The organism is Rhodoblastus acidophilus (assembly GCF_900187365.1).
Classification (GTDB): domain Bacteria; phylum Pseudomonadota; class Alphaproteobacteria; order Rhizobiales; family Beijerinckiaceae; genus Rhodoblastus; species Rhodoblastus acidophilus.
The window spans coordinates 1-55,339 of sequence record NZ_FYDG01000012.1; the positions used below are offsets into that span (position 1 = coordinate 1).

59 protein-coding genes and 1 pseudogene are annotated in these 55,339 nt (G+C 63.3%); 21 read left to right on the plus strand and 39 right to left on the minus strand.

Going from position 1 to position 55,339, the window contains the following annotated elements:
• The 3 genes from CFB24_RS17135 to CFB24_RS17145 all read left to right on the plus strand — a co-directional run.
• Window positions 1–213 (plus strand): DNA translocase FtsK (locus CFB24_RS17135; RefSeq protein WP_141098480.1); only part of this gene is annotated, 213 nt, incomplete at its 5' end.
• A 138-nt stretch (window positions 214–351) separates the two neighbouring features.
• Window positions 352–990: an outer-membrane lipoprotein carrier protein LolA gene (locus tag CFB24_RS17140; RefSeq protein ID WP_244593232.1), complete on the plus strand. Its 639-nt coding sequence runs from the start codon at window positions 352–354 to the stop codon at window positions 988–990.
• Between the two features lie 70 nt (window positions 991–1,060).
• On the plus strand, window positions 1,061–1,867 hold the full coding sequence (locus CFB24_RS17145; RefSeq protein ID WP_088521871.1) for an exodeoxyribonuclease III: 807 nt from the start codon (window positions 1,061–1,063) through the stop codon (window positions 1,865–1,867).
• On the opposite strand, the gene CFB24_RS17150 is transcribed toward CFB24_RS17145, so the two are convergent.
• On the minus strand, window positions 1,845–3,056 hold the full coding sequence (locus CFB24_RS17150) for a BaiN/RdsA family NAD(P)/FAD-dependent oxidoreductase (RefSeq protein ID WP_088521872.1): 1,212 nt from the start codon (window positions 3,054–3,056) through the stop codon (window positions 1,845–1,847). The two genes, CFB24_RS17145 and CFB24_RS17150, sit on opposite strands and share 23 nt — an antisense overlap.
• A gap of 43 nt (window positions 3,057–3,099) precedes the next feature.
• Here CFB24_RS17150 and CFB24_RS17155 point away from each other — a divergent pair, with 43 nt between their 5' ends.
• Window positions 3,100–4,122, plus strand: coding sequence for an RluA family pseudouridine synthase (locus tag CFB24_RS17155; RefSeq protein WP_088521873.1), 1,023 nt, complete (start codon window positions 3,100–3,102; stop codon window positions 4,120–4,122).
• Here CFB24_RS17155 and glmM read toward each other — a convergent pair.
• From glmM to CFB24_RS17225, 14 genes are all read right to left on the minus strand, one after another.
• Window positions 4,119–5,459: a phosphoglucosamine mutase gene (glmM, locus tag CFB24_RS17160; RefSeq protein WP_088521874.1), complete on the minus strand. Its 1,341-nt coding sequence runs from the start codon at window positions 5,457–5,459 to the stop codon at window positions 4,119–4,121. The two genes, CFB24_RS17155 and glmM, sit on opposite strands and share 4 nt — an antisense overlap.
• Before the next feature lie 146 nt (window positions 5,460–5,605).
• A complete protein-coding gene (gene ftsH, locus CFB24_RS17165) occupies window positions 5,606–7,531 on the minus strand; it encodes an ATP-dependent zinc metalloprotease FtsH (protein ID WP_088521875.1) in 1,926 nt (641 codons plus the stop codon).
• A 109-nt stretch (window positions 7,532–7,640) separates the two neighbouring features.
• Window positions 7,641–8,642: a tRNA lysidine(34) synthetase TilS gene (tilS, locus tag CFB24_RS17170; RefSeq protein ID WP_158255244.1), complete on the minus strand. Its 1,002-nt coding sequence runs from the start codon at window positions 8,640–8,642 to the stop codon at window positions 7,641–7,643.
• Window positions 8,639–9,670 carry a tol-pal system protein YbgF gene (gene ybgF, locus CFB24_RS17175; RefSeq protein WP_088521877.1) on the minus strand — a complete coding sequence of 344 codons (1,032 nt, stop codon included), beginning with the start codon at window positions 9,668–9,670 and terminating at the stop codon, window positions 8,639–8,641. Before ybgF ends, tilS begins: the two co-directional genes overlap by 4 nt.
• A 153-nt stretch (window positions 9,671–9,823) precedes the next feature.
• A complete protein-coding gene (pal, locus tag CFB24_RS17180; RefSeq protein ID WP_088521878.1) occupies window positions 9,824–10,357 on the minus strand; it encodes a peptidoglycan-associated lipoprotein Pal in 534 nt (177 codons plus the stop codon).
• A gap of 167 nt (window positions 10,358–10,524) precedes the next feature.
• A complete protein-coding gene (gene tolB, locus CFB24_RS17185; RefSeq protein ID WP_088521879.1) occupies window positions 10,525–11,814 on the minus strand; it encodes a Tol-Pal system beta propeller repeat protein TolB in 1,290 nt (429 codons plus the stop codon).
• Window positions 11,815–11,885: 71 nt separating this feature from the next.
• Window positions 11,886–13,025: a cell envelope biogenesis protein TolA gene (locus CFB24_RS23955; RefSeq protein WP_264580513.1), complete on the minus strand. Its 1,140-nt coding sequence runs from the start codon at window positions 13,023–13,025 to the stop codon at window positions 11,886–11,888.
• A gap of 130 nt (window positions 13,026–13,155) precedes the next feature.
• Window positions 13,156–13,599 (minus strand): protein TolR, encoded by a 444-nt coding sequence (gene tolR / locus CFB24_RS17195; protein WP_088521881.1) that lies wholly within the window; start codon window positions 13,597–13,599, stop codon window positions 13,156–13,158.
• A gap of 10 nt (window positions 13,600–13,609) precedes the next feature.
• Complete coding sequence (gene tolQ / locus CFB24_RS17200) at window positions 13,610–14,314, minus strand: protein TolQ (protein WP_425332087.1); 705 nt, start codon at window positions 14,312–14,314, stop codon at window positions 13,610–13,612.
• 150 nt (window positions 14,315–14,464) lie between these two features.
• Entirely contained in the window at window positions 14,465–14,881 is a 417-nt protein-coding gene (gene ybgC, locus CFB24_RS17205; protein ID WP_088521883.1) for a tol-pal system-associated acyl-CoA thioesterase, read from the minus strand.
• Window positions 14,878–15,906: a Holliday junction branch migration DNA helicase RuvB gene (gene ruvB / locus CFB24_RS17210; RefSeq protein ID WP_088521952.1), complete on the minus strand. Its 1,029-nt coding sequence runs from the start codon at window positions 15,904–15,906 to the stop codon at window positions 14,878–14,880. Before ruvB ends, ybgC begins: the two co-directional genes overlap by 4 nt.
• A gap of 14 nt (window positions 15,907–15,920) precedes the next feature.
• Entirely contained in the window at window positions 15,921–16,535 is a 615-nt protein-coding gene (gene ruvA, locus CFB24_RS17215) for a Holliday junction branch migration protein RuvA (protein ID WP_088521884.1), read from the minus strand.
• A gap of 61 nt (window positions 16,536–16,596) precedes the next feature.
• Window positions 16,597–17,109 (minus strand): crossover junction endodeoxyribonuclease RuvC, encoded by a 513-nt coding sequence (gene ruvC, locus CFB24_RS17220; RefSeq protein ID WP_088521885.1) that lies wholly within the window; start codon window positions 17,107–17,109, stop codon window positions 16,597–16,599.
• 3 nt (window positions 17,110–17,112) lie between these two features.
• Complete coding sequence (locus tag CFB24_RS17225) at window positions 17,113–17,838, minus strand: DUF1013 domain-containing protein (protein ID WP_088521886.1); 726 nt, start codon at window positions 17,836–17,838, stop codon at window positions 17,113–17,115.
• Window positions 17,839–18,001: 163 nt separating this feature from the next.
• Between CFB24_RS17225 and CFB24_RS17230 the strand changes: the two genes are divergently transcribed.
• The 7 genes from CFB24_RS17230 (at window position 18,002) to CFB24_RS17260 (ending at window position 22,699) form a co-directional block, all read left to right on the plus strand.
• Window positions 18,002–18,214: a DUF1192 domain-containing protein gene (locus CFB24_RS17230; protein WP_088521887.1), complete on the plus strand. Its 213-nt coding sequence runs from the start codon at window positions 18,002–18,004 to the stop codon at window positions 18,212–18,214.
• 288 nt (window positions 18,215–18,502) lie between these two features.
• On the plus strand, window positions 18,503–19,024 hold the full coding sequence (gene rcdA / locus CFB24_RS17235) for a protease adaptor protein RcdA (protein WP_088521888.1): 522 nt from the start codon (window positions 18,503–18,505) through the stop codon (window positions 19,022–19,024).
• 278 nt (window positions 19,025–19,302) lie between these two features.
• Window positions 19,303–19,578, plus strand: coding sequence for an acyl carrier protein (locus CFB24_RS17240; protein ID WP_338064183.1), 276 nt, complete (start codon window positions 19,303–19,305; stop codon window positions 19,576–19,578).
• The gene (locus CFB24_RS17245) at window positions 19,575–20,789 is read left to right on the plus strand and encodes a beta-ketoacyl-[acyl-carrier-protein] synthase family protein (RefSeq protein WP_088521890.1); all 1,215 of its coding nucleotides are present in this window, start codon (window positions 19,575–19,577) and stop codon (window positions 20,787–20,789) included. Before CFB24_RS17240 ends, CFB24_RS17245 begins: the two co-directional genes overlap by 4 nt.
• Window positions 20,790–21,200 (plus strand): hypothetical protein, encoded by a 411-nt coding sequence (locus CFB24_RS17250; protein WP_088521891.1) that lies wholly within the window; start codon window positions 20,790–20,792, stop codon window positions 21,198–21,200.
• The gene (locus CFB24_RS17255) at window positions 21,197–21,613 is read left to right on the plus strand and encodes a MaoC family dehydratase (protein WP_088521892.1); all 417 of its coding nucleotides are present in this window, start codon (window positions 21,197–21,199) and stop codon (window positions 21,611–21,613) included. The genes CFB24_RS17250 and CFB24_RS17255 overlap by 4 nt, the downstream gene beginning before the upstream one ends.
• Window positions 21,614–21,691: 78 nt before the next feature.
• A complete protein-coding gene (locus CFB24_RS17260) occupies window positions 21,692–22,699 on the plus strand; it encodes a complex I NDUFA9 subunit family protein (RefSeq protein ID WP_176440457.1) in 1,008 nt (335 codons plus the stop codon).
• 5 nt (window positions 22,700–22,704) lie between these two features.
• On the opposite strand, the gene CFB24_RS17265 is transcribed toward CFB24_RS17260, so the two are convergent.
• The 8 genes and pseudogenes from CFB24_RS17265 to CFB24_RS17300 form a co-directional block, all read right to left on the minus strand.
• Window positions 22,705–23,379, minus strand: coding sequence for a sulfate transporter family protein (locus CFB24_RS17265; protein WP_088521894.1), 675 nt, complete (start codon window positions 23,377–23,379; stop codon window positions 22,705–22,707).
• Window positions 23,380–23,446: 67 nt separating this feature from the next.
• Complete coding sequence (gene ptsN / locus CFB24_RS17270; protein WP_088521895.1) at window positions 23,447–23,914, minus strand: PTS IIA-like nitrogen regulatory protein PtsN; 468 nt, start codon at window positions 23,912–23,914, stop codon at window positions 23,447–23,449.
• A gap of 213 nt (window positions 23,915–24,127) precedes the next feature.
• On the minus strand, window positions 24,128–24,724 hold the full coding sequence (gene hpf / locus CFB24_RS17275) for a ribosome hibernation-promoting factor, HPF/YfiA family (RefSeq protein ID WP_088521896.1): 597 nt from the start codon (window positions 24,722–24,724) through the stop codon (window positions 24,128–24,130).
• Window positions 24,725–24,852: 128 nt separating this feature from the next.
• Window positions 24,853–26,424, minus strand: a complete 1,572-nt coding sequence (gene rpoN / locus CFB24_RS17280; RefSeq protein WP_088521897.1) for an RNA polymerase factor sigma-54 — start codon at window positions 26,422–26,424, stop codon at window positions 24,853–24,855.
• Between the two features lie 164 nt (window positions 26,425–26,588).
• Window positions 26,589–27,305 (minus strand): annotated as a pseudogene (gene lptB / locus CFB24_RS17285) (LPS export ABC transporter ATP-binding protein); the annotation flags it as partial.
• 12 nt (window positions 27,306–27,317) lie between these two features.
• Window positions 27,318–27,899: an LptA/OstA family protein gene (locus CFB24_RS17290; protein ID WP_088521898.1), complete on the minus strand. Its 582-nt coding sequence runs from the start codon at window positions 27,897–27,899 to the stop codon at window positions 27,318–27,320.
• A gap of 12 nt (window positions 27,900–27,911) precedes the next feature.
• Window positions 27,912–28,619, minus strand: coding sequence for an LPS export ABC transporter periplasmic protein LptC (gene lptC / locus CFB24_RS17295; RefSeq protein ID WP_244593236.1), 708 nt, complete (start codon window positions 28,617–28,619; stop codon window positions 27,912–27,914).
• 102 nt (window positions 28,620–28,721) lie between these two features.
• Window positions 28,722–29,333 carry a ribonuclease D gene (locus CFB24_RS17300; protein WP_088521900.1) on the minus strand — a complete coding sequence of 204 codons (612 nt, stop codon included), beginning with the start codon at window positions 29,331–29,333 and terminating at the stop codon, window positions 28,722–28,724.
• Window positions 29,334–29,546: 213 nt separating this feature from the next.
• Here CFB24_RS17300 and CFB24_RS17305 point away from each other — a divergent pair, with 213 nt between their 5' ends.
• The gene (locus CFB24_RS17305; protein ID WP_088521901.1) at window positions 29,547–30,758 is read left to right on the plus strand and encodes a hypothetical protein; all 1,212 of its coding nucleotides are present in this window, start codon (window positions 29,547–29,549) and stop codon (window positions 30,756–30,758) included.
• Window positions 30,759–30,764: 6 nt separating this feature from the next.
• On the opposite strand, the gene arsC is transcribed toward CFB24_RS17305, so the two are convergent.
• Window positions 30,765–31,124, minus strand: a complete 360-nt coding sequence (arsC, locus tag CFB24_RS17310) for an arsenate reductase (glutaredoxin) (protein WP_088521902.1) — start codon at window positions 31,122–31,124, stop codon at window positions 30,765–30,767.
• A 3-nt stretch (window positions 31,125–31,127) separates the two neighbouring features.
• Window positions 31,128–32,930 (minus strand): ATP-binding cassette domain-containing protein, encoded by a 1,803-nt coding sequence (locus CFB24_RS17315; RefSeq protein WP_088521903.1) that lies wholly within the window; start codon window positions 32,928–32,930, stop codon window positions 31,128–31,130.
• A 116-nt stretch (window positions 32,931–33,046) separates the two neighbouring features.
• Here CFB24_RS17315 and pgi point away from each other — a divergent pair, with 116 nt between their 5' ends.
• Window positions 33,047–34,690, plus strand: a complete 1,644-nt coding sequence (gene pgi, locus CFB24_RS17320) for a glucose-6-phosphate isomerase (RefSeq protein WP_088521904.1) — start codon at window positions 33,047–33,049, stop codon at window positions 34,688–34,690.
• Here pgi and CFB24_RS17325 read toward each other — a convergent pair whose 3' ends face one another.
• From CFB24_RS17325 to CFB24_RS17345, 5 genes are all read right to left on the minus strand, one after another.
• On the minus strand, window positions 34,691–35,011 hold the full coding sequence (locus CFB24_RS17325) for an HPr family phosphocarrier protein (RefSeq protein WP_088521905.1): 321 nt from the start codon (window positions 35,009–35,011) through the stop codon (window positions 34,691–34,693).
• A gap of 4 nt (window positions 35,012–35,015) precedes the next feature.
• Window positions 35,016–35,417 (minus strand): PTS sugar transporter subunit IIA, encoded by a 402-nt coding sequence (locus CFB24_RS17330; protein WP_088521906.1) that lies wholly within the window; start codon window positions 35,415–35,417, stop codon window positions 35,016–35,018.
• A gap of 151 nt (window positions 35,418–35,568) precedes the next feature.
• Window positions 35,569–36,048: an HPr kinase/phosphorylase gene (locus CFB24_RS17335; protein WP_244593233.1), complete on the minus strand. Its 480-nt coding sequence runs from the start codon at window positions 36,046–36,048 to the stop codon at window positions 35,569–35,571.
• A 3-nt stretch (window positions 36,049–36,051) separates the two neighbouring features.
• On the minus strand, window positions 36,052–37,824 hold the full coding sequence (locus tag CFB24_RS17340; RefSeq protein ID WP_088521954.1) for a stimulus-sensing domain-containing protein: 1,773 nt from the start codon (window positions 37,822–37,824) through the stop codon (window positions 36,052–36,054).
• A 55-nt stretch (window positions 37,825–37,879) separates the two neighbouring features.
• A complete protein-coding gene (locus tag CFB24_RS17345) occupies window positions 37,880–38,578 on the minus strand; it encodes a response regulator transcription factor (protein ID WP_088521955.1) in 699 nt (232 codons plus the stop codon).
• Window positions 38,579–39,088: 510 nt separating this feature from the next.
• Here CFB24_RS17345 and CFB24_RS17350 point away from each other — a divergent pair.
• Both CFB24_RS17350 and CFB24_RS17355 read left to right on the plus strand, forming a co-directional pair.
• Complete coding sequence (locus tag CFB24_RS17350; protein ID WP_088521907.1) at window positions 39,089–40,936, plus strand: phosphoenolpyruvate carboxykinase (GTP); 1,848 nt, start codon at window positions 39,089–39,091, stop codon at window positions 40,934–40,936.
• Between the two features lie 268 nt (window positions 40,937–41,204).
• Window positions 41,205–41,489: a hypothetical protein gene (locus CFB24_RS17355; protein WP_088521908.1), complete on the plus strand. Its 285-nt coding sequence runs from the start codon at window positions 41,205–41,207 to the stop codon at window positions 41,487–41,489.
• 96 nt (window positions 41,490–41,585) lie between these two features.
• On the opposite strand, the gene scpC is transcribed toward CFB24_RS17355, so the two are convergent.
• Complete coding sequence (scpC, locus tag CFB24_RS17360) at window positions 41,586–43,145, minus strand: succinyl-CoA:acetate CoA-transferase ScpC (RefSeq protein ID WP_088521909.1); 1,560 nt, start codon at window positions 43,143–43,145, stop codon at window positions 41,586–41,588.
• Between the two features lie 307 nt (window positions 43,146–43,452).
• Here scpC and CFB24_RS17365 point away from each other — a divergent pair, with 307 nt between their 5' ends.
• The 6 genes from CFB24_RS17365 to CFB24_RS17390 all read left to right on the plus strand — a co-directional run bounded on the left by CFB24_RS17365 (window position 43,453) and on the right by CFB24_RS17390 (window position 48,004).
• A complete protein-coding gene (locus tag CFB24_RS17365) occupies window positions 43,453–43,776 on the plus strand; it encodes a polyhydroxyalkanoic acid system family protein (protein ID WP_088521910.1) in 324 nt (107 codons plus the stop codon).
• 24 nt (window positions 43,777–43,800) lie between these two features.
• A complete protein-coding gene (locus tag CFB24_RS17370; protein ID WP_275936879.1) occupies window positions 43,801–44,190 on the plus strand; it encodes a very short patch repair endonuclease in 390 nt (129 codons plus the stop codon).
• Window position 44,191: 1 nt separating this feature from the next.
• Window positions 44,192–45,304 carry a calcium:cation antiporter gene (locus CFB24_RS17375; RefSeq protein WP_244593234.1) on the plus strand — a complete coding sequence of 371 codons (1,113 nt, stop codon included), beginning with the start codon at window positions 44,192–44,194 and terminating at the stop codon, window positions 45,302–45,304.
• 76 nt (window positions 45,305–45,380) lie between these two features.
• On the plus strand, window positions 45,381–46,991 hold the full coding sequence (locus tag CFB24_RS17380) for a fumarate hydratase (RefSeq protein ID WP_088521911.1): 1,611 nt from the start codon (window positions 45,381–45,383) through the stop codon (window positions 46,989–46,991).
• Between the two features lie 16 nt (window positions 46,992–47,007).
• The gene (locus tag CFB24_RS17385) at window positions 47,008–47,448 is read left to right on the plus strand and encodes a nuclear transport factor 2 family protein (RefSeq protein WP_088521912.1); all 441 of its coding nucleotides are present in this window, start codon (window positions 47,008–47,010) and stop codon (window positions 47,446–47,448) included.
• A 43-nt stretch (window positions 47,449–47,491) separates the two neighbouring features.
• Window positions 47,492–48,004 (plus strand): nuclear transport factor 2 family protein, encoded by a 513-nt coding sequence (locus tag CFB24_RS17390; protein WP_141098481.1) that lies wholly within the window; start codon window positions 47,492–47,494, stop codon window positions 48,002–48,004.
• 84 nt (window positions 48,005–48,088) lie between these two features.
• On the opposite strand, the gene CFB24_RS17395 is transcribed toward CFB24_RS17390, so the two are convergent.
• The 8 genes from CFB24_RS17395 to infC form a co-directional block, all read right to left on the minus strand.
• Window positions 48,089–48,853, minus strand: coding sequence for a VOC family protein (locus CFB24_RS17395; protein WP_088521914.1), 765 nt, complete (start codon window positions 48,851–48,853; stop codon window positions 48,089–48,091).
• 19 nt (window positions 48,854–48,872) lie between these two features.
• The gene (gene pheT, locus CFB24_RS17400; RefSeq protein WP_088521915.1) at window positions 48,873–51,302 is read right to left on the minus strand and encodes a phenylalanine--tRNA ligase subunit beta; all 2,430 of its coding nucleotides are present in this window, start codon (window positions 51,300–51,302) and stop codon (window positions 48,873–48,875) included.
• Between the two features lie 24 nt (window positions 51,303–51,326).
• Entirely contained in the window at window positions 51,327–52,409 is a 1,083-nt protein-coding gene (gene pheS / locus CFB24_RS17405; RefSeq protein WP_088521916.1) for a phenylalanine--tRNA ligase subunit alpha, read from the minus strand.
• 105 nt (window positions 52,410–52,514) lie between these two features.
• On the minus strand, window positions 52,515–52,880 hold the full coding sequence (gene rplT, locus CFB24_RS17410) for a 50S ribosomal protein L20 (RefSeq protein WP_088521917.1): 366 nt from the start codon (window positions 52,878–52,880) through the stop codon (window positions 52,515–52,517).
• 40 nt (window positions 52,881–52,920) lie between these two features.
• On the minus strand, window positions 52,921–53,121 hold the full coding sequence (gene rpmI, locus CFB24_RS17415; protein ID WP_088521918.1) for a 50S ribosomal protein L35: 201 nt from the start codon (window positions 53,119–53,121) through the stop codon (window positions 52,921–52,923).
• A 101-nt stretch (window positions 53,122–53,222) separates the two neighbouring features.
• Entirely contained in the window at window positions 53,223–53,408 is a 186-nt protein-coding gene (locus CFB24_RS17420; protein ID WP_088521919.1) for a DUF2256 domain-containing protein, read from the minus strand.
• A 2-nt stretch (window positions 53,409–53,410) separates the two neighbouring features.
• Entirely contained in the window at window positions 53,411–54,742 is a 1,332-nt protein-coding gene (locus CFB24_RS17425; protein WP_088521920.1) for an MFS transporter, read from the minus strand.
• Between the two features lie 62 nt (window positions 54,743–54,804).
• The gene (gene infC, locus CFB24_RS17430; RefSeq protein WP_088521921.1) at window positions 54,805–55,332 is read right to left on the minus strand and encodes a translation initiation factor IF-3; all 528 of its coding nucleotides are present in this window, start codon (window positions 55,330–55,332) and stop codon (window positions 54,805–54,807) included.
• Between the last annotated feature and the right edge of the window lie 7 nt (window positions 55,333–55,339).

A 55,339-nucleotide genomic window follows, 5' to 3' on the forward strand; every position in this document is an offset into this window, starting at 1 on the left:
GACCTCTACGACCGCGCGGTCGCGGTGGTGTTGCGCGACAAGAAGTGCTCGACCTCCTATGTGCAGCGCCGGCTGCAAGTCGGCTACAACAAGGCGGCGTCGCTGGTCGAGCGCATGGAGAAGGAAGGCGTCGTCGGCCCCGCCAACCACGCCGGAAAACGCCAGATCCTCGTCGGCGGCGGCGTCGATCGCGGCGCGTTCGACGGAGAATAGCGTCCTATTGCGGCCACAAACAAAAATCTATAGTCCGGTCATACGCGCTTGACACCGCTTCATCCACGCCATCCGGGGCTCTGCGCCTCTATGAAACCGGCCTCCACGAGGCCGAAGGTTCGTTTCATGAAACTCAGCATGATTCTTCTTTGTTGCGGCCTGGCGGCGGCGCCGGCCTTCGCGCAATCTGGCAAGGCGCCCGACAAGAAGGTCGCAAAGCCGGAGGTTTCGGCGGTCAGCGATCCCGACATCGCCATTCAAATGGCGGACGACTATTTCAATTCCTCGCGGGTGATGACGGCGGATTTTGTCCAAACCGGTCAGGACGGCCGCCGCGCCGAGGGCAAGCTTTACGTGCTCAAGCCCGGGCGGATGCGGTTTGAATACGCCCAGCCGGCGACCATGGAAATCATCGCCGACGGCGTCTCGGTCGCGATCCGCGACCGCAAGCTCAAGACGCAGGAAACCTATTTCGTTGAACAGACGCCGTTGAAATTCCTGCTCAAGAACGAACTGAATCTGAAGAAAGACGTAAAGATTACCAATGTGACGCCGTCGAAGGACAAGACGGTCATCACCTTGGAGGATTCCTCGACTTTCGGCGGCTCGTCGACGATTCGGCTTTACTTCGACGCGAAAAACTTCAACCTGACGCAATGGGCGGTCAAGGACCCCCAGGGATATGAAACGCTCGTCGTCCTGCACAATATCGACCGCACGACGACGCCCAATTTGAGCCTGTTCCATATTCCGAACGAAGGTCTTTTTTCCGAATAGGACTTCACCACCCGACGATGAGGCGCCGATTTCGCTTGTCGACATCCAGCGCTGAGGCTGGAGCGACGCTTTGAACATCAAGATCACCACCTGGAACATCAATTCCATTCGGCTCAGAATCGGTTTGGTCGTGGATTTTCTCTCCCGACATGCGCCGGACATTATTTGCTTTCAGGAAACCAAGTGCCGCGATAGCGAATTCCCGTTCTCCGCCCTCAGGCAGGCGGGCTACGAGCATATCATCGTCAATGGCCAGAAGGGCTATCACGGCGTCGCCATCGCCTCGCGGCTGCCGCTCGGCGAAGCCAATCGCCGCGACTTTTGCGACCAGGGCGACGCCCGGCATATCGGCGCCGCCTTCACGGTCGCGGATCGATCGATTCAGCTTCACAATTTCTACATTCCGGCGGGCGGCGACGAGCCGGACCCCGCCGTGAACGCCAAATTTGCGCACAAACTGGCGTTCCTCGACGAATTCCACCTTTGGACCCAGTCCGATGCGCTGGCCAAGGCCGACGCCATCCTGGTCGGCGATTTCAATGTGGCCCCCTACGAACATGACGTCTGGAGCCATAAGGCGCTGCTCAACGTGGTCAGCCACACGCCGGCCGAGACGGACAAGCTCAAGGCGATCCTGAGCGACGGCGCCTGGGTCGACGCGTTGCGGCGTTTCACGCCAATGAGCGAAAAACTTTATACGTGGTGGAGTTATCGCTCGCCGGACTGGGCCAAGGCGAACAAGGGCCGACGCCTCGACCACATCTGGGTGTCGCACAGCCTGGGCGATCATCTCGACGCGATGGACATTTTTAGGGACGCGCGCGGTTGGGAGCGCCCGTCTGACCATGCGCCGGTCAGCGTGACTCTGAATTTCTGAGCCATTGCGCGGCGGCGAGGCCCGCCGCCCGGCCCGTGGCGAAGCAGGCGGTCAGCAAATAGCCGCCGGTCGGGGCGTCCCAGTCGAGCATTTCGCCCGCAACGAACAGGCCCGGAAACGCCTTCGCCATCAGCGTATCGTCCAGGCCCTCCCACATCACCCCGCCCGCCGTGGAGATGGCGCGGTCGAGGCCGCCGACGCCGCGGACGTCCAGCGGCGCCGCCTTGATGCGTTGCGCCAGTTCGTGAGGATCGGCGGGGAGCGCGCCGGTTTCGCGCAGGAGGGCGATCGCCGCCGGCGGCAAGCCCGCCGCCTTGCGAAGAAAATTGGAAAGGCTGGCTTTGCCGCGCGGGCGCGACAGCTTGGCCGCAAGCTTTTCGACGGGAACGTCCGGCTTGAGATCAAGCCGGACATCCGGCGTCTGGCCCGCTTCCACAATTCCCGCCAGTTGGCGCGACACGGCATAGACGGCGCCGCCCTCCAACCCGTTTCGGGTGACGACGCATTCGCCACGCACGGAAAGCTCTCCCAGCAACAGGCGGATGTTTTTCAAGGGCTGGCCGGCGAATTTGCCGGAAACCTGCTCGGACCAGGGGATCACGAAGCCCGAATTGGCAGGGCGCAACGGCGTTGAGTTCAGGCCCATCGCGCGTAGCGGTTCGACCCAGCCGCCATCGGCGCCCAGCCGAGGCCAGGAGGCGCCGCCCAGCGCCAGCACAAAGGCGTCGGCCTGCGCAACCGTAAAACCTTCCAGGTTTTCAAAACAGGCTTGTTGGCCGTCGAACCGTTCGAAGCGGTGACGCAGATGAAATTCGACGTCCAGTTCGGCCAATCGACGCAACCACGCGCGCAGCAGCGGAGAGGATTTAAAACTTTTCGGGAAAACCTTGCCGCTTGAGCCGACAAATGTCTCCTGCCCCAGGCCGGCGCACCATGCGCGCAGGCGCTCGGGCCCGAATTCGCGCAGGAACGGGGCGATTCGTTCCGCGGCCTCGCCATAGCGCGAGATAAATTTGCCGATGTCCTCGGAATGGGTGACGTTCAGACCGCCGCGCCCGGCCATCAGGAATTTGCGGGCGGGACTCGACGTGCGCTCATAGACATGGACTTTGACGCCGGCTTCGGCGAGACATTCGGCGGCGCTCAGGCCCGCGGGGCCGGCGCCGATGACTACGGCGGTTTTTCTCATATCCGGGCTTTACAATTTTTCGGCGCGCCTTTCTATCGGCGGCATGGCGACAAAGATAGAAATCGAAATCGGCGCGACCGATCTTTCACAGCGGCTGGACCAGTTCCTGAGCGCAAATGACGCGGTTCAGGCGGAAAGCCTCTCGCGCACCCGGATTCAGGCGCTCATCGAGGGCGGCGCCGTGACCATCGACGGCGCCGTCGTTCGACAGGCGAAACTCAAGATACGCGGCGGCCAGCTTGTCGTCATCGACCTTCCCGAGGCGGCGCCGGCCTTGCCTCAAGGCGAAGCCATTCCGCTCAACATCGTCTATGAGGATGAGAGCATCGTGGTGCTCGACAAGGCCGCCGGCCTGGTCGTCCACCCCGGCGCCGGCAATGAATCGGGCACGCTGGTCAACGCCCTGATCGCGCATTGCGGCGAAACGCTGTCCGGCATTGGCGGCGTCAAGAGGCCGGGCATCGTGCATCGGCTCGACAAGGACACGTCCGGCCTGCTCGTCGTCGCCAAGACCGATGCGGCGCATCACCGGCTGTCCCGCCTGTTCGCCGACCATGGCCGGAGTCTGTCGCTGACGCGCGAATATCTGGCTCTGGTTTGGGGCGCTCCCGACCGGCAGAGCGGTTCGGTTGACGCGCCGCTCGGCCGCCATGCGATCCAGCGCGAGAAGATGGCCGTCGTCCCGATCGCGCGCGGGCGCGAGGCCATCACTCATTGGCGCGTGCTTGAGACGTTCGGCTCGGACCGGACGGGCAAGCCGATCGCCAGCTTGATCGCCTGCGCCTTGGAGACGGGCCGCACGCATCAAATCCGTGTTCATATGGCCCACATTGGTCATCCGCTGCTGGGCGACAAGACCTATGGCGCCGGCTTCAAGACTAAGGCCGGGCAATTGCCCGAATCAGCCCGCGACGTCTTGACCGCGCTGAACCGTCAGGCGCTTCACGCCCATACGCTGGGCTTCGATCACCCGGTCACGGGCGAGCCGCTGCTGTTCGAGAGCGACCCGCCGGAGGATTTCGCGCAACTGGCGGCGGCGCTGCGGCGCGCCGGCGCGCCCGGTTAGGCCGCCGCCGCGACGGCCTCGCAGACATCGTCGACAATGCTTTCGACAAGGGCGCGGTCGTCGCCCTCGGCCATGACGCGAATGACCGGCTCGGTGCCGGACGGCCGAATCACCAGCCGGCCCTCGTCGCCCAGCTTCTGCTTGGCCGCCGCGATCGCCTTCGCCACCGATTCCATCTCCAGCGGCTTGCCGCCCCGGAAGCGCACGTTCTTCAACACCTGCGGCAAGGGGTCGAAGGCGTGGCAGACTTCGGACACCGGCTTGCCGCGGCGTTTGACCACCGCCATCACCTGCATCGCCGCCACCAGACCGTCGCCGGTGGTGCAATAATCCGACAGGATCATGTGGCCGGACTGCTCGCCGCCGACATTGTAGCCGTGCTCGCGCATATGTTCGAGCACGTAGCGGTCGCCCACCGGCGTGCGCGCCAGCGACAAGCCGAGAGAGGCGAGATACCGCTCCAGCCCGAGATTGGACATGACCGTCGCGACAATGCCCGGGCGCGACAGCTTGCCGTCCTCGCGCCAGTCCTGCGCGACGACGGCCATCAACTGGTCGCCGTCGACCAGATGGCCGTGTTCATCGACGATCAGAACGCGGTCGGCGTCACCGTCGAGGGCGATGCCGATATCGGCGCGCAGTTCGCGCACTTTCTGCGCGAGGGCCTGGGGCGCGGTCGAGCCGACGTTGCGGTTGATATTGTAGCCATCGGGCTCGACGCCGACCGAGAAGACCTCGGCGCCGAGTTCCCACAACGCCTCGGGCGCCACCTTGTAGGCGGCTCCGTTGGCGCAGTCGATCACGACGCGCATGCCTTCGAACGACATGTTGCGCGGCAAGGTGTGCTTGGCGAATTCGACATAGCGCGCGCGCACGTCATCGACGCGGCGGGCGCGGCCAAGCCCGGACGCGGCCGCCAGCTTGGACCCGAGGTCGGATTCCATCAGGGTCTCGATCTGCCGCTCGACTTCGTCGGACAGCTTGAAGCCCTGCGGACCAAACAATTTGATGCCATTATCTTCGAAAAGGTTATGCGAGGCGGAGATCATCACGCCGAGATCCGCGCGCATCGAACGGGTCAACATGGCCACGGCCGGCGTGGGCATCGGCCCCAGCAACAGCACATCCATTCCGACGGATGTGAAACCGGCGACCATGGCGTATTCGATCATGTAGCCGGAAAGCCTTGTGTCCTTGCCGATGACGACGCGATGGCGGTAGTCGCCGGTCTGAAAGACAATGCCCGCGGCCTGTCCGACCTTCAGGGCCAGTTCCGGCGTGATCACTCTGTTGGCGAGCCCGCGAATGCCGTCCGTGCCGAAAAACTTGCGGCTCATATTTCGAGTCTCCAGAAATTTTCGGCGAATATATCCGAATTGGGGATGCGCCCCATTCACTTTTCGTAAACAGGTTTAACACCGGGCGCGGCAAAGAAAAACGGGCGGCAAGCCGCCCGTTGATCATGTTGCTGTTGGTCGAAGCCTCAGGACTGCGGCGCCGGCGCGAGGCCGGGGTCCGAATCCGGGGCGCCCCAGCTGGATTTTCCAGCGGCCGGAACAGCCGAGCGGCGCGGCGCCGCCGGCGTATCGTCATTCTCGCGCACCGGCGGAATGCCATCCAGCAGGTTGCGGATCTCATCGCCCGAGAGCGTCTCGTATTCCAGCAGACCCTTGGCCAGAGCTTCGAGGTTGTCGCGCTTTTCGGTGATGATCCGGCGCGCCTCGGCCTGCCCGGCCTCGACCAACCGGCGGACTTCGCTGTCGATCTTTTGCGACGTCGCCTCGGAAATGTTCTGCTGGCGGCCCATGGAATAGCCAAGGAACACTTCTTCCTGGTTCTCGCCGTACATCACCGTTCCCAGCTCGTCGGAAAAGCCCCAGCGCGTCACCATAGCGCGGGCGAGCTTGGTCGCCTGCTCAATGTCGCTTTGCGCGCCGGAAGTGACCTTGTCCTTGCCGAAGATCACCTCCTCGGAGACGCGGCCGCCCATCAGCACCGCCAGACGCGAGGTCATCTGCTCGAAGCTCATCGACAACTTGTCGCGCTCGGGCAGCTGCATGACCATGCCCAGCGCGCGGCCGCGCGGAATGATCGTGGCCTTGTGGACCGGATCGGTCGCCGGCACATTCAAGGCGACGATGGCGTGGCCGCCCTCGTGATATGCCGTGAGCAGCTTTTCCTGCTCGGTCATGACCATGGTGCGACGCTCCGCGCCCATCATGATCTTGTCCTTGGAATCCTCGAACTCCTCCTTGGTGACGACGCGCTTGCCGCGCCGGGCCGCAAGAAGCGCCGCCTCGTTGACGAGGTTCATCAGATCCGCGCCGGAGAAGCCGGGCGTGCCGCGCGCCACCACCTTGAGATCGACATCGGGCGACAGCGGAACTTTTCGCGCATGCACGCGAAGAATTTTCTCGCGGCCGATGACGTCGGGATTCGGCACCACGATCTGGCGATCGAACCGGCCCGGACGCAACAGCGCGGGATCGAGAACGTCGGGCCGGTTGGTGGCGGCGATGAGGATAATGCCCTCGTTCGCCTCGAAACCGTCCATTTCGACCAGCAGCTGGTTCAGCGTCTGCTCGCGTTCGTCGTTGCCGCCGCCGAGGCCGGCGCCGCGATGGCGGCCGACCGCGTCGATTTCGTCGATGAAGATGATGCAGGGCGCGTTCTTCTTGGCCTGCTCGAACATGTCGCGGACGCGGCTCGCGCCGACGCCGACGAACATTTCCACGAAGTCCGAACCGGAGATGGTGAAGAACGGCACATTCGCCTCACCCGCGATGGCGCGCGCCAACAGGGTCTTGCCGGTGCCGGGGGGGCCGACCAGCAGGACGCCGCGCGGAATCCGGCCGCCAAGGCGCTGGAATTTCTGCGGATCGCGCAAAAACTCCACGATTTCTTCGAGATCTTCCTTGGCTTCGTCCACGCCCGCGACATCCTCGAAGGTCACGCGGCCGTGCGCCTCGGTCAGAAGCTTGGCCTTCGACTTGCCAAAACCCATGGCCTTGCCGCCGGCGCCCTGCATTTGCCGGGACAGGAAGATCCACATGCCGATGAAGGCGATCAGCGGCAGTCCGTTGACAAGAAGCGTGACCAGCCAATTGTTGCCGTCAGAAGGCGGACGGGCCGAAATCTGAACGCCCTTCTTGTTCAGCGTTTGAATCAGGCTGGGATCATTGGGCGCATAGATCGAGAACGTCTTGCCGTCGCTGTAATGCCCTGTGATTTCCGAGCCGGAAATCGTCACATCCTTGATCCGCCCCTGGTCGGCGTCGGCCAGGAGCTGGCTATAGTTGATTTCCTGCGCGGGCGCGCGCTCGCTGGGCTTCTGGAACAGGACCACCAGAGCCACAACAAGCAGAACGATGATCACCCAAAGGGCGAAATTGCGGAAATTTGGATTCATCTCTGTCTTGCGTAACCTTCCCGGTCGATGGAAGCGCGCCGGTCGCGTCGAAACATCAATGTAGTTGCCCACATTCCACTTGCCAAGGGACGCTCGAGGGCTTCGAACTCTAACCTCCCCGCTTGCGCTGGGGTTCCAGAGCGAGTTTCAGCCGCCTCCGGCGGTTGAGCGTCACCGTGCAGCCCCCCAAAGTCGCGCGCAACTCTACGCCCGCTTGCAGCGCCTCAAGCAACCGGCCAGCAAGGCTTTCCAACCGCTCAAGACGGGCCGGCGGCGCCCCGGCGGCTTTGAATACAGCATCGCGCAAGAAATATTCGACGATCGCTTGCGGCGCATCGGTTGCGCTTGAAAGATCGTAAACATTGCTTTCCGTCGAAATTTGGACGTCAGCCCCGAAACGCCGCGCGGACCATGCCAGCGCGCGATCACATTTTTCGGCGCGCGAAGCCAGCAGAGCGGCGCGGGCGCGCGTCAGGCCGAGGCGATGAAGCGACGGGGCGAGCTGTCTCCAGCCGGTTCGCGCAAATCTTGGATCTTCGTTGGAGGGATCGTCGAAATACGCCAGGCCGTGACGCCGGCAATAATCGACCAGCGTCGCCTTGGGCGCATGCAACAACGGACGAACCAGCCGGCCGCCCGGAAAAGCCTGGTCGCGGGACATGCCCGAAAGTCCCGCAATCCCGCTGCCGCGCGCCAGCCGCATCATCACGGTCTCCCACTGGTCGTCGGCATGGTGCGCGGTGACCAGGGCGGCGGCGCCAATGTCCACCATGTGCGTGAACAGCAGATGATAACGCGCGCGGCGCGCCCGGGCCTGAATCCCGGTCGTCGGCTTATCGCCCGTCCAGACCAGAATTTTGTGGGCGACGCCAAGCGATTGGCACCATGCGCCGACGGCTTCCGCCTCTTGGGCGCTTCCCGGCCTCAGGCCATGATCCACTGTCGCCGCCGCCAGAACGGGGGGCGTCTGCGCCTCCTTCCGCCAGGCGGCCGCGAGATGCAACAAAGCGATCGAATCGGGACCGCCGGAAATGGCCAGCAGAAGCCCTGCGCAAGGGTCGAGCGTAGAAAAAAGCGCAGCCGGTTCCAAAACGGCGGCGGCGTCGCTCAACAGGCGGCCTTTTTCGCCTCACGCGCGGCGGCGTCCTTTTCAGCCGCCGTCGCCTTGGGGTATTTGCGCGGAATTTCGGCGAAGAAGGCGCAAGCCTGCTCTTTCGCGCCGAGCGCATTGAGCGAGACGCCCAGTTTGAGCATGGCGCCGGGCGCCACATTGCTCTTGGAATAATCGGTGGCGATCTTCAGGAACTGCTCGGCCGCCTCGCGGTGCCGATTCTGAAAGTAATAACTTTCGCCATAATGGTAGATCGCGGGCGCATTGTACCGCGTGCCCGGATGTTTCTGCAGAAAGCTCGCGAACGCCTGCTGCGCGGCGTCATAGCGTTGCGCCTTGAGCAGGTCCTCGGCGACGTCGAAATCCGTCTTGATCGGATCGCCGCCGGGCGCCGCGCCCGGAGACGGCAAGGCCGCCGGCGTCGTCAGCGAAGCGGCCGGGCGTCCGCCCGCGGGATTGATATCCAGCGGAGCGGTCGGATCGCGACCGGCGGCGCGCAACGGCTTGCTGGCGGAATCCGGCGAACCCAGCTCCCTCGGCGCGCCTGGCGACCCGCCTTGCGCGCCGGGGTCATAGGCGTCGCGGCGACGTCCATCGGCGCCAACCGCAGGAGGCGCGCTCACCGGCGCGGGAAGCTGCGCATCCTGCGACGGCGGCGGCTGGTCCAACCCGTCGGAGCGGCGTTGCGGCGGCGTCGCCGGAGACGGCGACGGACGTCCGCCACGGTCCTGAAACCGCGAATCGACGTCCATCTGGAACTTGCGCAGCATGTCTTCCAGGCGTTTGACCTGAAACTGCAGCTGCTCCACCTGACCGTTCAGATTGCGCACCTGCGTTTCCAGGCGGTCGACGCGCAAGCTTGCGCCCGCGTCGCCCCCGCCGCCGCCATACCCGCGTTCCTCAACGTCCGCCGAAGGCCGGTCGAAGGTCTGCGCGCAGGCCTGCGCGGTCATGAAAGCAAGGAAGATCGAAGCGGCGGCTGGCCGCCAGCCGGCGCGGAGATGCGCCAGGGGTTCAAATCGTCCCATTCCAACCTCGGCTTAAGTTTAGACTCGGTATCAATACCATAGGTCCTGTCGCGTAAGCACGAAAAATGGCTTTTCCGCGCCGGTGGCGCTTACGAAAAATCCGACGCGACGGCGTCGGATTTTCAAGAGCGGCGGAACCCTGAAGCCGGCCGGTCAGCTGCCCGGCTTCAGAACCGTCACGGCGCGACGGTTCTGCGACCAGCAGGAAATGTCGTCGCACACCGCCACCGGGCGCTCCTTGCCATAGGAGATCGTCTTGATGCGCGAGGCCGAAACGCCGCGAGAAATCAGGTAGTTCTTGGTCGCCTCGGCGCGGCGGGCGCCCAGCGCGAAATTATACTCGCGGGTGCCGCGTTCGTCGGCATGGCCTTCGATGGTGAAAGCATAGCTGCCGTATTGGTTAAGCCAATTCGCCTGCTTGTCGAGCGTGGTTTGGCCTGCGCCGTTGACTTCGGAGGAATCGCTGTCGAAGAAAATGCGGTCGCCGACATTCACCACGAAATCCTGCGTCGAGCCCGGCCGCGCCGAGCCCGCCCCCCCGGCGCCGCCCAGGCCGCCGGCGCCGCCCGCGCCCGAACCGTTGAGTCCGTCGAGATCGGTTGGGTTCTTGGAACAGGCCCCCAAGGCCAGAGCCGCGGCGAGCGCCGCGGCGAATTTCAGTCCATGCATCGAGGCAAAATTATTCATCCGACGCGCTCCCTTGGCTGGCGGAATTTGCGTGCGGCCAGTCGTAGCTTGCGAACATTAAGCGAAGGTTTTCGTAACCTTGATGGAGGGTTACGAAATCCGGCGGAATTGTGGCGATTGGCGCCATGGTTAACGAAAGGTTTCGCATGAAATCACAAAACCTTCCCTCAACCGAGCAACGGACTCCAGGAGGGGTCGGACGCAAAGCCGGGCGTCGGCACCGGGAATTCGCCGCGCCCGAAAATATCGGTCATGTGGAGCTTGGGGCCGCCGCCGCCATTGCGGAAGAACATCACGAACAAGCCATTGGGCGCCCAGCTCGGGCCTTCGTTGTGGAAGCCTTCCGTCAGGATGCGCTCGCCCGAACCGTCGGGCTTCATGACGCCGATGGCGAAACCGCCGCTCCCCTGCCGGGTGAAAGCGATATAATCGCCCTTCGGCGACCAGACCGGCGTCGAATAGCGGCCGGAGCCGAAGGAAATGCGGTTGGCGCCGCCCCCGCCCGCGCCCATGACATAAATTTGCTGGGTGCCGCCGCGATCCGATTCGAACACGATTTTCGACCCATCCGGCGAATAGGACGGCGAAGTGTCAATCGCGCCGGAATCGGTCAGGCGCGTGGTCGCGCGGGTGCGGAGATCCATCGAATAGAGATTGGCGGAGCCGGATTGCTCCAGCGACATGACGACGCGCTGGCCATCGGGCGAGAAGCGCGGCGAGAAGGTCATGCCGGGAAAATTGCCGACCACTTCGCGCTGTCCGGTGTCGATGTTGAGCAGGAACACGCGGGGGTCCTCGGCGCCGAACGCCATATAGGTGAGTTCCTGCGAATTGGGCGAGAAGCGCGGCGTCACCACCAGGTCGTCGCCGCGCGTCAGATGGCGGACGTTCGCCCCGTCCTGGTCCATGATCGACAGGCGCTTGCGGCGGTTCTCACGTGGGCCGGTCTCGTCGACAAAGGCGACGCGGGTGTCGAAAAAGCCCTTTTCGCCAGTGATCTTCGAAAAAATGGCGTCGGACACGATATGGGCGACGCGGCGCGAATTGTTGGGGTCGGTGACATATTGCTGCCCGGCCGCCTGGGCGCCCGAGCCGACATCCCACAACCGGAATTCCGTTTTCATGCGGCCTTCGCCGCGTCCGGAACGGCCGGTGACGACATATTGCGCGTTCGCCGCGCGCGCCGCGTCCATATTGGGCGCGGAATCGGCGCCCATGTCGCCGCCCTCGACCGGATTGATGAAGACCGAGCGCTTGAAATTATTGACGACGATCGAGGTCATCGCCGCGCCGCTGTCGCCGCCGAACGGCGCCACGACGACATTGACCGGCTTGAAGTCGCCGCCCCCGCGCACGTCGATGTAGCGTTCGGCCTGACCGGAGCCGCGCAACAACGGAACGGCGGACAGGCCGCCCAACAACGCGGTTACGTTACGACGGGTAAGAGCAAGAGTCATTTCTAGGGTCCTGGGTCTGTGCAGTGGTGTGATACGCGCCGCGCGCGCAGGGAATTTGACGGCGTCAAGCTTCACTCCTGCGGATTGAACGCGACGGTGGAATCCTTCCATTGATCGTAGTACGGCGCGAATTGCGCCGGTATTTTCATGGGATCGCAGGACCGCACCGCCCGCAGGGCGCTGTCGGCCAGCGAGCGCGCCGTCGGATCGGACGGCGGATTGAGCAGGACCGGCGCCGCCGCCAGCGATCCATCCTGCCGGAACGAAACCTTGATTTTCGGCACATAGCGCGGCGTGTCGGAGAAGGACAGAAAGTTCCAGCACTGCTTGTAGCGGTCGCGCAAATAACCATCGAGCGCGTCAGCCATCGAGGGCGACATTTTCGCGGCATGGCCGGAGGCGGCGCCAGCGGCCGGCGCGCGGCTGATCTCGCGGCCCGCCGATCCCTGCGACTGCGCGGGCTCATGGCTGAGCAGTTTCGACACTTCCGAAAGATTCGGCGACGGCCGCGCGTTGCTCTCCTCGCCGGATTTCGGCTTGGGCGGCTTGTCGCTGGGCTTGTCGCTCGATTTCCCCGAATTGCTCTGCGACAGAAGCTTGGCGACCTCGTCCAGCTTCGGCGGCTTCGGCGTCGGCTTTTCGGCCGGCTTCGGAGGGGTCGGCGGCGTCGGAGGCTTGGGCTCCGGCTTGGGCGGCTCCGGCTTGGGTTCGACCTTCTTTTCCGGCGGTTTCGGACGCGGCGGCGGCTTGACCGGCTCGGCGTCGTCCTTCTCGGGCTCGTCGTCCGGCTCGGATTTTTCCGGCGGCTTCGGCGCCGGCGTGGGCTTGGGTTTGGGCGGCTCCGGCTTCGGCTCGACCGGCCGCACCGGCGGCGGCGGCGGTTGCTCGCTCGAATCGGACGGATCGGGCAGACGCTTGAGCGGCGGCGGCGGCGCGGCGACGTCCTTGTGCGCCTGCGGCGTCGGCGGCGTCGGCTTCTGCTCCTCGTTCTGCGCGACGCGATCGACGCGGGGCTTGGGCGCGATGTCCTTGGTCTTCTCGCCCTTCATGATCTGGCTGAATTGCGCGTCGGTGATGGTCTCGACCGGCACGGCCTCCTGGGCGTCCTCGAATTTGCGCTCCTGGGAAAAATGGACGAGCAAAAGCGCCAGCACGCCCAAATGGACCGCCGCCGACACAACCAAGCCGGGCTCGGAGCGCGAAACTTTCACCGCCGCATCATTCCTCTAGAGCATTTTCGAGCGAAGTGGACGCCGGTTCGCGTGAAGAAAATGCGCCAAAACCAAATTCTCGAGCCGCTTCGGCGAACCGGCGTTCACCCAGGAGGCCCGAGGACGAATCCTATTTTTTCTCCTGCTGGGTCACGAGCGCGACTTTCTTGAATCCCGCCGCGGTCAGGTCGGACATGACTTCCGCCACCTTGCCATAGGGCACGCCCTTGTCGGCGCGGACATAGACGCGTTCGTCGACGCCGTCCTTGGCCTGCGCCCGCACCTGGTCGACCACCTGGCTGGGATCGACCTTCTGGTCCATCAGATAGATTTCGCCATTTTCCTTGATGGCGATGGCGATCGGCTTCTTGTCGATATTGAGCTCGCCCGCCTTGGTCGCCGGCAGGTCGATCGGGACGCCGGACGACAGCAGCGGCGCCGCGACCATGAAGATGATCAGCAGCACCAGCATGACGTCGATGAAGGGTGTCATGTTGATGTCGGCCATGGCGCCATAGCGCGGCACGCCCCGCCGCCGGCGCCCGCCCTTCCCTGCCGAAACGGACATGCCCATGGCTTGCTCCTCAAACGCCGCGCGAGGCGTGCTGATCGATCTGGCGCGACAGGATGGCGGAGAATTCGTCGGCGAACGCCTCCATCTTCGCCTGGGTCTTGGCGACGTCGCCGGACAGCTTGTTATAGGCGATCAGCGCGGGAATGGCGGCGAACAGGCCAATGGCCGTGGCGAACAGGGCTTCGGCGATGCCCGGCGCCACCACCGCCAGCGAGGTGTTTTTCGACGCGGCGATGGAGCGGAACGACGTCATGATGCCCCAGACCGTGCCGAACAGGCCCACGAAGGGTCCGGCGGAGGCGACCGTCGCCAGCACCAGCAGATTGGCTTCGAGCTTTTCGACCTCGCGCACGATGGAGACGTCCAGCACTTTCTCGATGCGCGACTGCAGCCCGACAAAGGAGGCGGCGGCGTTCTGGAACGAGCGTTTCCATTCGCGCATGGCGGCGACGAACAGCGACGCGGTGGCCATGGTCGGGCGCGCCGCCAGCGACTGATAAAGATCCTCCAGCGAATTGCCGGACCAGAACACCGTCTCGAATTCTTCCATCGCGGCGCGGGCGCGCCGGATCAGCAGGGTCTTGTTGATGATGATCGCCCAGCACCAGACCGAGGCGGACAAGAGCCCGAGCATCACCAGCTTCACCACGATGGAGGCGTTCAGGAACATGGTGAAGACGGATGTTTCGCTCGCGGCTGTGGCGACTTCGTTCATCTGAGCGGTCCTCATCCTTGCTGCGGCGCTTCTGTTGCGCTGCACATGACCGGAAATTCCGTCAATTCTGCGGCTGGACGCGCAAAAACGCGCGGCCCGCGCCCCAGTAAAGAGACCCGGAGGGTTAACGTCTGGTTACTACGCGCACATTCACGGCGGCGGCGCCAGTTTTTCGCGGATATCCCGAGGGATACGGCAGGCGCGTCCGCCCGACACCGCCGCGATCAGCACCCGGGCGGTGAACAGGGTTTCCTCGCCTCTCTTGACGCGCTGGTCAAGATCGAGCGTCGCGGCGGCGATCCGCTCGACCCGCGTCTCCACCGTCAACAGGTCGTCCATATGCGCGGGCCGGAGAAATTCGATGTTCATCCGCGCCACGACGAAAAAGATTTGCGCCCCCGCGTGAATCTCGCGCTGGCGCAGGTCGAACTCCCGCAGCAATTCGGTTCGCGCGCGTTCGATGAAGCGCAGGTAATTCGCGTGATAGACGATGCCGGAAAAATCGGTGTCTTCGTAATAGACGCGGATCGGAAACACGTGAGGCGGGACGTCGCCGCTTTCGCTCATTCCTGGTCGCCCTCCTCTTGAAACAATTCGGGCTGAAGCGGCTGCGCCGGCGAGGGGACCGCAAGACCCAGATGCCGGAAGGCTTGGGGCGTCAGCACCCGCCCGCGCGGCGTGCGATTCAAAAACCCCTGCTGCAGCAGGTAGGGTTCGATAATGTCCTCGATGGCGTCGCGCGGCTCGGACAGCGCCGCCGAGATCGTTTCGATTCCCACCGGGCCGCCGCCGAAATTGATCGCGACCATATTGAGATAGCGGCGGTCCATTTCATCGAGGCCGATGGCGTCGACGTCGAGCAGTTTCAAGGCGTGGTCGGCGACTTCGCGGGTCACCGTCAGGTCGCCGTCGACCAGCGCGAAATCGCGCACCCGACGCAGCAGCCGCCCGGCGATGCGCGGCGTGCCGCGCGCGCGGCGCGCGATCTCGTTGGCGCCGTCCGGGCTCATCGGGCAGTTCATCACCCGCGCGCCGCGCGCGACAATGCTCTGCAACTCCTCGACATTGTAGAAATTCATGCGGATCGGAATGCCGAAACGGTCGCGCAATGGCGTCGTCAACAAACCGGCGCGCGTCGTGGCGCCGACCAGGGTGAAGCGCGCGAGGTCGATCTTGACGGAACGCGCCGCCGGTCCCTCGCCGATGATGAGATCGAGCTGGAAATCCTCCATGGCGGGATAAAGGATTTCCTCGACCGCCGGATTGAGGCGATGAATTTCGTCGATGAAGAGCACGTCGCGCTCTTCGAGATTGGTCAGTTGCGCCGCCAGATCGCCCGCCTTGGCGATCACCGGCCCGGAGGTCGAGCGGAAATTCACGCCGAGTTCGCGCGCGACGATCTGCGCCAAAGTGGTCTTGCCGAGACCCGGCGGCCCGACGAACAGCACATGATCCAGCGCGTCCTTGCGCGCCTTGGCCGCCTCGATGAACACCTTCAGATTTTTCCGCGCGGCTTCCTGCCCGGTGAAATCGGCCAGAGTCAGGGGACGAATCGAGGATTCGAGATCATCGTCCCGCTTGTCCGGCGACATCATGCGCGGCGAAGTCACTGCGCCAACTCCTTGAGGCCGCGCCGGATCAGCGCGCTGGTCTCGGCGTCGTCGCCCAGGGCCTTGAGACTTGCGGCGATCGCCACGGCGGCCTGGGGCCGGCCGTAGCCGAGATTGACCAGAGCGGAAATGGCTTCAGCCGCAGCGGTGGAGGGGCCGGCCGTCTCCTCGCCGGCGAGTTGAACCGCCACAGCGCCGATCTCGCCGAACGCGCCCGCCTTGTCCTTCAATTCCGCGACGATGCGCGCGGCGAGCTTGGGGCCGACGCCGGGCGCCCGGGCGACGGACGCCTTGTCCTGCAAGGCGATGGCGGAGGTGAGGTCCGAAGGCGGCAAAATCGAAAGAATCGCCAGGGCGACCTTGGAGCCAACGCCCTGAACGTTCTGCAACATCCGAAACCAGTCGCGCTCGGCGTCGGACAGAAAGCCGAACAGCCGAATTGAATCTTCGCGCACCTGCGTTTCTATGGAGAGCACCGCCGCCTCGCCGGCGCGCGGCAATTTCTGCAAGGTCCGGCTCGAACAGGCGACGACATAGCCGACGCCATGCACATCGAGGATCAGATGATCCTCGTAGAGTGAATCCACCACGCCCTTCAACTTGCCGATCATTCGTCCCGCCCGATTCGCCGCCGCAGTGTACCCGATTTGGCGACATTCGCGGCGACGCTGGTCATTTCCTCAGGAGCATGGCTTCGCGAGCGCGGGCGCCGCGATGCTGCGCGTGACAGATGGCGACGGCCAGCGCGTCGGCGGCGTCGGCGCTGCGCGCCGCGCTGCGCGGCAGCAGCACCTTGACCATCATGGCGATCTGAGCCTTTTCCGCGTGGCCCGCGCCAACCACGGTCTTTTTCACCAGATTGGCGGAATATTCTGCGACGTCCACGCCGGCCAGGGCGGGCACCACCAGCGCGACGCCCCGGGCGTGGCCGAGTTTCAGCGCGGACTGCGGGTCGCGATTGACGAATGTCTCCTCGACCGCCGCCTCGTCGGGCTCATGCGCGGCCATGACCGCGGCGAGCGCCTCGTGCAGCACCCGAAGCCGCAGGGCGAGATCGCCCTCGGTCGGCGGGTGAATGGCGCCGGACGCGACATAGGCGAGGTTCGCGCCCTCGACTTCGATCACGCCCCAGCCCGTGTGACGCAGGCCGGGGTCGATGCCGAGGATGCGGACGGCCGCGCGCATCCCTTACTCCTTGGTCTTCAGATCCTTGAGATCCTTGAGCTTGCCGAACACGGATTCGACGTCGAAGTCGTCTTCCTGCTCGACAGGCTTCGCAGCGCTGGAGCCGAACACCTCTTCCTGCGAAACCGGCTCGTAATAGTAAGGCTGGGTCGTCTCCTCGGCGGGAGCGAGCACGGGACCATGATCCTGCACGAGTTGCGGACGTTCCTTGGCGGCGCGCTGGACTTCGAAATCCAGGTCGATCTGGGAGCACAGGCCCAGGGTGACCGGATCCATCGGCGTCAAGGACGCGGAATTCCAGTGGGTGCGCTCGCGGATCGCGGCGATGGTGTTCTTGGTGGTGCCGGCCAGACGCATGATCTGCGCGTCCTTGAGCTCGGGATGGTTGCGCACCAGCCAAAGGATCGCATTGGGGCGGTCCTGGCGGCGGGACAGCGGCGTGTAGCGCGGACCGCGATGACGCTTGGTTTCCGGCAGGCGAACCTTGGACACAGCCAGCTTCAAAGGGTGAGACGGCTTCTTTTCCGCCCGTTCGATTTCCTCGCGAGTCAGCTGGCCCGATGTGATCGGATCGAGCCCCCGGATGCCGGCGCCCACCTCGCCATCGGCGATGCCTTTGACTTCGAGCGGATGCAGCTTGCAAAATTCCGCGATCTGATCGAACGTCAGAGACGTGTTTTCCACCAGCCAGATGGCCGTCGCCTTGGGCATGAGCGGGGCATTGCTCATCGTTGTCTCCTAGAATCTCGCTTTCGGCGTCCGTGCGCCATCGCGCTCGGACCGGCCCGGATGAGGCGCAGCCTCAAGTTTCCATTCATGACGGGAATTTGGGACATATAAGCTGATCGGCTTGAAAAGGCAACTTACGGGCCGCCAACCAAGAGAGAAAATCATGGCGCGAGATGATGATGAATCTTTTGCCCCGCGCAAATCGGCCAGCGTTCAACACGCCGTTGGAGAACCCTTGGACGCCTTTTCGATCGAAGAACTCATCGAGCGCGTGACATTGCTTCACGCGGAGATCGCCAGGATTGAGACCATACTCGCCCAGAAGCGCGCCTCGCGCGAGGCCGCGGCGCTGTTTTTCAAGGGTGACGCAACGTAATGTTTTGACGGCCGTTTCATTGAAAAACATAGAGCGTTGACGCGCTGGCGAGGCGCCCGGCGCGGATTGGACCGGCGTAAAGACGCCCTGTGACGCCACACTGTTGAGTCAAGCCGCGCTCTTTTCGACTCGTTTCCACGCAAGGTCAAAACGTTTCACTATCGCCCCATTAACGTTAAATAAGATTAAACGAGCGCCCCCGGCAAAATGACGCTATCTTGTTGAAGTTCCCGGTGGCTGACCATTGGTCGCCGATTTTCTGCGTTCGCGCGCGTTCCGAGGTGGCGCATGTCTCAGTTCATCCAGCACGATGGCGACGAACCCGTCTCGTTCGTCGCTCACCTGGCTTCTTCCGAAGCCTTCAAGTCCATGTTCCGCGAGGGCATGTCCCTGGTCGAGGAAGCCGCCGCCTATCTGGACGGACCGGGCCGCGAACAGGCCCGCGAACTCGAACGCAACGAATCGCTGGCCTATGCCGCGGAAAGCATGAGGCTGACCACGCGCCTGATGCAACTTGCGTCTTGGCTGCTGCTGCAGCGCGCCGTCAACGAAGGCGAGTTGACGTTCGAGCAGGCGCTGTCCGAAAAGCGCAAGGTCAAACTGTCCCAGCAGGATGTGGCGACCGCGCCCGAGGTCTTCGAAAAACTGCCGCACGATCTTCAGGCCCTGGTCGGCGAATCTCTTCGCCTGCAAGCGCGCGTCATTCACCTCGACCAGTTGCTCTATCTCGACCCCAAGGCCACCCTGGTCGGCCCGGTGGCCAGCCCCGTCGAGGAGCAACTCGCCCGTTTGCGCGCCGCTTTCGGGTGATCCGCCATCCGTGCGCGGCCGCTGCGTCGCCGGCGGGGCGGGCTTGTTGAGCGTTGAAAACGTCTCGGAAAGGCGCGCGCGGCGGGCTGTGTCCGGCGCGGCTTTGGGGCGGCTTGGCCAACCGCATCCGGTTCTCGACTGAAAATTGTTGGTGCGGGCCGAACGCATTTGCTAATGAAAGCTGTCGCGCCTGAAATCGCGACGACGGCCCTGCCAGGTTTCGCGCTGCGAGCGCAGGCAAGCAAAGGCGTTAGGCGACTGCAATCAGAGGTGAGCTAGTGACTTCGGCCCCGAACGACCAGCAATCGATGGTCAACGACATTCTCGACGTGATCGCGACCGAGGGGATGATTTCTCGCGAAAAACTTCAGGACGACGCGACGATTGAAAGCCTGGGGCTGAAATCCATCGACATTGTCATGATCCTGACCGCGATCGAGGAAAAATTCGACGTCTATATCCCCATGGACGGCTCGTTCCAGGAGGCCAAGGATCTCAAGGGCCTGGTCGAGGCGATCAGCGCACATATCCTCAAGGAAAAAACAGAGAAATGACGGGTCGCCGCGTCGTCGTCACCGGCATGGGCTCTGTGTCCGCCGCCGGGATCGGAGCCGAACCGTTGTGGCGCGCAGCGCGCGACGGCAAGTCGTGCGTCGGGCCGCTGGCGGTGCGTGAGCCATACGGCGGCCGCATCAAGATTTCCGCCCAGGTGCGTGATTTCGACGTCGCCGAGCGCCTCGGCCCCACCGTCGCGCCCTTCGCCGACCTGTTCGCCGCCTATGCTCTGGTCGCCGCCGACGAAGCCGTCGCTCAGGCCGGGTTGGATCGCGACGCGCGCCAAGGCGCGCGTTGCGCGACCTTGTTGGGCACTGGCATCGGCGGAATGCACACCATCGACGACGGCATCTATGCCGTCTATTTCGCCAACAAGAGGCCCGAGGCTCTGACCGTGCCCAAGCTGATCCCGAGCGCGGGGCCGGCGTTGCTGTCGATGCGGTTTGGCGCGACCGGCCCTTGTTTCGCCGTGGCGAGCGCCTGTTCGTCCGGCGCGCAGGCCATTGGGCTGGGCATGCAGATGATCCGCGCCGGCATGGTCGATCGCGCCATCGTCGGCGGCTCCGAGGCCTGCGCGACCAACGGCGCCATGCGCGCATGGGAAACCCTGCGCGTCCTCACCCCGGATTTGTGCCGGCCGTTCGCTAAAAACCGCAACGGCATGGTGCTGGGCGAAGGCGCCGCCATGTTCGTGCTCGAAGCCGAGGAATCCGCGCGCGCGCGCGGCGCGCAGCCGCTGTGCTATCTCTCCGGCTATGGCACCAACAGCGACGCCCTCGACCCCGTTCGTCCCGATGCGGCCAGCGCGTCCGCCTGCATGAACATGGCTTTGGAAGACGCCGGCCTCAGGCCCGAGGACATTGACTATGTCAACGCCCACGGCACCGCCACCGTCGCCAATGACGGCAATGAGGCCGAGGCGCTCAACCGCAGCTTCGGCTCGCATTGCGACGACATGCTGGTCTCGTCGACCAAACCGGTGCACGGCCACACGCTTGGCGCGGCCGGCGCCATCGAGCTGGCGATCGCCATCAGGGCGTTGCGCGAGCAGGTCGCGCCCCCAAGCCTCAATGTCGAGCTTCAGGATCCGGGATGCCGGATCAAGCTTGTCGGGCCCGAGGCGGTCGCTCGCCCCATGCGCGCCGTATTGTCCAATTCCTTCGCCTTCGGCGGCATCAACGCGTCGCTCATCATCACGCCGGCGGTCTGAATGGCCGCCGCGCCGAAAGTTGAGCGCGCCGGCCCCCTGCGCGTCACAACAGCGAGCGAGGCGGTGCGGACGTTCCGGCTTGAAACGGGGTGGCCCGGAGCCGAGGGCGTCGTGCCCCTGAGTTTTCCGGTCGTGTGGATGAAAAGCCCGGAAATCGCCGAGCCGATCCGCGCCGCAGCGGAGGAGGTCGGCCTCCCCCTGCATGAAGCGCAATCGTTCGACTATATCGAACGTCTGGAACTCGACCGATCCTACGACCTCATGCTCGAAATGCGCCGCGAGACCAATCCGCCCCGACTGGTGGCGAAAGCGGACATTCATGCGACCGACGGATCGCTCGTCGGCCATGTCGTTTCGACCCTTCGCCTGATTGATCCAACATCTGTTCCTGCGCCAGAGGATCTGGTTTGATTGCGCCGACGCTCAAAAGCGGGGACCGGCTGCCGTCCCGGGTGATCGGCCCGTTTCTTCAAGAGAATCTGGCCGCTTACGCCGCCGCTTCCGGCGACTTCAATCCCCTGCACCTCGAATTGGACTTCGCCCGCCGGTTCGGATTCGCCGCCCGCCCGGTGCATGGCATGCGTCTGCTCGCGGCTTTCGAGCCCTTGTTGCAGGAATGGCGGGAGGATCTGACTCCCCTGAGCCTGAAGGGCCAGTTTCTCACGCCTGTGCTTGAGGGCGAGCGCGCCACGCTGTCCGGACGCGTCGCCAAGATCGAGCAAACCGCCTCGGGCTTTGTCGGGATCATCCGGTTGATGGCGCAGACGGAGCGCGGCGCGCCGGCGCTGATGGGCGAAGCGCGGATGGCCGCTCGGACCGTCTGACCTCCTCAAAGAGACGCATGGACGAATGTTTCACGATTGACTATGCAAAATGCGAACGAACAAGCAAAGGCGGGTATGATGAGAGAGTTCTCTAACTCCAGCGGCCGCATCGTCACTGTTTTTGGGGGATCGGGCTTCATCGGACGTCATCTGGTCCGCGCCTTGGCGCGAGAGGGCTGGCGCGTGCGCGTCGCCACCCGGCGGCCGGATTTGGCGTATCACCTGCAGCCGCTCGGCGCTGTTGGACAGATTCACGCGGTTCAAGCGAATATCCGGTATCCCCAGTCTCTCGCCGCCGCGCTGAACGGCGCCGACGCCGCCGTGAACCTGGTCGGCATTCTCGCGGAATCCGGCAAGCAGAACTTCGACAGCGTGCAGGCGCAGGGCGCCGCGGCGGTGGCCGACGCGGCGCGCAACGCCGAGGTGCGAAAGTTCGTCCATGTCTCCGCCATCGGCGCGGATGCGAATTCCGCTTCGGCCTACGCCCGTTCAAAGGCGCAGGGGGAGGCCGCCGTTCTCTCAGCCGTGCCGGGCGCGACGATCTTGCGCCCATCCGTCGTTTTCGGACCGGAAGATCAGTTTTTCAATCGCTTCGCCTCGATGGCGCGATTGCTGCCCGCCCTGCCCCTGATCGGCGGCGGCGCCACCAGGTTGCAGCCCGTTTACGTCGGAGATGTCGCCGCGGCCGCCTGCCGGCTGCTGGCCGGCGCCGGTAAGCCGGGCGCGGCTTACGAGCTTGGCGGACCTTCGGTTCGCACCATGCGCGAGATCATGGAATTCGTGCTTGCGGTGACGCAGCGGAACCGGATTCTCGCGCCGATGTCGTTCGGTCTCGCCTCGACGATGGGCGGCTTCGCGGAGCTTGCCAACAAGCTGCTGCTGGGGTTGCTGCCGGCTGAATTTGTGTTCACGCGCGATCAGGTCGAACTGCTCAAGGTGGACAATATCGTCTCCAAGGCGGCCGAGGCCGAAGGCCGCACCTTGCATGGCCTTGGGCTGGCGCCGGAATCGATGGAGGCGATCGTTCCGAGCTATCTCTATCGGTTTCGCAAGAGCGGCCAATTCGCGGACGAGCGGACCGCCTGATCCGCTCAGCGCGTTGGCCGCGCCGCCAGGCGCTTGTGCAGGCGAACCATGAACGCGACGCCGAACAGCGGCGTGACAAGGTTGACGACCGGCGTCGCGACAAACACGGCTAGAATCAATCCGGCCGCATAAATCTTCAGGCTATTGCGCTCGCGCAGGTTTCGCACCTCCGCGACGGGGTGAAACCGCAGCGCGGCGAGTTCGAAATATTCGCGGGAAAACAAATACGCGTTCGCCATGAAGAAAATGACGGCGTTCACGCCCGGCAGCAGCCAAAGCCCGAAGGCGAGCAAATTGACCAGCAGAGAGACCGCCGAGAACTTGACGGCGAGCCAGATCGATTGCATCGCCGGAGCGACGGTCCCCTTCTGCCCGGCGGGATAGATGTTCGTCTCGACATGCTCCGCCAGTTCATCGAGAAAAAACCCGGCCACGAGCATCGACACTGGCGCGATCAGAAAGAGCAAGCCGACGAACAACCCCAGAGCCGTCATCACCTTGACGATGAGCACCAGCCACGGCGCCGAAATCGAACCGGCGGAAATCGACAGGGCGAGGCGATCGAGGATCAGCCAGAGCGCAGCCAGGAATGCGAAGGTCAAGCCCAGCGATTTGAGCAGGACGCTTCGAAACGCCGGCGTGAAGATTTCCTTAAGACTTGTGATGGCGTCATCAAGCATAAAGGCTCCCGACCGGCGCTTTCGGCCCAAGCGGTCAAAGACGATAGTGATTGGACATTGAAAGCGGTCAGGCGGCGTCCGACGCCCGGCCTGAATGCGTCAGCAGCGCATAGAGCGCGGAGGCTTCCCGCGTCGCGCGAATCTTGTTGACGGTCGCGGGATTGCGGAGAACGCGCGCGATGGTCGCGAGCGCCTTCAAATGATCCGCGCCTGCGGATTCCGGAGCGATCAGGCCAAAGATGATATCCACCGGCTGATTATCCAGCGACTCGAAGTCGATTGGCCGCTCCAACCGCGCGAACAGCCCAAAGATGCGGCTGGCGGTCAGCAGTCGTCCGTGGGGGATGGCGATGCCATCGCCGAGCCCCGTGGAGTTCAATTTCTCTCGTTGCAACCAGGCGTCGAAGATCTCTCGAGCAGGCAAGCCGGATATTTCGGCGGCTTTTTCGCTCAACTCCTGCAACGCTTGCTTCTTGCTGTTGACTCGCAAAGCAGGGATGATCGCGTTGGGAACGATGATTTGTTCTAGCGGCATTCGGATCATATTCCGTTACAGCGCCGAATGGGCGATTCTTTGGGCGTCACTCCCATTTCCGCCACTGAATTTTTCAGAGCGGAAACCATGCCCACACCATCAGCATCCTGTCGCAAGCTGTACGCACGACCAGCCAAGCATACTACACGGAAGCGGGATGGTTGGCCATGTGTTCCAAGAACGCAGGGCCAACATCTCCGCATCCGGAAAATGTTACGCGTTCGAGGCGGGTTTCTCGCGGCCCGCGGGATCGATCCACCCGATATTGCCGTCGGATCGACGGTAAATGACGTTCATGCGGCCCGTTGTGGCGTGGCGGAACGCGAGGACCGGCAGGCCCGTAAGGTCCAGCTCCAGCACGGCGGCGGACACCGACAGCACCTGAAGCGCCTTTTCGGATTCCGCGATGATCGCGGGCTTGAATTCGCTCTCCGAGGGTGCCTCCTCGGTTTCGTCAAGCGCGCTGAGCACGGTGTAGCGCACGGGTTCGGCCCCGGCGACTTCGCGCTGCTGCACGCCGCGATCCTTCAGCTTGCGCTTGTACCGGCGCATGCGGCTCTCAATGCGCGCCGCGGTCTGATCGAAGCTCGCGTAAACTTCCTGGGCGCGGCCCTCGGCCTGGATGGTGACGCCCGACGCAAGATGCAGAATGCAATCGGCGCGGTAACCCGATCCTTCGGGCTCGATCGTCACATGCCCCGAAACCGAGCCGTCGAAATATTTCTCGGTGACGCTCTTCAGACGCTCGGAAACATGTGTACGCAGAGCTTCACCGATGTTTATATTTTTTCCAGAGATGCGCAAACCCATGTCACTTTTTCCGATAGAGACGCGTATTGCGTTGCCTAAGATCATCCGTTGCGCGCCGCTCGAAGCGGGCGGGCATTGAACGAGAGGGTTAGAAGCCTAAGGCGGCGAAGTCAATGCCGGATGAGCCGTCATGCGGAACGCGCCGCTTGCGCCTGCTTGTCGCGCCGTCTCTCGACAGAGGACGGGATTTTCAAGCTCTCGCGATATTTGGCGACGGTGCGGCGGGCGATGTCGATGTCGTGCGCCTTCAGCTTTTCGACAATGGCGTCATCGGACAGCACAGCGTTTGGCGGCTCCGCGTCGATCATCTGCTTGATCTTGAAGCGGACGGCTTCGGCGGAATAAGCGTCGCCGCCGCCGTGCGCCGCGATCGAGGCGGTGAAGAAATATTTCAGTTCAAACATGCCGCGCGGCGTCGCCATATATTTGTTCGACGTCACGCGGGAGACGGTCGATTCGTGCAGCCCGACGGCGTCGGCGATATTCTTGAGGTTCAGCGGCCGCAGATATTCCACGCCCTGGGATAGGAAGGCGTCTTGCCGACGCACGATTTCGGTCGAAACCTTGAGAATGGTGCGCGCCCGCTGTTCCAGACTCTTGGTGAGCCAGTTGGCGGTCTGCAGACATTGCGACACAAAGTTCTTGTCGTCGTCGGCCGTATGGGTCCGGGAAACCCGCGCCGCATAGGCATGGTTGACCAGCACCCTCGGCAGAGCCTCCGAATTCAGCTCGATCAGCCAGGACCCGTCCCGCGCGGCTTTGACGATCACGTCGGGCACGACCACGGTGGCCGCCGTCGAGCCGAACGCCCTGCCCGGCTTTGGATCGAGCGATCTGATCTCCGCGAACATGTCGAGGATGTCCTCCTCGTCGACGCCGCAGGCCTTTCGCAGAGCTCCGAGATCGCGCTTGGCGACAAGATGCAGATTGGCGATCATCGCCTGCATCGCCGGATCGTATCGGTCGCGCTCACGAAGCTGCAACGCCAGACATTCCGCGAGATCGCGCGCCGCGATTCCCGTTGGTTCAAGGCTCTGGACCAGCGAGAGCGCGTGCTCGACCATCGCCGCTGGCGCGCCGAGACGCTCGGCGATGTCTTCGACTTTCTCGCGGAGATAGCCCGTCTCATCCAGGGCGTCGATGATCGCCAGGCCGATCATGCGTTGCGTCGCATCTGGCGTGACGATGGCGAGCTGACGCGCCAGATGGTCGGCGAGCGTGGTCTCCTCGGCGATATAGGCTTCGATATTGCCGGCTTCGCCGGAGCCTTCGCCGCCGCCCGTTCCCGACCAGGCGGTTTCCGAGATTCCCAACGAGTCGAGCTTGGCCTGATCCGCCGCCGGCGAGAGTTCCCGGTCCCCGTCGAAGGCGTTCTCGCAATCTGTCCCCAGACTTTCGGTCAGAGCCTGACTGGAAACCGGCAATTGATCGCTGTTCCAATCCGCTTCCTGGGGCTCGCCCGAGGAAAATTCGGAGGCCGCCTCCAGGTTCTGAACTTCCGCCAGAGCGTCAATGCCGGTCGCGGGTTGATCGGGCGTTTCCTCCGCTCGTTCGAGAAGCGGGTTGCGCTCGAGTTCTTCTTCCACAAAAGCGGACAGTTCGACGCTTGAATATTGCAATAGTTTGATCGCCTGCAGGAGTTGCGGCGTCATAACAAGCGATTGGCCCTGCCGAAGCAGCATTTTGGCGGATAAAGCCATTGGAACTCACGAACCTATCGAGAAAACGGCCCGTTTCTTGCTTACACCCTTTTGTGTGGCGCGGCCAAGCAAAAAATGACGGGCGGACCGACGGGAACGATCAGAGTTAACGCCGACAAATCCTTGTTTTTGGGGCGGCGACGCTGCGGCCGCGCCCCAAAGGATCACAGCCTGAAGCCCTCTCCCAGATAGTGGCGACGCACATCCGGGTTAGAGACGATCTCGTCCGGACCGCCTTCGGTCAGAACATGACCGGAATGGATGATATACGCCCGGTCGATCAGGCCCAGCGTCTCCCGAACATTGTGGTCGGTGATGAGAACGCCGATGCCGCGCCCCTTCAAATGATGCACCAGATCCTGAATGTCGCCGACAGCGATCGGGTCGATGCCCGCGAACGGTTCGTCAAGCAGCATGAACGAGGGATTGCTCGCCAAGGCTCTGGCGATTTCGCAGCGCCGGCGCTCGCCGCCGGACAGCGCGATCGACGGCGAATGGCGCAGGCGCTTGATGTCGAACTCCTCGAGCAGCGCTTCCAATTGCTGCGCCCGACGGCCTCGATCCGGCTCGGCGATTTCGAGAACGGCGCGAATATTCTCCTCAACGGTCAGGCCGCGAAAAATCGAAGCCTCCTGAGGCAGATAGCCGATGCCCAGCCGCGCGCGCCGGTACATGGGCAAGCCGGTGACGTCGTGCCCATCCAGTTCGATCATGCCCTTGTCTGGCTTCACCAGACCCGTGATCATGTAAAACACGGTGGTCTTGCCGGCGCCATTCGGGCCGAGCAGCCCGACGGCCTCGCCACGCCTGACGTTGAGGCTGACATCCTCGACGACGCGGCGCGCCTTATAAGCCTTGCCCAGATGGTGGACGTTCAGCATCGCACCCGACCTTTACTGGCCGGCTCGAGAGCTGTTCTGGGCGCCCGGCTGCGGCCCCTTGTCGTTCGGAACAATCCTGCTTTTCACGCGCCCTCTGGACGAAACCACGGCTTGGCCGGTTTGCAAGTCATAGACGAGGTCATCGCCTTTGGTGATGTTTTCGCCTTGGGACAAGGAGACGTTTCCACTCAAGGAGAACTTGTTCTTCGCCTTGTCGTAGATGAGCGAATCGCCCACGCCAACCTGATCCTTGTTGACGATGGTGATGGGGCCGTCGCCCTTCATCCATTTCAGCTGCGAATTGGCGGCGTCTTGTCCCGGCTTCTTGGCGCCGCCGGCCTTGCTGTCGAACAGAATCGTCAGCACCGAGGCGTTCAGACGCGTATCCCCCTGAACGACGACGACATTCCCGGAGTAGACCGCCTTCTGCTCCTTGTCGAAATAGTCCAGCTTGTCCGCCGCGATATTGATCGGCTCCTTGCTGTTCGAACCCGGCAGCAGCGCGCCGCCTTGCGCCGGCGCTTGCGCCCATGCGCCGGTCGTCAGCAGCAGAAAAGCGACTGCGACCCCGAGGCCTTTTCGTGAATGCGTCAAGGTCCGTTTTCCTTAGTTTTGGCGCACGGCGGCGCGGGCTTCCCCGTCGGCCTGCCGAAACGTCGATTGGACATTGCCGACGAAAGAAAGCTGCGCGCCATTATCGCTCATGACAATGGAGTTGGCGCTGATCCACCCGTCGCTGAAAGTCAAAAGAACAGGATCGCTCGAGTTCATCGCGTTATTCTTGAAATTCATCGACGCCTGATTCATGGCGAGCGTATAGGCCCCGCTTGTAATGCGCACATGCCCCGTCAGCAATAAAGTCTGGGCGTTGGAATCATAGGCGCCGTGATCGCCGACGACCCGCGTCTCGCCGTCATCGGTCATGCGAAGCTTGGCGTCGAGCGCGGTCAGGTCCATCCGGCTGGGATCGCGTGGATTCTGGGTGCCAGACCGCGCGGTGACTTCGAACGGCCGGCCATCGCGCCTCACGCCGGTCAATTTGGGATTTTCCATCGTGATCTTGTCGCCGGACAGCCCGAGCCGATCGAGCTGCAAATGTGCGCCCGGCGCGTCCGGCGTATGGAAATACGACAGCGCCACAAGGAGAACCGCGCCGCCGACGGCGGATCCCGTGATCGCGCGCCGGACCAGCCGAACCCGGCTCGAATGGCGCGCGGCGGCCTTGAACGCTTGCTGGCGGCCCGGGAGGGCGCGCGGCAAGCCATCGTCACACTCCTGCGATTGCTGGCCCTGCATGAATTCGCCCTGCGACATGTTCGGCAAAATCCCCTCCGCCCAGCATTTCACCGATAGCACGACCCTTGAAGCGCTGGGCATGAATGCAAGCTGAACGGCGCCGCCATGCCCGGTGTGTCCTCAACTATGAGCGAAAATATCAGTATCGGGCCACCCCATCAAATCAAGCTCGGCGCGCATTGGCAAAAACGCAAAGCATTGTTGCGCAATTTCAACCCGATTTTCACGCGCCAGCATGACGTCCAACTTGTTCCGAAGCGCGTGCAGATGAAGAACATCCGAAGCGGCATAGAGCAACTGCGCCTCGCTCAACTGACTCGCGCCCCAGTCCGAGGACTGCTGCTGCTTCGAGATTTCGATTCCCAGCAGCTCGCGCACGAGATCCTTGAGCCCGTGGCGATCCGTATAGGTTCGCGTCAGCCTGGAGGCGATCTTGGTGCAATAGACGTTCCGGGCCCGCACGCCGAACGTCTTCTGCAGGACGGCAAGGTCGAAACGGCCGAAATGGAAGAGCTTGGTTACATCCTCCGACCTCAGCAGCCGCGTGAGATTGGGCGCCTCGGTCTGACCCTTTTCGATTTGAACCAGATCGGCGGATCCATCCCCGCTCGAAAGCTGAACGAGACAAAGGCGATCGCGATGCGGGTTCAACCCCAGGGTTTCGGTATCGATGGCGACCGAAACGGCCGAGAAACTCTCGGGGAGGTCGCCCTTATGCAAACGGATGGTCATGTGAGATCCCGGACAGAGCGGATGGGCGTAGCACCCCGCCTCCCAACCGGCAAGAGGCTGCGACGCCGGCGCCGGCGGAGCCTCCGCGGACGGCCTGGACCACAAGCAGCAGTTTTGATCGCCTTTTTCCGCAACTGTCTCTCAACGGCCACAGCCGCGCGCGCCGCATTTGGCTAATGTGACGCCAAGATCCTTTCATTTCGTGACGACCTCGTGGCCAAGCCCTTCATCAATGCTGCTGATAAGACGTCGGCCGACGCCGCTCATCTTCTGATGCGGCTCGGCCTGATCCTCGGATTCGTCATCACCCCGATTGTCCTGCTGACGTCCCAGCGGGCGATCTTCATTCTGAGTCCGATCGCCGCCACGCTCATTCTCTCCGCCGGGGCGATGCTGTCGCCGCGCGTCATGCGGATCGCCGCGCCCTTCTCGTTTCTCGCCTCGCCCGTCGGGCTGGGGGCCGTCTTTCTGTCCATCTGGGCCGTCGCCTCCTTGACATGGACGCCGTTTCCTTCGGAGGCCGCGCCGCGTCTGTTCAAGATCGTGTCGACGTTTCTGCTCGTATTGCCCGTGGCGTCCGTGCTCCCCGTGCGCAGCCGGCCCGCCAATTTGTACGTCCTGCCGCTCGGCGTCGCCGCCGCCTCGTTCGGCGCCATCGCGCTGAATTTCGCAACGCCCGCGGCGAAACATGACGTCGCGATGAACGAAACCCTGGCGCGCGCCGTCACCGTCCTGCTGCTGCTGGCGTGGCCCGCCACGCTTGCGGCGATTCTGCGCGGTCGCCCCGCCATGGCGGCGAGCGTCGCCATCGTGGTCGCCGCAGCCGCCGTCGCGGTTCACGCCACGACAGCCAGTTTCGCCGCGCTCGCGGCGGGCGCGGCCTTCCTGGCGGCCAAAGCCGACAAGACCTCAACCGCGTCCTGGATCGGCCGGATCGGCGCCGCCAGCTTCATCGCCGCGCCGTGCCTGCCTTTGCTGCTCGGCCCGTGGATTGGCGATTCCAGCGGCAATCTCGCTTGGTTGAACGCCTGGCGCGACACGATCATGGTCGACGGCGTTCGCCTCCTGACCGGGCATGGTTTCAATTATGTGGCTTCCGGCTCCTCGCAAGGCTACCTCGGCGCGCTGACGCCGAAGACCGTGCTGTTCGAGATTTGGACCGATCTCGGAATCCTCGGCGCATTGGCGGGCGCGGCCTTGTTGGCCTGGGCTTATCAGCTGGCGGGGCGGCAATCGCCTAAGGCGGCGCCCTACTGGATCGGCGCGCTGACCTTCGTGACCGCTTTCGCCGTGTTCGGCGGCGGCGCGTTGCAACTCGGCTGGATCACCGCTCAGGCGCTGGCGCTGGTCGCGCTCATCCTGGCGACGCGGGGAGAATTTCAGACCGCCCGCCCGACCGCGCCGCGTCACCACGTCCCGTCCTGACAGCCGTCAGGGCAGCAGGTCCGCGACGCGTTCCGCCGGGCGGCATAGCGCGACGCCCTTCGACGAGCAGACGATGGGGCGCTCGATCAGAACCGGCTCCCTGGCGATGGCTGCGAAAATCTCGTCGTCGCTCAGCTTCGGATCGTCGAGGCCCAAAGCTGCGTAAGCCGGCGCCTTCTTGCGCAAGATGTCGCGAAGCCAAAGGCCCGAGCGGTCGAGCAGCCCCTCGATCTCGGCGCGCGTCGGCGGCGTCTTGAGATATTCGACGATGCAAGGCTCAATCCCGGCCTCGCGAATCGCCGCCAGCGCCTTGCGGGACGTTCCACACGCCGGATTGTGATAGATGGTGACTTCGAAGGCTGTCATGGATCATCCGTTGATTTCTTCGCGCAAGATTTCCAGTTCCAGCCAGCGATCCTCGGACGCGGCGAGTTCCGCCTCAACCTTGGCGAGAAGCGCGCTCGCGTCGGCGAAGCGCTTGGGATCGCGGCTGTAAAGCTCCTGATCGCGCAGAATCTCGTGCAGCTTCGCCGCCTTTTGCCGCAGAGTTTCGATCTGGGCCGGCAGCGTTTCCAGCGCATGCTTTTCGGCGAAGGACAATTTGCGCTTCGCCTCCGCGGCCGGCTTCGGCTCGGGCCGCCGCGTTTTTTTCGCCGGAGCGTTTTGTGTTGATGCCGCCGCCTCGGGGCCGCGCTGCCGCAGCATGTCCGAATATCCCCCGGCATATTCGACCCAGGCGCCCCCGCCCGCATGGGCGAGCACCGAACCGGCGACGCGGTCGATGAAATCGCGGTCATGGCTCACCAGCAGGAGCGTGCCGGGATAGTCGCCCAGCATTTCCTGCAGGAGATCAAGCGTTTCCAGGTCAAGATCGTTGGTCGGCTCGTCGAGGACCAGGAAATTGGAGGGCTGAGCCAATGCGCGCGCCAGCAGCAGCCGGGCGCGCTCGCCGCCCGAGAGATTCCTGGTCGGCGTGCGCGCCTGTTCCGGCGGGAACAGGAAGTCCTTCATATAGCCGATGACATGCTTGCGCTCGCCATTGATCTCCACCCATTCGGACCCGCCGCCCGTCAGCGTGTCGGCCAGGGTCGCATCCGGATCGAGCGCGGCGCGGCGCTGATCGAGCGTCGCCATCTGCAGATTGGCCCCCAGCCGCACCGAGCCGGAATCCGGCGTCATGGCCCCGGTCAGGAGATTGATCAACGTGGTCTTGCCGGCGCCGTTCGGACCGACGAGAGCGAGGCGGTCGCCGCGCAACAGCCGCAACGACAATCCCTTGACGATGGGGCGCTCGCCGAACGCCTTGGCGATCTTGTCCGCCTCGACCACGAGCTTGCCGGAAACCTGACCTTCCGCCACGGAGATCTTGACGTCGCCAACCGCTTTCTCGGCGGTCCGCTTGGCTTCGCGCAAGGCGCCCAGCTCGCTCATGCGCCGGACGTTGCGCTTGCGCCGGGCGGTGACGCCGTAACGCACCCAATGCTCTTCCGCCGCGATCTTGCGCTCGAGTTTCTGCGCGTCGCGCTCCTCCTGCTCCAGCAGAGCGTCGCGCCAGCTTTCGAACTCGCCGAAGCCGCGATCGAGCCGCTTGGTCGCGCCCCGGTCGAGCCAGACGGTCGTGCGCGAGAGATTTTGCAGAAACCGGCGGTCGTGGCTGATGAGCACCAGAGCGGAGCGCAGGCTGGACAACTCGCCTTCGAGCCATTCGATCGCCGGAAGGTCGAGATGATTGGTCGGCTCATCGAGCAGCAAAATGTCGGGTTCGGGCGCCAAAGCGCGCGCCAGCGCCGCGCGGCGGGCCTCGCCGCCCGAAAGCCGTTCGGGGTTTTCCGATCCGGTCAACCCCAGCGCGTCCAGCAGATAATGGGCGCGATAATCGGCGTCGCTCGGCCCCAGGCCGGCGGCGACATAGGAATAGACGTCAGGAAACCCGGACAGGTCCGGCTCCTGCGGCAGGTAACGCACGGTGGCGTCGGGCTGGAAGAATCGGGCGCCGCGATCGGATTCGATCTCTCCCGCCGCGATTTTCAGCAGCGTCGATTTGCCCGAGCCGTTGCGGCCGACCAGGCACATTCTATCGCCCCGCTCGACCGACAGGTCGGCGGCGCTGATCAGGGGCTTGCCGCCGAGCGTCAGGCCGATGTTTTGAAGCGTGAGAAGAGGAGGAGCCATAGCGCTTAGTTAAGGAAAAGAAAGGCGCTGGCAAGCGAGGAATGAACGCGGAACTCTGTTGTCTTTTCGCTGACGCGCGGTAAGCTCGCCATTCCCTAGCCAATAACGAGGCCGAAATGAATCGCCCGGAAGCCGCCGCCGCCTTGGCCGTCCTTGAGGCGCACCGCCTCGAAATCTCCAAGAAGCGGACTTTGGATCTGTTCGCAGAGGATCCCCGGCGTTTTCAGAATTTCTCGGTGCGGCTTGACGATCTGCTTTATGATTTCTCGAAAAATCGCCTCACGCGAACCACCCTTGGCCACCTGTTCGATCTAGCGCGCGTCTGCCATCTTGAGAAGCGTCGCGACGCGCTGTTTTCCGGGGACAAGGTCAATGTCACCGAGAAGCGCGCCGCCCTGCATATGGCGCTGCGCAATTTTTCGGGCCAGGCGATCCATGTCGATGGCCGCAACGTCATGCCGGACGTTCTCGCCGAGCGCGAAAAATTTCTCGCCTTCGCCGAGGCGATCCGCTCCGGGCGCTTTGTCGGCGCCACCGGCGAGCGCCTCACGGATGTCGTCAATATCGGCATCGGCGGCTCCGACCTTGGTCCGGCCATGGCCGCGCGCGCCCTGTCGCCTTACGCCGCGCCGGGTCTGAACGCCCATTTCGTCTCGAACGTCGACGGCTCCGATCTCGGCGATACGCTGCGGCGGCTCGATCCCGCGCGCACGCTGTTCATTGTTTCATCCAAGACCTTCACCACCCAGGAAACCATCAAGAACGCGGACAGCGCGCGACGCTGGCTGGTGGGCGCGCTGGGCGAAGCGGCAGTGCCGCATCATTTCGCCGCCGTTTCCACCCGGCTCGACAAGGTCGCCGCCTTCGGCATTTTACCCGACCGCGTTTTTGGCTTCTGGGATTGGGTCGGCGGCCGGTATTCCATGTGGTCGGCGATTGGCCTCAGCCTCGCCATCCTGATCGGGGCCGAGCATTTCGAGGAATTTCTGCGCGGCGGGTTCGACGTCGATCAGCATTTCCGCACCGCGCCGCTTTCGGAAAACATCCCCGCGCTGATGGGGCTGATCGGGGTCTGGCACCGCAATATCTGGGGTTATCCGGCGCAAGCGGTCATTCCCTATGACCAGCGTCTCGCGCGATTCCCGGCTTACCTGCAACAGCTGGACATGGAATCCAACGGCAAGAGCGTGCAGCTTGACGGCGAAGCTGTCACCCAGGCGACGGGTCCGATCATTTTCGGCGAACCCGGCACCAACGGGCAGCACGCCTTTTTCCAGCTGCTGCATCAGGGAACCGAGGTGACGCCGGTCGACTTCATCGTCGCGGCCGAGCCGACTGACTCCGACGCCGGGCACCATGTCCTGCTGTTCGCCAATTGCCTTGCGCAAAGCGAAGCCCTGATGCGCGGGCGCTCCGAGGAGGAAGCGCGGCAGATCTTGCAGGCGCAAGGCCTGCCCGGCGCCGAGCTCGACGCCCTGGCGCCGCATAAGGTGTTTTCGGGCGACCGCCCCTCCTCCACATTCCTGTATCGCAAACTGACGCCAAGAACGCTGGGACGGCTCGTGGCTCTCTACGAGCACAAGGTTTTTGTCGAATCGGTGATCTGGAACATCAACCCCTTCGATCAATGGGGCGTCGAATTGGGGAAAGAGCTGTGCAGTCGCCTGGCGCCGCTTGTGTCCGATCAAGCCGCCGATCTGTCGCGCCTCGACGGCTCGACCGCTGGCCTCATCGCGGCGCGGCGAACGCTCGGGAGCTGATTATTCGTCTTCGCCGAACCTGTTGGCGACGAGCGCGGCTATGGCCTCGATCGCCTCTTTCGCCTGGGGTCCACTCGCCGTCACGGTGATCGACGAGCCAATGCCCGCCCCGAGCGTGAGAATGCCCATGATCGACTGACCGCCCACCGTCTCGCCGCACCGGGAAACGGTGATTTCGGCGTCGAATTGTTCGGCGCAGTGGACGAATTTCGCGGTGGCGCGGGCGTGCAAGCCCTTCCGGTTGATAATCGCGAGTTCGCGCGTCAGCGCGCCGTCCGCCACAGCGGATTCGGCGCGAGGATTGGAGTCGGGGTCTCTCACTGCACTACTTTCCACACAAGATCTTGCTGGCGATATAGATATATTTGCGGCCCGCCTCGGCCGCCTGCGTGACGGCTTGATCGAGCGTCGCCTCGCAACGCACGGAAGCCAGCTTGATCAGCATAGGCAGATTGATGCCGGCGACCACCTCGACTTTGGCGCCGTTCATGACGGAAATGGCCAGATTGGACGGCGTGCCGCCGAACATGTCGGTCAGAATCACCACGCCAGCGCCGCTTTCCACGGACTTGACCGCCGCGATAATGTCCCGCCGCCGGGTTTCCATATCGTCTTCGGGGCCGATCGTGATTGTCGCCAATTGCGATTGAGGCCCGCAAACATGTTCCAACGCCGCGCGAAACTCAGTCGCCAGATGGCCATGCGTCACCAGCACCATGCCGATCATTGATGCCAACCGTCCTGTTCCCGTTCAGCCAGAAAAGTGGCGCCGGGCGCCAGACTGCGTTTCTGCCGACAGCGATCTGAAAACCGCCGAAATTTAAGAGCGCCATTTTGGTGCTTGCCGACGACTTGGCAAGCAAAATGAGCGCAAACGATCATTTTGTTGAATGTTTATGCAAAAATGCCATGATTGTGGCGACCGACCGGTACGTGTCGCGCGCTGGCAGGCGCAAATGCGGCACATTTGTCAATCCGTTGAAATCACAAATAAAATCTTTGCGCTCAGGCAAGCGCGGCAGGCCGCCGCCGGCCGGTTGGGTTTCCAGGTCGACGACAAGCCTGAGCACGGCTTTGAGCTCGTGAAGATGCGGCAACAAGCCTAACCCCCGCCATTCCGCCAAACCCGCGATCAAGCGATGCGGGCCGATCACCGCATGGCCATTGCAGACCCGACATTGCACGCGATCATCGCCCACCAGCCGGGCGAACGCGCCCGGCGCGTCCCAGGCTGCGATCAGAGCCAGAGCCAGACTGGACTTTCCAACCCCCGAGGCACCGCGGATGAGGACGCCTGATTCGCCGAGGACCACGGCGCTGGCGTGAAGGAAGATGGGCGTCGTCTCGCTGTTTTCCAAGGCCTATTCGATCACGGCCGGCAGGAACACAGTAAAACGCGCGCCCGTAATGTTCCCGGCGGCGTCGGTCCGATTGCAGGCCTGGATCGTTCCCCCATGCGCTTCGACGATCTGCCGGGATATGGAAAGGCCGAGCCCGGAATTATTGCCAAAACTCTGGTTGGGCCGGTCCGTGTAGAAACGTTCGAAAATACGCTCGAACGCATGCGCGGGAATGCCGGGGCCGTCGTCGTCGACCACGATGTTGTAGCCGCTCATGCGTCTTTGCCCGTCGGAATGCAGCTCCGTGCGGGTGACGCTCACCCTGACGACGCCGCCCTCCGAGGAAAAACTGCGCGCGTTGTCGATCAGATTGTTGAACACCTGGCCAAGACGGGACTCGTGCCCCTCAATGCACACGCGCTCGCAGACGGGCGACACAGAAAGGATGACTTTGACTTTGTCGGCCCGGTCGATCTGGTTGGCGAGCTCGACGATTCCCCGGAGCAACCGGGCGATGCGGATGCGTTCAAGGTCGTCGCGCGCCAGTTCGGCGTCCAGCCGCGAGGCGTCGGAAATATCGGAAATCAAACGATCGAGGCGCTTGACGTCATGTTGGATCACGTCAAGCAGCCGATTGCGCGAGTTTTCCGTCTTGGCGATGGGCAGCGTCTCGACCGCGCTGCGCAGCGAGGTCAACGGATTCTTCAATTCATGCGCGACATCGGCCGCGAAACGCTCAATGGCCTCCATGCGGCTGAGAAGCGCGCTGGTCATGTCGCGCAACGCGCCCGACAGCAGCCCGATCTCGTCGTCGCGCGCGGTGAAATCCGGGATCTGGGCGCGCGAGGTCACGCCCCGGCGCACGCCTTCCGCCGCCGTCACGAGACGGCGAATCGGTTCGGCGATGGCGCCGGCCAACGCCGCCGACAACAGCACCATCACGACGGCGGAAACGAGGAAAATCCGGAAGATGGCCCGGCGCTCGGACGCGATGATCCCATCGATGTCGCCGCCCTGGGTCGAAAGAAGCAGCGCCCCGCGAACGGTGCGAAACCGCTGGATGGGCGTCGCCACGGAGATGACCGTTTCGCCTTGGGTGTTGCGTCGTACGATGGTCTGGGGCTTGCCCTCGAGCGCGTTCGCGACCTCGACGTAGCCCTTGCCGTTCGCGGCGCCAAGGTCCTGGTAAAGCGGCAAGCGCGCGAAATTGAAGCCGCCGCTGAGGAAATCCTGAATGTCCCGCCACCATTGCGGCTTATCGGTCTGGCCCTGCGCGGGCAGGTCGAAGCGCAGGATATTCGATCGCGCGGCGAGCGAACGCGAATCCATCAGCATGTAGCCATCGCGGTCGTAAATGCGCGCGCGCGTCCGGGTCGGCGAAACAAGGCGGCGCAGCAATGGCCCGACCCGATCGGGGTTAATCGAGAACTCGAGAGCGGGCGAGGTTTCGTCGGCGACGCCATAGCTCTGGCCCGGCGCGAGCTTGAGCAGTTTTTCGGGATCAATGGTGATGGCGTCGGCGTCAACGGTCGCCGATGCGGCGATCGCCGCCGCGATGATCTCGCTCTGCGTCTGCAGGCTTTGCACGCGCGCGTCGATCAGGCCCTGGCGGAACTGGTTGAGATAAAGGAATCCCAGCAGCAGCGCGACCAGCCCGCCGAGATTGAGCAGAATGATTCGGCGCGTCAACCGAGAGGAAAAACGAGAGACGACGCCTCGCCACAGCGCCCGAAGCGCAACGGCGCGCCGTTTGGCTCGCGGCCCTGAAGAGATTGCGGTGGCCAGTTTTTTCATACGCAAACCGGCGCCGACGTCCACATCCGTGCTGTCGTCCAAAACCGCTCCCCGATCAGCCTTCTTTAAAACGGTACCCCACCCCGTACAGCGTCTCAATCATTTCGAAGTCATCGTCGGCCTGTTTGAACTTCTTGCGAAGCCGCTTGATGTGGCTGTCGATGGTCCGGTCATCGACATAAACCTGGTCGTCGTAAGCGGCGTCCATCAGGGCGTTGCGGCTCTTGACGACGCCGGGACGCGTCGCCAACGCCTGAAGAATCAAGAATTCCGTGACCGTCAACGTCACCGGTTCGTCCTTCCAGGTGCACGCGTGTCTCTCCGGGTCCATCCTGAGGTGGCCACGTTCCAGAATCTTGGCTTCGGTTTCCTTCTGCGCCGCCGCTTCCTTCGGATTGGCGCGCCGCAGAATCGCCTTGACGCGTTCGACCAGCAACCGCTGCGAGAACGGTTTGCGGATGAAATCGTCGGCGCCCATCTTCAGGCCGAACAATTCGTCGATCTCCTCGTCCTTCGAGGTGAGGAAAATGACGGGGAGGTCGGATTTCTGACGCAGGCGCCGGAGCAATTCCATTCCGTCCATACGCGGCATTTTGATGTCGAAGATCGCCATATCCGGCGGATTGTTCTTCAATCCCTCCAGCGCCGCCATGCCGTCGTTATAGGTCTGCACGCGATAGCCCTCGCCCTCCAGCGCGATGGAGACGGAAGTGAGAATGTTGCGATCGTCGTCGACAAGCGCGATGGTTGGCATGGCAAGCCTCTTTTCATCTCCCCCAACGCCCGGATGAGCGTCGAGCGGAATATATAATGGCGTCGGGTCGAAATTCACGCCGAATTGAGTGAACCCGGTATGAATGCTGATGCGCATCGTCGCGCAGGCGTTCCTCATGCGGTTGACGAGCGCCTGTCGGGCGAAAAATCCGACGGCCGCCTCGCAAAAACGCCATAACCCCAATTTAAGGCGATGACGAGCAAATGAGCAATTCGACGACAATGTTGGTATGCTGTTTTTGCAATTGTCTTTTGTTCGCAGGCGCCGACGGGTGTGCCGGCCGTGGGGCCGTTGCATATGAATTATCCGAAATGATGCAAGAGAGCCTGCTTGACGCATGAGAGCGCGTCATTCACCTCTGACCCAAGGCAGGTTGGCGATCGCTGGCGCTTTGCCGCTGAGCAGATCAATTCGAGGACGCGGCCTTGGATTGGGATGAGGACAGAGCAGCGCTTTTGTAAACGGCTGTATAGGTGGAGTTTCAAAAACATGAACAAGGTTGTTGTAGAGGGAGCGGCGACGTCCAATCCTAGATTATTGGCCTGGGTCGAAGAAGTCGCCCAGCTGTGCAAACCAGCACGTATTCATTGGTGCGACGGTTCGCAAGCCGAATACGACGCCCTTTGTCAGCAAATGGTGGAAGCCGGGACATTTATTCGGCTGAATGAAGCCAAGCGTCCCAACAGCTTCCTTTGCCGCTCCGACCCCGCCGACGTGGCGCGCGTCGAGGACCGCACCTTTATCTGCTGCAAGAGCAAGGGCGACGCAGGTCCGACCAACAATTGGATGGACCCGCGCGAGATGAAGGCGACGCTGACGTCGCTCTACGACGGCTGCATGGCCGGCCGCACGATGTATGTCGTGCCGTTCAGCATGGGGCCGCTCGGCAGCCATATCGCCCAGATCGGCGTCGAGATCACCGACAGCCCCTATGTCGCCGTCAGCATGCGCATCATGACCCGTATGGGCAAGAAGGTGCTCGACGTGCTCGGCGACCGCGCGGATTTCGTTCCCTGCCTGCATTCCGTCGGCAAGCCGCTCGCGGCTGGCGAGAAGGACGTCGCCTGGCCGTGCAACCCGAAGAACATTTATATCGCGCATTTTCCGGAAGAGCGCTCGATCTGGTCCTACGGCTCGGGTTACGGCGGCAACGCCCTGCTCGGCAAGAAGTGCCTGGCGCTGCGCATCGCGTCGGTCATGGCCCGCGACGAGGGCTGGCTGGCCGAGCACATGCTGATCGTCGGCGTGGAGAACCCGCAGGGCGAGAAGACCTATGTCGGCGCCGCCTTCCCCTCCGCCTGCGGCAAGACCAATTTCGCCATGATGCAGCCGCCGGCCGGTTTTGAAGGCTGGAAGGTCTGGACCGTCGGCGACGACATCGCCTGGATCAAGCCCGGTCCCGATGGCAATCTCTACGCCATCAACCCGGAATACGGCCTGTTCGGCGTCGCGCCCGGCACCGGCGCCGCCACCAACGCCAACGCCATCGCCGCCTGCCGCGCCAATTCCATCTTCACCAATGTCGCGCTGACCGACGACGGCGACATCTGGTGGGAAGGCCTGACCGACGAGAAGCCCAAGCATCTCATCGACTGGAAGGGCCGCGACTGGACCCCGGACTCCAAGGAAGCCGCCGCCCATCCCAACGCCCGCTTCACCGCGCCGATGTCGCAGTGCCCGTCGGTCGATCCCAATTGGGAAAACCCCAACGGCGTGCAGATCTCGGCCTTCATCTTCGGCGGCCGCGTCTCCAGGGACATGCCGCTGGTATTCCAGGCCTTCAACTGGTCGCATGGCGTCTATCTCGGCGCGACCATGGGCTCGGAGGCCACCGCCGCCGCCGTCAATCAGGCCGCCATGCGCCGCGACCCGATGGCCATGCTGCCGTTCTGCGGCTACAACATGGCCGATTACTTCAACCATTGGTTGTCGATCGGCCGCAAATTGTCGAACCCGCCGCGCATCTTCCGCGTCAACTGGTTCCGCAAGGACGAGAACGGCAAGTTCATGTGGCCGGGCTTCGGCGAGAACATGCGCGTGCTGAAATGGGTTGTCGATCGCGCCCATGGCCGCGGCTACGGCGTTGAAAGCCCGCTCGGCTTCATGCCGCGCCACGAGGACATCGACTGGAACAAGCTCGATTTCCCGGCGGAGAAATTCTACGAGCTGATGAAGGTCGATCGCGACGCCGGCACGGTGGAAGCGCGCGCGCACGAAGTGCATTTCGAGAAATTCTTCGACCGCTTGCCGAAGGAGTTCATCTACGAGCGCGAATTGCTGAAGTCGCGGTTGTGGCGTTCTCCCGACGTCTGGGCGCTGCCGACCGAACTGCCGTAACCGCTCCGGGGCGACGCCGTCCGCACGGCGCCGCCCCATCGCAGAAGATCAGGCAAAGCCCGGCTCAGGCCGGGCTTTCGCGTTTGAGGATGGGTGGAGCCGGAGGGCGCGGTTCTACTGTGGCGAGAAAGATGAACATTCGTTTAGAGATGGGGCGAGATCGATGGCTTTTGCCTTAGTCCCGCCGAGAGATGGCCCTTAAGACTTTTTAAAACCTCGACTGTTGATATCATCGCAACCGATGATTGAGAGACAGTGAGAAACGATTATGCGTATTGCCGCTTCCAGCGACATCGACAAGGATCAAGCCACCCCGCTTGGGAAAATCAGCGCCGTCTCGGATTGGCTTGGCGCCGGCGATCTCGGCATCAGCGACGCCGCGCGGCTGCGCGCGCTGCATAAATTGATGCGGGCCGCCGAAGACTGCGACGCCGACGCCTTGCTGGACGTCGATTACAGCGAAGAATTTCTGGCTCGCACCGAAAATCCGGCCTCTTTGCCGTTGAAGCGGGTCCGCGCCGCGGCCGTCGCGGTGAAGCTGAAGTCCGCATAGCCCGGCGAGCCGATTTCCGACCCCGAAAACAATCAAGGCCGAGGAAGCGCGTGTGCGCGTCCTCGGCCTAAATGCGTGCGATAATGGTGCGCTTGTTTACTTCCAGGCGTCCGCCTGAACCATGCTGTCCGCCTTCCAGGCGTCCCGCGCCGTCATGTCCGCCTGCCACTCCGACAGGAAGGTGAAGCCTTCGTCGAGAATGTGCGGGGTGTGCTGCCCGTGCGAATATTTCTGCGCGCGCTCGAAATATTCATTGAGCGCCGGCTTGAAATAGGGATGGGCGCAATTCTCGATAATGACGCGCGCCCGCTTTTTCGGCGACAGGCCTCTCAAATCCGCCAAGCCCTGCTCCGTGACGATCACCTGCACATCGTGCTCGGTGTGATCGACGTGGGTCGCCATCGGCACGATGCAGGATATCGCGCCATTCTTGGCCGAAGAGGGCGTCATGAAGATCGACAGCCACGAGTTCCGGGCGAAATCGCCGGAGCCGCCGATGCCGTTCATGATGCTGGTGCCGCGAATGTGGGTCGAGTTCACATTGCCGTAGATATCGGCCTCGATCAGCCCGTTCATGGCGATGACGCCCAGGCGGCGAATGACCTCGGGATGGTTGGAGATCTCTTGCGGCCGCAGCACGAGCTTATCGCGATATTTCGCGACGTCGCGATTGAACTCCTCGGCCGCTTCCGGACTCAGCGACAAGGCGGTGGCGGAGGCGAAGGCCATCTTGCCGGAGCGCAGCAAGTTGAACATGCCGTCCTGCAACACTTCCGTGTAGGCCGTCAGATTGTCGAAGGGCGCGTTCTGCAGCTGCTCCATCACGGCGTTGGCCACATTGCCCACGCCCGATTGCAGGGGCAGCAGCTCCTTGGGCAAGCGGCCCCGTTTCACTTCGTGGCCGAAGAACTCGATGATGTGTCCAGCGATCAGGCGCGAGTTTTCGTCGGGCGGCGAGAAGGGCGAGTTGCGGTCGGGCGCATCGGTCTCGACAATGGCGATGATTTTGTTGGGATCGCAGCGCAGGCCGGTCTCGCCGATGCGGTCGGAGGCGGAAAGGATCGGAATCGGCTTGCGCTTGGGCGGCAGTTGCGTGCCGTAATAGACGTCGTGCACGCCCTCGAGCGCTTCGTTCTGCCAGTGGTTGACCTCGATGATCACCTTGTCGGCGCAGTCGAGCCAGGTCTTGTTGTTGCCGACCGACGAGGAGCTGATCAGCGAGCCGTCCTCGCGAATGCCCACCACTTCGATGATGGCGACGTCGAGCTTGCCGAGATAGCCGCCCCAGACGAACTGGCCGACATGCGACAGGTGAATGTCCAGATAATCCATCTCGCCGGCGTTGATGCGCTTGCGGCAGGTCGGATCGGATTGATAGGGCAGGCGCAGCTCCATGCCGTCCACCTTGGCGAGCACGCCGTCGAGCTCGGGCGCGGTGGACGCGCCGGTCCAGACGGAAATCTTGAAATCTTCGCCGGCTGCGTGAATGGCGTTCATGCGTTCGGCCAGGGCGATCGGCACGGCCTTGGGATAGCCCGCGCCGGTAAAGCCGGACATGCCGACATTGCAGCCCTTCGGGATCAACGCGGCGGCCTGGTCGGCGGTCATGATCTTGCTGCGAAGTTGGGCGTTGCGAATGCGGTTCTGACCTGCCATGGCGCGAATTTCCCTCGTATGACGGAAATTGGCCTATAAGCTGCGCATTGGAATTTAGGCTATGCGACGATGGAATAAGTCGGGCAATGTTCCCTAGGGATTCCACCTTTTCGTTTCGTCGCCTCCGCACGCCAAAACGCCGCCAAAGCCTTGGCGAATAAAGAAGAATTCCAACTTGCTGCGCCTGCGAAACTCAAGTAAAATCGCGTATCTACCATGCGTTTATGGCATAACTCTACGCCTGTCGTCTGGCCTTGCGCGTTCATAATTGATGGCATAATCCGGTTTTTAAAGGGGAGCCTTTCACATGGGCCAGCCTATCAGCGTCGACGTGCCGCATAAACTCGGCGCGGCCGAAGCGGAACGCAGGGTCCGTCGCGGGTTCGGCGTCATCAAGGAAAAATTCGGCGACAAGCTGTCGGCGGTCGACGTGGTCTGGGGCGAAGGCCGCGCCGACCTGACGATCACCGCGGTCGGGCAAACGCTGAGAGGCGCCCTCGAATTCCTGCCGGAAGCGGTGCGCGTGACCATTGATCTGCCGTGGTTCCTTGCGGCGCTCGGGTCGAGCGTGGTCGGCAGGCTCGCGCAAAAGACAGCGGAAGTTCTGCGCTTGCCGCCGCCGAAGGCGTGATCGGGCCGTCAGGCGTTTGCGGTCGTGGAGCGTTCCGACATCATGCGCGCGGTCAAGGGCCGCGACACCGCGCCCGAACGGCTGGTGCGCAGCCTGTTGAGAGCGATCGCGCCGGGCTATCGGCTCTATCGCCGCGATCTGCCCGGCGCCCCGGACATCGCCTATATCGGCCGCAAGAAAGCGATTTTCGTTCATGGATGCTTCTGGCACGGGCACGATTGCCGGCGCGGCGCGCGCATGCCCAAGACCAACGCCGACTATTGGCGCAAAAAAATCGCGCGCAACCGCGAACGCGACGAGACGACGCGCGCGCAATATGCCGTGATGAACTGGAGCGTGCTGACGATCTGGGAATGCGAAATGCGGGACCAGGGCGCGCTGGCGGAGCGGCTCAAGACGTTTTTGCGAGGATGATTTGGAATCCATTGAAAAACTGAAGAAAACGCCCGCCTGGTCCGTTCTCGCGCCGCTGCTGGCGCTGGCGCTGGTCGTCGCCAAATTGGCCCATGCGCTCGACCTCGACGGGCCCGCGCTGAAGACGCTCGCATCCGCGCTGCTGATCGGGGCGGTCTTCGCCTCCGTCCGGCACGCGCAGGCCGTCGGGGCCAAGATCGGCGAACCCTATGGCGCGCTCGTGCTCGCGCTCGCGGTCACCTGCATCGAGGCCGGGCTGATCGTGACGCTGATGATCGCCGACCCCGAGCGCAATGCGACTTTGGCGCGCGACTCGCTGTTCGCGGTGGTGATGATCGTGCTGAACGGGCTGATCGGCGCCTGTCTGGTGATCGGCGACTTGCGCTACCGCCGCGTGGAATTCCGTCTGGAGGGAACGACAGGCGCCCTGGTGACGCTGGCGACGCTGGCGGTCCTGACCCTGGCGCTCCCGAATGTCACAACGACCACGCCCGGCCCGAACTTCTCCCCCCCGCAGTTGGTCATGATCGCGGGCGCGGCCTTCGGCCTTTACCTCGTCTTCGTCTTCGTCCAATCGGTGCGGCACCCGCTGGACTTCCTGAGCGAAGCCGACGCTGGCCTCGATCACGCCCACGCGCCGGACCGCAGCGCCCTCAGCTGGAGTCGGACCCTCGTCAATTTCGCGCTTCTATCGGCCTCGCTGGCCGCCGTGGTGCTGCTGGCGAAAAGTCTGACGCCCGCCCTTGAGGGCGTGGTTTTCGCCGCAGGTCTGCCGGCGGCGGTGATCGGCGTCTGCGTTGCCACGCTGGTGCTGCTGCCTGAAGTCATTTCAGCTTTGTTCGCCGCCACGCGCAACGAGACCCAGACCAGCCTCAATCTCGCCATCGGCTCGGCGCTGGCGAGCATTGGCCTGACCATTCCCGTGGTGACGGCGTCCAGCCTGCTTCTGGGCGCGCCGCTGACGCTCGGCCTCGACCGGCTCAACACGTCGCTGTTGCTGCTCACTTTGTTCGTGAGTACGGTGACTCTCGGAATCGGCCGCGCCACACTGTTGCAGGGCGCCGTGCATCTCACGATTTTTTTCGTCTTTCTCGGATTTACGGTTTTCCCGTAATTGGGCGCTTAACTCTTGGACGCGATGAAAAAATTTCATAAAACCGCCCAAAGCCTCAGCTTCCGGGATCACAGCCATGTCCGCCTACGCACCGCTCTTTCCGCTCGGCAAGGATGAAACGCCTTACCGCAAACTGACCGACAAGGGGGTGCGCGTCGAGAAATTCGACGGCGAGGACATTCTGGTGGTCGCGCCGGAGGCTATCCGCCTGCTGGCCGAAACCGCGATGGGCGACATCAATCATCTGCTGCGCCCAGGCCATCTGGCGCAGCTGCGCAAGATTCTCGACGATCCCGAAGCGACCGGCAACGACAAGTTCGTCGCTTTCGATCTGCTGAAGAACGCCAATATCGCCGCCGGCGGCGTGCTGCCCATGTGCCAGGACACCGGCACCGCCATCATCCTCGGCAAGAAGGGGCGCCGCGTCTTCACCAAGGGCGGCGACGAGGCCGCTTTGGCGCAGGGCGTCAAGGACGCCTATGAGAAGCGCAACCTGCGCTATTCGCAGCTGGCGCCGCTCTCCATGTTCGAGGAGAAGAACACCGCCACCAATCTTCCCGCCCAGATCGACATCTTCGAAGAGGGCGAGGATTATTACAAGTTCCTGTTCATGGCCAAGGGCGGCGGCTCCGCCAACAAGACGTACCTTGTCCAGGGCGTGCCTTCGATGCTGAACCATGACCGGCTGCTGGAGGTGCTGAAGAAGCAGATTCTGGGCCTCGGCACCGCCGCCTGCCCGCCCTATCACCTCGCCATCGTCATTGGCGGCCTTTCCGCCGAACTGAACCTTAAAACCGTCAAGCTGGCCTCCGCCCGCTATCTCGACGCGCTGCCGACCGAAGGCGGCGCCGACGCGCACGCGTTCCGCGACCTCGCGCTGGAGGCCGAAATTCACAAGCTGACGCAGGATCTCGGCGTCGGCGCGCAATTCGGCGGCAAATATTTCTGTCACGACGTGCGCGTGATCCGCCTGCCGCGGCATGGCGCCTCGCTGCCGATCGGCATTGGCGTGTCCTGCTCCGCCGACCGCCAGTGCCTCGGCAAGATCACCCGGGATGGCGTGTTCATCGAGGAACTGGAGCATAATCCGGCGAAATATCTGCCGGAGGTCGAAACCGAGCTTGGCGGCGACGTCGTCAAGATCGACCTGAATCAGCCGATGAAGGACGTGCTGGCGACCTTGACGCGTTATCCGGTCAAGACCCGGCTGTCGCTCACCGGCACGATCATCGTCGCCCGCGACCTGGCCCATGCGAAAATTCGCGAACGGCTAGAGAAGGGCGAACCCATGCCCGACTATCTCAAGAATCACCCGGTCTATTACGCCGGCCCGGCCAAAACGCCCGCCAATTACGCCTCCGGCTCGTTCGGGCCGACCACGGCGGGACGCATGGACGCTTACGTCGATCTGTTCCAGTCGCATGGCGGCTCGATGGTGATGCTCGCCAAGGGCAACCGTTCGGCCCAGGTGACGGACGCCTGCAAGAAGCACGGCGGCTTCTACCTCGGCTCGATCGGCGGCCCGGCGGCGCGTCTGGCGCGCGACTGCATCAAGAAGGTCGAGCTGGTCGAATACCCCGAACTCGGCATGGAGGCGATCTGGAAGATCGAGGTTGAGGATTTCCCGGCCTTCATCGTGGTGGACGACAAGGGCAACGACTTCTTCAAGGAGCTGAACCTCGTCTGAGGTTCAGTGCCGCCCGATGCAGAGCCGACAGGATCTCGCCCAAATCGCCGCAGTGGATCGCGAACTCGTGAAGACGCGGGTTCACGCCATGCTTGACCGGCTGGTCGCCAAGGATCTCCCTGGCCTCATCGCATTCTTCTCCGATGAAGTCGTTTTCGAATTGATCGGAAACTGGAGCATTTTCCCGTTTTCCGGGCAATTGCGGGGCAAGGACGCCTGGGAGCGCGCGCTCACGACCATTTACACGCACGTGGAGAACCTGGGTTCGACGGTGCATGAGGTGGTCATTGACGGCGATCGGGTCGCCCTGCGGCGCACGACCCGATTGCGCAATTACGGGACCGGCCGCGTCGGAGACGTGACGATCGCCGATTTCTTGCGCTTTCGGGACGGCCTGGTCGTCGAGGTTACCGAACTCGTCGATTCGCTGGCGATCGCCCGGCTTGAGGAGGAATGATCCTCGGCGACGCTGACGGCCGACGTGTGGACGATCTGGATGCGTGCGGGTGTTCGCGTGGACGGAAAATGACTGTTTCAAGACATTGAATCTCATTCGAGGTTCGGGAGCGTCGATGCAAAGCCTGCAAAATCTTGCTCAGCTCGCCAGCGTGGATCGCGAACTCTTCGAGACGCGGATTCATTACATGCTCGATCTTTGCTCCCAGGGGAACATCGACGGCATCATCGGTTATTTTTCGGAAGATGTTTCCTACCAGATGATCGGCAACTGGAGCATGTTCCCCTACGCTGGTCCCGTCCGGGGCAAACCGGCAGTCAAACTGGCGTTTGCCGGCATTTTCACGCATTTTCAAAGCCTGGGATCGACGGTTCACGACATTGTGATCGACGGCGACCGCGTCGCCGTGCGCCGCACAACCATCTTGCGCCACTTCGGCACAGGCCGCAGCGACGGCGTCGCCGTGGTGGATTTCGTCCGCTTTCGCGATGGTCTCGTCGCCGAACTGACGGAAGTGCTCGATTCGCTCGCCATAGCGCGACTTGAAGAAGGATGATGCGGGGCGCGTAACGCTTGACGCGTCCTACGCCATCGCCGCTTGCCGCCGCAACCAGCGACAAGGTCACGACAACGAAACGTATCAGCGCTTCGCCGCGACCAGCGCGAAATAAGCGCCCTGCGGGTCCAGGAACTGAGCGATCCAGGCGCCGCCCGGCACGTCCTGCGGCCCCATCAGTTTGGTTCCACCGCCTCGTTCCACGCGTTCGATGGCTGCGTCCAACGCATCGACCACGAAATAATAGCTCCAAAACGCCTGGGGAACGCCGTCGGGCCGCTTCATCATGCCGCCCACGGCCAAGCCGCCGGTCGCAAACAGCCGGTACGGTCCCATCGGACCCATGTCGAGGTCTTGCGTCTTGGTCCAGCCGTAACGGCTCGCGTAGAAATCGAACGCGCGATCGACATCCTCGGTGAGCAATTCACGCCATCCGACATGCCCTAGCGTCATGGGCGGCGGTTCGACGGCGGCGCGGCCCGAAACGTCCTGCCAGAGGCAATAAGGTGCGCCGAACGGATCGGCGACGACGGCGAATCGGCCGACCTGCGGCAGCGTTTCCGGCGCGCGCCAGACCGCGCCGCCGGCCGCGGCGACCGCTGCGACCTCCGCGTCGAGATCGGCGGTGGAAATATATCCCATCCACGAGGGGCGCGCGCCCTGCGCACTCGCCTCCTCCGGCAGCCGCATCAGGCCGGCGACGCCAACGCCGCTGGCCTGAAACATGCGGTAATCGCGATCGGAGGACTCCGAGGGCGAGGCGGTCCAGCCGATGACGGCGCCGTAAAAAGCCTGGGCCGCGTCGATATCGGACGTCAGCAACTCGACCCAGCAGAACCGTTCCGTCATCCTCGCCTCCTCGTTGCGATCAGGCGCGCAAAACAGCTCCCGTCTTTTTCGCGACTTCGGCGACGATCTTGCCGCTGAGGGCTTCGATCTCGACATCCGTCAGCGTTTTTTCGCGCGGTTGCAGGGTCACGTTGAGCGCCACCGATTTCTTGTCCGAGGGAACGCCCGGACCTTCATAAAGATCGAACACACCGACATTGACGATCATTTGACGATCCGCGCCCTGCGCCGCCTTGATCAGATCGGCGGCCTTGACGCGCTTGTCGACGATAAAGGCGAAATCGCGCTCAAGCGGCTGGAAATCGGCCAGCTCCAGCTTCGGCTTGGCGCGGGTCGGCCGGTTTTTTGGCGCGGTCAGGGCGTCGAGCAGAATTTCGAACGCGACCAGCGGCCCGCTCACGCCCAGCGTCTCAAGCGCGCGCGGGTGCAGTTCGCCAAACCAGCCGACAATATTTTTCGGGCCGAATTGCAGCGTGGCGGAACGGCCGGGATGCAGGAAGGCCGGACCGCCGGGAACGAGTTGCACGGCTTGGGCCGAGACGCCAAGCACGGAAAGCAGGGCGAACACATCCGCCTTGACGTCGAACACATCGACGCTCGCCGTCTTGCCGTCCCAATGACGGCCGGCGCCCGCCGGCTTGGCGGTTCCGCGCCGCAGGGCGGCGGCGGCGGTGAACTGGCCGTCTTCGGCGTCGGTCTTGAACACCTGTCCGATCTCGAACACGGCGATATCGCCGAACCCGCGCGCGGCATTGTTCCTCGCGGCGTCGATCAAGCCGGGAACGAGGCTCGGACGCATGTCCGAGAGGTCGGCGGCGATGGGATTCGCCAGCGCCAGTTCCGGCGCGCCGCCGCCGAACAACTCGGCCTCGGATTTGGAAATGAACGACCAGGTGACGGCCTCGACCATGCCGCGCGCCGCCAGCGCCCGGCGCGCGCCGCGCACACGACGCTGCAACAGGGTCAGAACCGGACCGGCCACGGCCCCCTTGCGCTCCAGCGGGGTGGGCGTGACGCGGTCAAGCCCGGCGAGGCGGATGATTTCCTCGACCAGATCAGCTTTGCCTTCGATATCGGGCCGCCAACTGGGGGCGCGAACCTGGAGATGGCCAGCGTTGCCCTGCGTCGCCGCGAGGGTGAAACCGAGTTCCTCCAGCGTGGCCTGCATGTCGCTGGGATCGAGCGCCACGCCCGTGAGCCGCTCCACTTCCGACAGCGGGAAATCAATCGGTTCAGCCGGCGCAGGCAGGGCGCCGGCGACCGCGATCTGCGAAGCTTCGCCGCCGCAGAGGTCGAGGACCATGCGCGTCGCCAGTTCGAGGCCGGGAACGGTGAAGGCGGGATCGACGCCGCGCTCGAAACGATAGCGCGCGTCCGAGACAATGCCGAGTTTGCGGCCGGTCTGGGCGATATTGGCGGGATCCCACAAAGCCGATTCGATCAGCACGTCGGTGGTGGTCTCGTCGCAACCGGTGCTCTCGCCCCCCATCACGCCGGCCAGCGATTCAACGCCCTTGTCATCGGCGATGACCACGACGTTTTCATCCAAGGCGTAGGTCTTGCCGTCGAGCGCGACGAGGCTTTCGCCCGCTCTGGCGCGACGGATGATCAGGTCGCCCGCGACTTTTTTCGCGTCGAACACGTGCAGCGGGCGACCCCGGTCGAACGTCATGAAATTGGTGATGTCCACCAGCGCATTGATCGGGCGCAGACCAATGCTTTTCAGCCGCGCCTGCAGCCATTCCGGGCTGGGGCCGTTCTTGACGCCGCGCACGAGGCGCAAGGCGAATAGCGGCGCGAGTTTTTGGTCTTCGGCGGCGAAATCCAGCTTCGGCGTCACCGGGCAGGGGAAGGCGCCGACGACCGGGGCGGGCGCCTTGGTGGTCAGACAGCCCAGCGCCGCCGCCGCGAGATCGCGGGCGACGCCGAAAACGCTGGCGGCGTCGGAACGGTTGGGCGTCAGATTGATGTCGATCAGCGGATCGTCCAGCCCGGCATAGGCGGCGTAAGGCGCGCCGACCGGCGCGTCTTCGGGCAATTCGAAAATGCCGCTGCTGTCGCCTTCAAGCCCCAACTCCTCCGGCGAACACATCATGCCGCCGGATTCGACGCCGCGAATGACGCCCTTGGCGATGGTGAAATTTTTGGCGGGAATGTAGGTCCCAGGCGGGGCGAACACGGTTTTCAGGCCGGCGCGGGCGTTGGGCGCGCCGCAGACCACCTGCAGCGGCTTGTCGTCGCCGACATCGACCTGGCAAACGCGCAGACGGTCGGCGTTGGGGTGCTGTTCCGCCGTCACGATGCGGGCGATGCGGAAACCTCCAAGGGTTTCCGCCGGATTTTCAAGGCCTTCGACCTCCAGGCCGATCCGGGTCAGGGTGTCGGCGATTTCGGTCAGCGAGGCTTGGGTGTCGAGGTGGCTTTTCAGCCAGGAGAGCGTGAATTTCATCGTCTATCTCTGAAAAGCGCCAGGTCAGCTCGAAAGGCCGCCCGCGAGCGTCGGCAGGTCGAGGGGCCGGAAACCGTAGTGCTGCAACCAGCGCACATCGGCTTCAAAGAAGGCGCGCAGGTCGTTCATGCCATATTTCAGCATGGCGATGCGGTCGATGCCCATGCCCCAGGCGAAGCCCTGGAACTCGTCCGGATCGAGGCCGCAATTGCGCAGCACATTGGGGTGAACCATGCCGCAGCCCAGAATCTCGAGCCAGTCGTCGCCCTCGCCGAAGCGCATGTCGCCGCCTTTGCGCGAGCACTGAATGTCGACTTCGGCGGACGGCTCGGTGAAGGGGAAGAAGCTGGGACGGAAGCGCATCTTCACGTTAGGCACTTCGAAGAAGGTCTTGCAGAATTCTTCGAGCACCCATTTGAGGTGGCCCATATGCGCCTTGCGGTCGATGACGAGGCCTTCGACCTGATGGAACATCGGCGTGTGCGTCTGGTCGGAATCGCAGCGATAGGTGCGGCCCGGGCAGATCACGCGGATCGGCGGCGGATTCTTCAGCATGGTGCGCACCTGCACCGGCGAAGTGTGGGTGCGCAAAAGCTTGCGCTCGCCATTGGCCTTGCGGTTGAAGAAAAACGTGTCGTGCATTTCGCGCGCGGGATGGCCAGGCGGGAAGTTCAGCTTGGTGAAATTGTAATCGTCGCTTTCGACGTCCGGGCCTTCGGCGATGGAAAAACCCATATCGCTGAAAATGGCCGTGAGTTCATCCATCACCTGCGAAATCGGATGGATGCGTCCGGCTTCCAGACCGCTGGCGCGGGTCGGCAGCGTCACGTCGAGAGTTTCACTCGCCAGACGGGCTTCGAGCGCGGCCTCTTTCAACACGGTTTTCCGCGCGGACAGCGCCTCGCCCACCTTGTCCTTCAGCGCGTTGATCCTGGCGCCTTCGCTCTTGCGCTCGTCCGGCGACATTTTGCCGAGCGTCGCCAGCAGCGCGGAGATGGAGCCTTTCTTGCCGAGCGCGGCGACGCGAACGTTTTCCAGCGCGGCCTCATCAGCGGCGGCGTCAATGGCGGCGAGGGTTTCGGCTTCGAGTTTTTGCAGATCGGACATTTGTGAACCTTGCTTTGCTGCGCGTAATGCCATGCGGAAGGAAGGCTGGAAAGCAAAAAAGCCCGCCGGGTCGCGGCGGGCTTTGATCTGAGTCGCGAGCCGCGATCAGGCGGCGGCCGGCAGGGCGGCCTTGGCCTTTTCCACGATGGCCGCGAACGCCGTCGGCTCGGAAATGGCGAGCTCGGAGAGCACCTTGCGGTCCACTTCGACGCCGGCCTTGGCGAGGCCGTCGATGAAGCGGCTGTAGGTCAGGCCGAACTCACGCACGGCGGCGTTGAGGCGCTGGATCCACAGGGCGCGCATGGTGCGCTTCTTGGCGCGACGGTCGCGCGTCGCATATTGCATCGAGCGGTCGACGGCGGCCTTGGCGGCGCGGATGGTGTTCTTGCGGCGGCCATAGAAACCCTTGGCGGCCTTGAAAACTTTCTTGTGCTTGGCGTGCGAGGTGACGCCGCGTTTGACGCGAGCCATGGATGATCTCCAGTTTTACGAGTTGCGGACGGGCTGGGGATCAGCCGTTGGGCAGGAAGAATTTCTTGACGTTGTCCCCGTCGGTCTTGAACATGACGTTCGTGCCGCGCAGATTGCGGATCTGCTTGTTGGTCCGCTTGATCATCCCATGGCGCTTGCCGCGCTGGGCATAGACCACCTTGCCGGTGCCGGTGATCTTGAAGCGCTTTTTCGCGCCGGATTTGGTCTTCAGCTTGGGCATTTTGCTCTCTCAATTTTTGGGCGTTGCAGCCCGATGTTTCGGCAGGAGCCAAAAAACCCGCCACGGCAGCCCTTACTCAGCCGGGCGGATTGAGGGGGCGCTTATAAGGGAGAAAACGCGTCCTTGGCAAGAGGCTCGGCGGTTTTATTGCGATTCCGCCGGCAGCGTTCGGAGCAATAGACCACCTCATCCCAGACCGCAGCCCACTTCCGCCTCCACGTGAACGGGCGGTTGCAAACCGGACAGGTCTTGGTCGGCAAATCGCGCTTGGCGGTTCCGCGCGGCATCGTTACTCCAGTTCCGCCATGGCCTCGCGGTCGAGCATCGACGTCTTCTTGGTGTCCGGCACGAAAAAATAGACCAGCAGCGAGCAGCAGATCACGGCGCTGGCGTAATAATAAAAGCCGCTTTCCACGCCCTGGGACTTGAACCAGAGCGCGACATATTCCGCCGTGCCTCCGAAAAAGGAAACCGCGACCGCATAGGGGAGACCGACGCCGGTCGCGCGCAGCGCGGCTGGAAAAAGCTCGGCCTTCACCACGGCGTTGATCGAGGTGTAGGGCGCGGTCATGATCCAGCCAAGCGCCACCAGGAAAAAGGCCTGCCAGGGGCCATGGGCATGTTGCAGCGTCGAGAGCAGGGGAACCGTACCAAGCGTGCCCATCACGCCGAACGCCAGCAGCACCGGCCGACGGCCGATGCGATCGGACAATGCGCCATAAAGCGGCTGGATGCATAAAGCGAACACCAGAGCGCCCGCGCTGACCCAGGTGCTCTCCTTGTCGCTCAGACCGACCGTCAGCTTCAGGAATTTCTGGATGTAGATTGTCCAGAGATAAAAGGCGAGCGTGCCGCCCATGGTCAGGCCGACCACGATCGCCGCCTCGCGCTTATGTCTCCACAACGCCCGGAGACCGCCTTGCGCCCGTTCTTGCGCCCCTTGCGCCTTGGCCGATTTGAAAGCTGGCGTCTCCTCGAGATCGCGCCGCATCCACAGGGCGAACAACGCGAGGCCCGCGCCGATGACAAAGGGGATGCGCCAGCCGAAAGAGCGCAACTCCTCGGGCGTCAGCAGCAGATTTTGCAGCACCAGCAGCACCGCGAGCGCGCCGAGCTGCCCCCCGATCAGCGTCACATACAGAAAACTCGAATAGAAACCGCGGCGCGAACTCTCACCCATTTCGGCGACATAAGTGGCGCTGGCGCCATATTCGCCGCCGAGACTCAGGCCCTGGATCAAACGCGCGAACATCAACGCCGCCGGCGCGAGCACGCCAATCTCGGCATAAGTTGGCGTCGCCGCGATCAGCAGCGAGCCGCCGCACATCATCAGCACCGACAGCATCAGCGAGCGGCGCCGGCCGTAACGATCGCCGATCAGGCCGAACAGCCAACCGCCAATCGGCCGCATAAAAAAGCCAAGCGCAAAAATGCCGGCGGAGGACAGCATTTGCGCGGTTTCATCGGATTTGGGGAAGAAGGACGGCGCGAAATAGAGCGAGAAAGCCGCGTAGACATAAAAGTCGTAATATTCGACGAGATTGCCGAGCGATCCTACAATAATGGACTTGAGCCGCGCAGGATCGATTTTTTCGGTCGTCGCCGGCTGCGCTTCGGTCATTCCGTTCTCCCGCTTGCGATTCCAAGCGGGAGAATGAAGTTAAGTTGCGCCGCGAGCAAACTTTATTTGGGCGCCAACACCATGATCATCTGGCGGCCGTCGAGGGAAGGCTCCAGTTCGATCTTGGCGATCGCCGCGGTTTCGATCTTGACGCGTTCGAGCACCTTGAAACCGAGATCCTGGTGGGCCATTTCGCGGCCGCGGAAGCGCAGCACGAATTTGACCTTGTCGCCATCCTCGAAGAAGCGTTTCACCGCCTTCATCTTGGTGTCGTAGTCATGGTCGTCGATGCCGGGACGGAGCTTGATCTCCTTGATCTCGACGACTTTCTGCTTTTTGCGGGCCTCGGCGGCCTTTTTCTGCTCGTTAAAACGATATTTGCCGTAATCGAGGATTTTGCAAACGGGAGGGCTGGCGTTGGGGACGATCTCGACAAGATCGAGGCCTTCCTCTTCGGCGAGCTGCAGAGCCGCCAGCGTTTCGAGAACGCCACGGTTCTGGCCCTCCGAATCGATCAGCTGGACTTCGCGAACTCGAATTTCCCGGTTGGTGCGGGGTCCCTCCTTCTGCGGAACCGGGGGGGCTTTCATGGGACGG

What these genes read in the sequence shown, in the direction of transcription:
- CFB24_RS17265 (WP_088521894.1), bottom strand. Translation starts at nt 23,379, where the DNA reads ATGCTTGATGACGCCATCACAAGTCTTAAGGAAATCTTCACGCCGGCG.
- CFB24_RS17385 (WP_088521912.1), top strand. Translation starts at nt 47,008, where the DNA reads ATGCAGAGCCGACAGGATCTCGCCCAAATCGCCGCAGTGGATCGCGAA.
- CFB24_RS17245 (WP_088521890.1), top strand. Translation starts at nt 19,575, where the DNA reads ATGACGGGTCGCCGCGTCGTCGTCACCGGCATGGGCTCTGTGTCCGCC.
- glmM (WP_088521874.1), bottom strand. Translation starts at nt 5,459, where the DNA reads ATGAGCCGCAAGTTTTTCGGCACGGACGGCATTCGCGGGCTCGCCAAC.
- CFB24_RS17140 (WP_244593232.1), top strand. Translation starts at nt 352, where the DNA reads ATGATTCTTCTTTGTTGCGGCCTGGCGGCGGCGCCGGCCTTCGCGCAA.
- CFB24_RS17420 (WP_088521919.1), bottom strand. Translation starts at nt 53,408, where the DNA reads ATGCCGCGCGGAACCGCCAAGCGCGATTTGCCGACCAAGACCTGTCCG.
- rpmI (WP_088521918.1), bottom strand. Translation starts at nt 53,121, where the DNA reads ATGCCCAAGCTGAAGACCAAATCCGGCGCGAAAAAGCGCTTCAAGATC.
- CFB24_RS17155 (WP_088521873.1), top strand. Translation starts at nt 3,100, where the DNA reads ATGGCGACAAAGATAGAAATCGAAATCGGCGCGACCGATCTTTCACAG.
- CFB24_RS17260 (WP_176440457.1), top strand. Translation starts at nt 21,692, where the DNA reads ATGAGAGAGTTCTCTAACTCCAGCGGCCGCATCGTCACTGTTTTTGGG.
- ftsH (WP_088521875.1), bottom strand. Translation starts at nt 7,531, where the DNA reads ATGAATCCAAATTTCCGCAATTTCGCCCTTTGGGTGATCATCGTTCTG.
- CFB24_RS17300 (WP_088521900.1), bottom strand. Translation starts at nt 29,333, where the DNA reads ATGACCATCCGTTTGCATAAGGGCGACCTCCCCGAGAGTTTCTCGGCC.
- CFB24_RS17345 (WP_088521955.1), bottom strand. Translation starts at nt 38,578, where the DNA reads ATGCCAACCATCGCGCTTGTCGACGACGATCGCAACATTCTCACTTCC.
- tolR (WP_088521881.1), bottom strand. Translation starts at nt 13,599, where the DNA reads ATGGGCATGTCCGTTTCGGCAGGGAAGGGCGGGCGCCGGCGGCGGGGC.
- CFB24_RS17330 (WP_088521906.1), bottom strand. Translation starts at nt 35,417, where the DNA reads ATGATCGGCATGGTGCTGGTGACGCATGGCCATCTGGCGACTGAGTTT.
- tolQ (WP_425332087.1), bottom strand. Translation starts at nt 14,314, where the DNA reads ATGAACGAAGTCGCCACAGCCGCGAGCGAAACATCCGTCTTCACCATG.
- CFB24_RS17425 (WP_088521920.1), bottom strand. Translation starts at nt 54,742, where the DNA reads ATGACCGAAGCGCAGCCGGCGACGACCGAAAAAATCGATCCTGCGCGG.
- CFB24_RS17340 (WP_088521954.1), bottom strand. Translation starts at nt 37,824, where the DNA reads ATGAAAAAACTGGCCACCGCAATCTCTTCAGGGCCGCGAGCCAAACGG.
- CFB24_RS17230 (WP_088521887.1), top strand. Translation starts at nt 18,002, where the DNA reads ATGGCGCGAGATGATGATGAATCTTTTGCCCCGCGCAAATCGGCCAGC.
- lptC (WP_244593236.1), bottom strand. Translation starts at nt 28,619, where the DNA reads ATGTCGCAGGGCGAATTCATGCAGGGCCAGCAATCGCAGGAGTGTGAC.
- ptsN (WP_088521895.1), bottom strand. Translation starts at nt 23,914, where the DNA reads ATGCCGCTAGAACAAATCATCGTTCCCAACGCGATCATCCCTGCTTTG.
- CFB24_RS17315 (WP_088521903.1), bottom strand. Translation starts at nt 32,930, where the DNA reads ATGGCTCCTCCTCTTCTCACGCTTCAAAACATCGGCCTGACGCTCGGC.
- CFB24_RS17355 (WP_088521908.1), top strand. Translation starts at nt 41,205, where the DNA reads ATGCGTATTGCCGCTTCCAGCGACATCGACAAGGATCAAGCCACCCCG.
- tolB (WP_088521879.1), bottom strand. Translation starts at nt 11,814, where the DNA reads ATGACTCTTGCTCTTACCCGTCGTAACGTAACCGCGTTGTTGGGCGGC.
- ruvB (WP_088521952.1), bottom strand. Translation starts at nt 15,906, where the DNA reads ATGTCGCCGGACAAGCGGGACGATGATCTCGAATCCTCGATTCGTCCC.
- scpC (WP_088521909.1), bottom strand. Translation starts at nt 43,145, where the DNA reads ATGGCAGGTCAGAACCGCATTCGCAACGCCCAACTTCGCAGCAAGATC.
- CFB24_RS17380 (WP_088521911.1), top strand. Translation starts at nt 45,381, where the DNA reads ATGTCCGCCTACGCACCGCTCTTTCCGCTCGGCAAGGATGAAACGCCT.
- ruvA (WP_088521884.1), bottom strand. Translation starts at nt 16,535, where the DNA reads ATGATCGGCAAGTTGAAGGGCGTGGTGGATTCACTCTACGAGGATCAT.
- pal (WP_088521878.1), bottom strand. Translation starts at nt 10,357, where the DNA reads ATGAATAATTTTGCCTCGATGCATGGACTGAAATTCGCCGCGGCGCTC.
- infC (WP_088521921.1), bottom strand. Translation starts at nt 55,332, where the DNA reads ATGAAAGCCCCCCCGGTTCCGCAGAAGGAGGGACCCCGCACCAACCGG.
- CFB24_RS17350 (WP_088521907.1), top strand. Translation starts at nt 39,089, where the DNA reads ATGAACAAGGTTGTTGTAGAGGGAGCGGCGACGTCCAATCCTAGATTA.
- CFB24_RS17150 (WP_088521872.1), bottom strand. Translation starts at nt 3,056, where the DNA reads ATGAGAAAAACCGCCGTAGTCATCGGCGCCGGCCCCGCGGGCCTGAGC.
- CFB24_RS17225 (WP_088521886.1), bottom strand. Translation starts at nt 17,838, where the DNA reads ATGAGCAATGCCCCGCTCATGCCCAAGGCGACGGCCATCTGGCTGGTG.
- arsC (WP_088521902.1), bottom strand. Translation starts at nt 31,124, where the DNA reads ATGACAGCCTTCGAAGTCACCATCTATCACAATCCGGCGTGTGGAACG.
- CFB24_RS17395 (WP_088521914.1), bottom strand. Translation starts at nt 48,853, where the DNA reads ATGACGGAACGGTTCTGCTGGGTCGAGTTGCTGACGTCCGATATCGAC.
- ybgC (WP_088521883.1), bottom strand. Translation starts at nt 14,881, where the DNA reads ATGAGCGAAAGCGGCGACGTCCCGCCTCACGTGTTTCCGATCCGCGTC.
- CFB24_RS17365 (WP_088521910.1), top strand. Translation starts at nt 43,453, where the DNA reads ATGGGCCAGCCTATCAGCGTCGACGTGCCGCATAAACTCGGCGCGGCC.
- pheT (WP_088521915.1), bottom strand. Translation starts at nt 51,302, where the DNA reads ATGAAATTCACGCTCTCCTGGCTGAAAAGCCACCTCGACACCCAAGCC.
- CFB24_RS17250 (WP_088521891.1), top strand. Translation starts at nt 20,790, where the DNA reads ATGGCCGCCGCGCCGAAAGTTGAGCGCGCCGGCCCCCTGCGCGTCACA.
- rplT (WP_088521917.1), bottom strand. Translation starts at nt 52,880, where the DNA reads ATGGCTCGCGTCAAACGCGGCGTCACCTCGCACGCCAAGCACAAGAAA.
- pgi (WP_088521904.1), top strand. Translation starts at nt 33,047, where the DNA reads ATGAATCGCCCGGAAGCCGCCGCCGCCTTGGCCGTCCTTGAGGCGCAC.
- rcdA (WP_088521888.1), top strand. Translation starts at nt 18,503, where the DNA reads ATGTCTCAGTTCATCCAGCACGATGGCGACGAACCCGTCTCGTTCGTC.
- pheS (WP_088521916.1), bottom strand. Translation starts at nt 52,409, where the DNA reads ATGTCCGATCTGCAAAAACTCGAAGCCGAAACCCTCGCCGCCATTGAC.
- rpoN (WP_088521897.1), bottom strand. Translation starts at nt 26,424, where the DNA reads ATGGCTTTATCCGCCAAAATGCTGCTTCGGCAGGGCCAATCGCTTGTT.
- ruvC (WP_088521885.1), bottom strand. Translation starts at nt 17,109, where the DNA reads ATGCGCGCGGCCGTCCGCATCCTCGGCATCGACCCCGGCCTGCGTCAC.
- ybgF (WP_088521877.1), bottom strand. Translation starts at nt 9,670, where the DNA reads ATGGGACGATTTGAACCCCTGGCGCATCTCCGCGCCGGCTGGCGGCCA.
- hpf (WP_088521896.1), bottom strand. Translation starts at nt 24,724, where the DNA reads ATGGGTTTGCGCATCTCTGGAAAAAATATAAACATCGGTGAAGCTCTG.